Genomic DNA, 57,671 nt, shown 5'->3' with positions numbered 1-57,671 from the left:
ATTTTCCGCGCAGCGGCTGCGCCATCGCCGTGGAATTCAAGAAGATCTTCATGAACGAGTGGACGGGCGCGCCGGACCGCGCCGCTATCGCCGCCCTTCGCGCCGCCGTCCGCGCCAGCCTGCCCGTGCTGGAGGCCGCGCTCGAGGCCATGCCGGCTGGAGACACGCCATGAGCCCGCGCGCACGCCGCAGGGAGGACCCGCTCGCCGCCGTCGCGGCGGCGCTGGAGCATGGCCTTCCCGTCCGGCTCGACCTGCCGCGCGGCGGCCGGCTGCATCTCGACCGCCCGCTGCCGTTCCTCGCCGTGCATCTCAACCGTCGCTCGGCGCCCGCCGCCCGCGCCGCGGCGATGGCGAACGCCGCCTATCTCATCGCCAATACGCTTTCCGAAGCGGCGGCCATCGTGCAGCTTGTCGGGAAACGGATGCGCGCGGAGTTCGGCGCCTTCCTCGTGCTCGATTTCGGCGAGCTGGCGCGCGACCAGCTTGCCGCGGACACGCCCTATCTCGCGCCCTTCGAGATCAGCGTCTCGGCCTCGCCCGATGCGGCGGCGGAGCGCGCGCAGTCGGCCTTCGTCGGCGCGGTGGAGAAGATCGACAGCCGCTACCGCGCGCCGCGCATCGAGCGGCCGTCGCTGGCCGACGATCCCCATGCCGGCCTTGCCCGCCGCCTGCCGGATACCCCGACGCTTACCGTGCGCGTCGCGCCGATCTACCGGGTGCCGACCTCGCGCGCCGTCTATCCCGAGCTGCAGGGCCGGCTCGTCGCCCGGCTGGTCGATGCCGGGCTGCAGGCCGCCGGCCAGTTCGCCCGCAGCGAGACGGCGCTGGCGCCCGCCACCCACCGGGCGCTCGGCCGGCGCGTCTTCGTCGAGGCGGTGGCGCGCGCCGATCGTGCTATGGACGACATCGCCGCCAGCTTCGATTTCCTGCTCGCGGTGACGCCGATCAATTCCGACGCGGCCTTCGAAGCCTTCCGCGCGGCCGGCTGCGCGCGCGCGCCGACCTTTCTCTACCGCCCGCTCGCCATCGACATCGCCGCGCGCAAGAAGGCGCTGTTCTCCATCGCCCTCGACCGGTTCGAGGATCCGGTGCTGGAGCGGCTCTATAGCGAGAAGCAGCAGGAGCTGGACCTGCAGCTTTCCATGCTCGCCGCCCGCGAGGATGCCCGCTTCGTCGAGATGAGCCGCGCGCTCTACGGCTCCGTCGACGGCCGGCTGGCGAAGGCGGCGGGCGACATTCTCGATGCGACCGCCCGGCCCGCCCGCAAGGCCGCCCCGCAGCAGGTGGACCATCGCTATGTCGAGCGGCGGGCGCGCACGATGATCGACCGCTACAGCGCGCAGTTCTCCGCCTTCGCGCCGAGCGTCGAGGTGCGCAACGACCTTCCGCCGGGGCTGATGGTGTCGAGCGACCGGCTCCTGATCGCCCGCACCACGACGATGGCGCGCGAGCGGGTCGAGGCGCTGCTGAGCCATGAGGTCGGCGTGCACCTCCTCACCTATTGCAACGGCTCCGGCCACGGGCTGCGGCTCTTCCGCTCCGGCCTTGCCGGCTACGAGGGGGCGCAGGAGGGGCTGGCGGTACTGGCCGAATATCTCGTCGGCGGCATGACGACGGCGCGCCTCCGGCTGATCGCGGCGCGGGTGGTCGCCTGCGCGGCCATGCTCGATGGGGCGGGCTTCGTGGAGACCTACCGGCTGCTGGCGCGCGAGCACGGCTTTGCCCCGCCCGGCGCCTTCAACATCGCGCTGCGCCTCCACCGCGGCGGCGGGCTCGCCAAGGATGCGGTCTATCTGCGCGGGCTTCTCGAAATCCTCGCACATCTGCGCGGCGGCGGCGATCTCGAACCGTTCTGGCTCGGCAAGATCGCGGCCCGCCACTTCGCCGTCATGCAGGAGCTCAGCCTGCGCGGGCTCCTCAAGGCGCCCCGCCTGACGCCGCAATTCATGAGCGCCAAGGGCGCGGACGAACGTCTTGCCCGGCTGCGCGCCGGTCTTTCACCCCTCGATCTCATCGCCTGAGGAGGCCTTTCATGCGCATCGCTTTCTTCGTCAATTCCATTGCCGACGAAACCCCGCACTTCACCACGACCACGCTGGCGCTCGCCGCGCTGGGCCGCGGCCACGAGATCTGCTACGTCACGCCCGGCGATTTCGTCCTTCGCGCGGATGACAGCCTTGCCGTGCGCGGCCTCGTGCTGCCCTCGGCCGGCTACAAGAAGCCGGAGACGCTGCACAAGGACCTGCAGGGCGAGAACACCGAGACGCGCATCTTCGACGTCGGGGAGATCGACGTCCTGTTCCTGCGCAACGACCCCTCGCTCGACGTGACGGACCGGCCCTGGGCGGCCCATGCGGGGGCGCTGTTCGGGCGGCTCGCCGCGCTGCGCGGCACCCTCGTCGTCAACGATCCGGCGGGCCTCGCCAAGGCGCAGAACAAGCTCTATCTCCAGGATTTCCCGCCCTCCGTGCGCCCCGCCACCCTGGTCTCCAAGAGCATCGAGGAGATCCGCGGCTTCGTCGCCGGCGAGAAGAAGAAGGGGGCGATCATCAAGCCCTTGCAGGGCTCGGGCGGCAAGAACGTCTTCAAGGTCGCCTCGGCCGACGACCAGAACCTTAACCAGATCTTCGAGGCGGTGAGCGGCGAAGGCTATCTCATCGCCCAGAGCTTCATGCCCGAGGCCAGCGAGGGCGACGTGCGCTTCTTCGTCATGAACGGCCGGCCGCTGATGCGCGAGGGCAAATACGCCGCCTTCCGCCGCGTGCCGGCCAAGGGCGAGATCCGCTCCAACGTGCATGTCGGCGGCGGGCCGGCGCCGGTGGAGGTGACGCCCGCCATGCTCGCCGTCGTCGAGGCGGTGCGCCCCAAGCTCGTCGAGGACGGCATGTTCCTCGTCGGCCTCGACATCGTCGGCGACAAGATCCTGGAGATCAACGTCTTCACGCCGGGCGGGCTCGGCAACCTGGCGCAACTCTACGAGACCAATTTCTCCGACACGGTCATCGCCGCGCTGGAGGAGAAGATCGCCATGCGCGAGGCCTATGGCGGGCGGCTGGACAACAGCCGGCTCGCCACCCTGTGAGGCCGCGCCCGGCGGGCCGCAAAGACGGCAGGCGCGGGGCATCGAATCCTGTATGAAGGCAGGACAGTTGCACTCAACGGGGGATTGGATGGATATCGACCGGGCGCGCACCTTTCTGGAAATCGTCCATACCGGCAGCTTCCTGAAGGCTTCCGAGCGGCTGCACATCACCCAGACCACGGTGAGCGCGCGCATCCGCACGCTGGAGGAAGCGCTGGGGCGCAAGCTTTTCGTGCGCACGCGCAACGGGGCGGCGCTGACGGCGGCCGGCCGCGAATTCGAGCGTTTCGCCCAGTCCTTCGTCCAGGTGTGGGAGCGCGCGCGCCAGCAGCTCACCGTGCCGCCCGGCCGCACCTCCGTCGTGGCGGTGGGCGGCGAGATGAGCCTATGGAACCCGCTTCTGCTCGACTGGCTCGTCTGGATGAAGGGCAATTGCCCGGCGATCGCCGTCCACGCGCAGGTCGGCATTGCCGACCAGCTGCTCGAACAGCTTCGCACCGGCGTGCTCGACATTGCCGTCCTCTATGCGCCGAAGCTGATGCCCGGCTTCCGGGTCGAGCTGGTGGAGGAGGAGCGGCTGGTGCTGGTGCGCAAGGCAGGCGGCGCGGACGAGGGCGGCGCGCCGGACTATGTGCATGTCGACTGGGGCTCGCAATTCGCCGGGCAGGGCGGCTTCGGCACGGCGGCCTTCGCCGAGCCGGCGCTGCAGGTGGATTTCGGCCCGCTCGCCCTCCACTATATCCTGCGCACCGGCGGCATGGGCTATTTCCGCCGGGGCACGGTCGCGCCCCATCTTGCGGCGGGGGATCTCGAACGGGTGGAGGACGCGCCGGAATTCCCCTATCCGGTCTATGCCGTCTATCCGGAAGCGGCCGAGGGCCGCCGCGACGTGCAGGACGCCCTCGGCGGCCTCCGCCAGGTCGCACCCTGACGCGCTACTCCGCCGCCGCGGCCCGGCATCCCTCGATGATGCCGCGGATCTCCCCGCGGCAGGAACCGCAATTGGTGCCGGCATCGAGGGCCACGCCGACGGCCTCGACGCTGCGGCACCCGCCGCGCACCGCCGCGACGATCTGGTTGACGCCGACGGAAAAGCAGGCGCAGACCGTCGCGCCGGGATCCGGCTTGTCCGCCCCCGGCCGGCCGGCGACGAGGGAGAAGCGCTTGCGCGGGTTCGTATGCGCGGCGGCAAGCTCGGCGATCGCCCAGTTGCGCGCCACCGCCACCGGCTCGCGCGCGAGGAAGAAGGCGGCGAGCAGCCTTGGCCCGTCGAAGAAGGCGAGGCGGATCTCGCCGGTCTGCCGGTCGGCATAGCCGAGCGGTTCGACGTCGCCGGGGATGGCGAAGGCGCGCCGGCACCAGCCGGTCCAGTCCTCCGCCGCCCCGTCGAAGGCAAGCTCCAGCCGCCAGCCGCCCTCGGCCTTCGCCAGCGCCCAGTAGGCGGCGTCGAGCGCTTCGGGTTTCGCCCGCGACACCGCAAAGGCATAGGCGGCGGGCTTGAAGGGGCGGGCGGCGACGGCGACGTTCTTGGAGGCCGGCTGGCCGGAGATCCTGTCCGTCACCGGCGGCACGAGGGCGTCGATGCGGGCCTTCGCCGCATACTGGTCGTTCCAGTGCATCGGCGCGAAGATGCTGCCGCGCGCCTGGCGGTCGGTGACGAGGGCGCGCAGGACCACCCGGCCCAGCGGGCTCTCGACCTCGACGAGGCCGGCCGGCGCCACGCCGATCTCCAGCGCGTCGCGCGGGTGGAGTTCGGCGAAGGGCTCGGCGATATGGGCGGAGAGGCGGGCGCTTTTTCCCGTGCGCGTCATGGTGTGCCACTGGTCGCGGATGCGGCCGGTGTTGAGCGTGAAGGGATGGGCCTCGTCCGTGCGATCGGAAGCGGCGGGCGCGACGGCGAAGAAGCGGGCCTTGCCGTCCGGATGGTAGAAGCCGCCCGCGGCGAAGAAGCGGGTTTCCGTCGGCCCTTGCCCCGCGGCCTGCGGCCATTGGAAAGGCGAGAGCGCATCATAGGCCGCCCCGTCGATGCCGGCATGGGCGCCGATATCGAAGTCGCGGCTTTTCCGGTTCTCGAAGGCGGAGAGCGCGGCATGCTCGGCGAAGATCTCCGCCGGCGTCTCATAGGCGAAGGCTTGCGCAAAGCCCATGCGCCTTGCGACCTCGGCAAGCTGCCACCAGTCCGCCCGTGCCTCGCCGGGGGCCTTGAGGAAACCGCGCTGGCGGGAGATGCGGCGCTCGGAATTGGTGACAGTGCCGTTCTTCTCGCCCCAGCCGAGCGAGGGCAGCAGCACATGGGCGTGGCGGGTGGTGTCGGTCTCGCGCAGGATGTCGGAGACGACGACGAAGGGACAGGTCCGGATCGCCGCTTCAACGGCGTCGGCGTCCGGCATCGAGACGACGGGGTTCGTCGCCATGATCCACAGCGCCTTGATGCGGCCTTCCGCCACCGCCCGGAACAGGTCGACCGCCTTCAGCCCCGGCCGTTCGGCAATCGTCGGCGCGTCCCAGAAGCGCCGCACCCGGTCGCGGTCCTCCGCATTCTCGATCGCCATGTGGGCGGCGAGCATGTTGGCAAGGCCGCCCACTTCGCGCCCGCCCATGGCGTTGGGCTGGCCGGTCAGCGAGAAGGGCCCCATGCCCGGCCGGCCGATGCGGCCCGTCGCGAGATGGCAGTTGAGGATGGCGTTGACCTTGTCGGTGCCCGACGAGGACTGGTTGACGCCCTGGCTGTAGCAGGTAACGACCTTCTCGCTCGCCGTGAACAGCCGGTAGAATTCGCGAAGCTGCATGGCCGGCAGGCCGGTCCGCTCCAGCACGTCGCCGAAGGGGATCGCCGCCGCGAAGGCATCGGAAAAACCCGTCGTATGCGCGCCGACGAAATTCTGGTCCACCGCGCCGTTCGTGACGAGATGGGAGAAGAGGCCGGCAAAGAGCGCCACGTCGCTGTCCGGACGGATGGCGAGGTGCAGGTCCGCGATATCGGCCGTCATGGTGCGGCGCGGGTCGATCACCACCACCTTCAGGCCCGGCCGCCGCGCCTTTTCCGCCGCCAGCCGCTGGTAGAGCACCGGATGGCACCAGGCGAGGTTCGAGCCCGTGAGGACGACAAGGTCGGCAAGCTCCAGGTCCTCGTAGCTGCCCGGCACGGTGTCCGACCCGAAGGCGCGGCGGTGGCCGGCGACGGAGGAGGACATGCACAGCCGCGAATTTGTGTCGATGTTCGCCGCGCCGAAAAAGCCCTTCATCAGCTTGTTGGCGACGTAATAGTCCTCCGTCAGCAACTGGCCGGAGACGTAGAAGGCGACGGCATCCGGCCCGTGCTCGGCAATGGCGGCGGAAAATCGCTCGGCGATGCGGTCGAGCGCCTCATCCCAGGAGGCCCGCTCCCCGCCGATCTCGGGATGAAGCAGGCGTCCGTCGAGATCGATCGTCTCGGCCAGCGCCGAGCCCTTCGAGCAGAGCCGGCCGTAGTTCGAGGGATGGTCCGGATCGCCCCTGACGGAGACCGCGCCGTCCTCGCCGACCCTCGCGACCACCCCGCAGCCGACGCCGCAATAGGGGCAGGTGGTTTTCGTCTCAACGGGCATGGGGGGCTCCTCGCAGGAGCGTCGCGCGCCCCTCATCCCCCTGCCGGGATCTTCTCCCCGCAAGCCGGGAGAAGGAGGATGTGGCAATGCCGGTGCTCCAGCGCCCTTCTCCCCGTCGGAACGGGGAGAAGGTGGCGGCAGCCGGATGAGGGGCGAAGCTGGTTCCTGTCATGGCCTACTCCGCCGCCGCCATCAGGCTTTCGAGCGCGATGAAGAGCTGCCCGCCCTCGTTGCGCAAGGGGATGGTCCTCACCGCGCCCTCGTCGGCGCCGAGCGCCTTGCCGGTCTCCAGCGAGATCACCCAGTTGTGCAGCGGGCAGGTGACGGCCCTGGCGTGGACGATGCCCTGCGACAGCGGCCCGCCCTTGTGCGGGCAATGGTCCTCGATGGCGAAGACCTCGTTTTCCGCCGTGCGGAAGACGGCGATTTTCCCCTCCGGCGTCTTCACGCAGCGCGCGCCGCGCAGCGGGATATCGGCGATGTTGCCGATGGCAAACCAGCTCATGTCCATGCTCCTCATTCCGCGGCCTCGCCGTAGCCGATGGTCGCCATCGGCTTGAATTCATGCTTGTCCTTGCCGGAGACGCGCTCCGACCACGGATCGACCTGCGCGAATTTCTGGGAAAAGACGAAGCGGTCGTAGAAGGCCTTGCGCTTGTCCGCGTCGCCCATGATCTGGCGGCGGATTTCTTCCAGACCGACGCGCTTGGCCCATTTGTAGATGCGCTCCAGATAGCGCGCCTGCTCGCGGTACATCTGCGTCAGCGCCACGATATGCTCCAGCGCCTCGTCCTCGGTCTTGACGAGGCCGAGGACCTCCGTGCCCTTGATGTCGAGGCCGGCGGCACCCGCGAAATGGATCTCGAAGCCGGAATCCACGCAGATGACGCCGATATCCTTGCAGGTCGCTTCCGCGCAGTTGCGCGGACAGCCGGAGACGGCGAGCTTCAGCTTGGCCGGCGTCCACGAGCCCCACATGAACTTCTCGATGCGGATGCCGAGTCCCGTGGAATCCTGCGTGCCGAAGCGGCACCAGGTCGAGCCGACGCAGGTTTTTACCGTGCGCAGACCCTTGGCATAGGCCTGGCCGGAGATGAAGCCGGCCTTGCCGAGATCGGCCCAGACGGCGGGCAGGTCCTCCTTCTCGATGCCGAGCAGGTCGATGCGCTGGCCGCCCGTCACCTTCACCAGCGGGATCTCGAACTTGTCCACCACATCGGCGATGGCGCGCAGTTCGCCGGCGTTGGTGACCCCGCCCCACATGCGCGGCACGACGGAATAGGTGCCGTCCTTCTGGATGTTGGCATGCACGCGCTCGTTGATGAAGCGCGACTGGTAGTCGTCGGCATATTCGTCCGGGAAGTCGCAGACGAGGTAGTAGTTCAGCGCCGGGCGGCACTTGGCGCAGCCGCAGGAGGTCTTCCATTCCAGTTCCTGCAGCACGGCCGGAATGGTCTTCAGCCCCTTCGCCTTGATGAGCCGGCGCACGTCGTCATGGCCAAGCTCGGTGCAGCCGCACATGGGCGTGACGGCGGCGGGGTTGTAGCTGTCGCCGAGCGTCAGCGTCATCAGCTGCTCGACAAGGCCCGTGCAGGAGCCGCAGGAGGCGGACGCCTTGGTATGGGCACGCACGTCGTCGAGCGAGGTCAGGCCCTTTTCCGTGATGGTCGAGACGATCCTGCCCTTGCAGACGCCGTTGCAGCCGCAGATTTCCGCATCATCCGGCAAGGCTGCAACGGCCGCCATAGGGTCCAGCGGGGAGCCCCCCTGGTAGGCCTGGCCGAAGATCAGCGTCTCGCGCATCTCGGAAATGTCGGTGGCCTTCTTCTTGAGGTCGTTGAACCAGGCGCCGTCCGCCGTCTCGCCGTAGAGCACGGTGCCGATGATGCGGTTGTCCTTCAGCACCAGCCGCTTGTAGACGCCGGCGGAGGCGTCGCGCAGCACGATCTCCTCGCGGTCGTCGCCGTCGGCAAAATCACCGAGCGAGAACAGTTCGATGCCGGTGACCTTCAGCTTGGTGGGCGTATCGGAATGGACGAAGGCGGCGGTGCGCTCGCCGGCAAGATGGGCGGCGGCGACGCGGGCCATCTCGTAGAGCGGGGCAACGAGGCCGTAGACCATGCCGCCCACTTCCGCGCATTCGCCGAGGGCGAGAATGCTGCCGTCGGAGGTCTGCATGCCGTGGTCGACGACGATGCCGCGGTTGACGGCAAGGCCCGCTTCCCTCGCGAGGCCGACGCTGGGGCGGATCCCGACGGCCATGACGACGAGCGTCGCGGGGATGACGCGGCCGTCGTCCAACTCGATGCCCTCGACCCTGCCGTTGCCGACGATGGCCTTGGTGTTGGCCTTGCAGACGATCTTGATGCCGCGCCCTTCCAGCTCCCGTTGCAGGAGATAGCCGGCGGCGGGGTCGAGCTGGCGGTCCATCAGCGTGGGCATGACGTGCAGCACGGTCACGTCCATGCCGCGGCCGGCGAGCCCTGCGGCGGCTTCGAGGCCGAGGAGGCCGCCGCCGATGACGACGGCCTTCTCGCGCGACTGGGCGGCGAGCAGCATGGCCTGCACGTCGTCGAGGTCGCGATAGGTGATGACGCCGGGCATGTCGTGGCCGGGCACCGGCAGGATGAAGGGCACCGAGCCGGTGGCGATGACCAGCTTGTCGTAGCTTTCCGTGACGCCGTGGTCGGAGGTGACCGTCTTGGCGGCCCGGTCGATGGCGACGATGCGGTGGCCCTTGTAGAGCGTGATGCCGTGCTTGATGTACCAGCCGTCGCCGTGGATGATGATCTGTTCGTAGTCCTTCTCGCCGGAAAGGACGGGCGAGAGCATGATGCGGTCGTAGTTCACCCGCGGCTCGGCGTTGAAGATGGTGACCTCGTACTGGCCGGGGGCCTTTTCGAGGAGGTGCTCCAGCATGCGCCCGGGGGCCATGCCATTGCCAACGATGACGAGTTTCTCGGTCATGGGATTTCCTAAACGTTACGCTGCGACGGCCGAGACGGAGGGACGCTCCATCTGGCGGATGGAGAGGTGCATCCAGAAAAGCGAGACGGCGACGACGGCGAAGAGCAGCAGGAAGCAGCTCGACCACAGGCCGGTCGCGTCCTTGAGCAGGCCGAAGGCGATGGGCAGCACGAAGCCGCCGAGCCCGCCGACCATGCCGACCACGCCGCCGACCGCGCCGACGCCATCGGGGTAATAGGCCGGGATGTGCTTGTAGACCGCCGCCTTGCCGAGGCTCATGACGAAGCCGAGCACGAAGACGGTGACGATGAAGAGGGCGGGCGTGACGCCCGACGGCAGCGACAGGATGAGCGTTGCGACGGCGGAGACGGCGAACATGCAGTACATGACGGAGCGCGCGCCCTTGCGGTCCGACAGCATGCCCCCGAGCGCGCGAAAGATGCTGCCGGGGATGGAATAGGCGGCGGCGACCATGCCGGCCGTCGCGATGTCGAAACCGTAGACGCCGACGAGGTAGCGCGGCAGCCAGAGCGCCAGCGCCACGAAGCCGCCGAAGGCGAAGAAATAGTAGAGCGAGAAGCGCCAGACCTGCGCCTTCTTCAGGGGGGCGAATTCCGCACGCAGGCTGCGCTTCGGCGCCTTGCCCTCGCGGCGCGCGCGGAAGGCCGGGTCGTCGCTGGTGGTGAACCAGAAGAGACAGGCGGTGAAGATGAGCGCCGCCGCCCAGATCTCCGCGACCATCTGCCAGCCGGCGGCGACGAGCACGAAGGGCGCGAGGAACTTCGTCAGCGCCGCGCCGACATTGCCCGCGCCGAAGATGCCGAGCACCGTGCCCTGCTTTTCCGCCGGGAAGAAGGGCGAGACATAGGCGACGCCGACCGCGAAGGAGCCGCCGGCAAGCCCGACGCCGAGGCCGGCGAGCAGCATCTGCGGGAAGGTCGTGGCGTGCGAGAGCAGGAGGGTCGACATCGCCGCCGCCAGCATGGTCAGCGTATAGACGAGGCGGCCGCCGAAGCGCGGCGTCCAGACGCCGAGCAGGATGCGGACCAGCGAGCCGGTGAGAATGGGCGTGCCGACGAGCAGGCCGAACTCGGCTTCCGAAAGCCCGAGGTCTTCCTTGATGCGGATGCCGATGATCGCGAAGATCGTCCAGACGGCGAAACAGATGGTGAAGGCGAAGGTGGATACCCAGAGCGCGATGGCCGGTTCGCGCGGGGACAGGGGCTGCTTGGTCTCGGACATGGCTTCTCCGTGGCCCGACAAGGTCGTGCCGCTCCATCTTGAGGGTTGAAAACGAAAAGCCGCTGGCCAGGTTTGCCGGCGCGGCACGACGGGCGTGGGCGCGGGAAACCTGATCAGCGGCTTTGCTGGTGGCGCCCTTCGTTGGACGCCGATATCGTGACCCGAAGGCCTACGGAGAGAAAAGCAAGCGGCGTGCCAACTCGGCAAGAGACTGATTCAAAAAGGTTTCCGTCCGGAGGCATGAAAGGCACGCACGCCCCGGCGGCACGGGCGGCACCAAATTTTGTGCACTGCGCATAAAATAGGCGTCAGCGAGACTGCGCCGCAATATAGCCGTCGACATCGTCGGGATCGAAGCGCCCGCCGTCGAAGAAGCCGTCGGGGCCGAGCGTCAGCGCGCCGGAGGAGCCGACGGGCGTCTCCGCGGTCAGCGCGCCCTCCACCTTGGCGCTCGCCGAGGGCATGGCGATGCCGAGCGCCTTCAGCGCGGCGCGGTAGACGTCCGGGCGATAGGTGCCGGCGGCGACCGCGCGGTTCGCCTCGCTCTGCGCCACCTGTCCCCAGCGGACCATCTGGGTGTAGAACCACAGCGCATGGCTCTTCCACGGGAAGGTCGCGGCCTTGGCGTGCGGCACGAAGAAATCGCCGACCGTGCGGAACGCGTCGCCGCCGACCGGCAGCACGCCGCTGAGCGCCGGCAGCAGGAGGTCCGCCGCGCGGCCGACATAGGCGGGCAGGGCCAGCAGCCGGGCGAGTTCGTCGTGGTTGCGCGGGTCGCCGCACCACAGCGAGGCGTGATGCAGCGCGGCGATGAGGGCGGCAAGCGCCTCCGGGTTCGTCTCGCCCCAGCGCGCATTGACGCCGAGCACCTTTTCCGGGCTCGACTTCCAGATCGCCGCCTTGACGGTGGCAAGATGCGCGCCGCGCTTCAGGACGCCGAACGTGTTCCACGGTTCGCCCGCGCAATAGCCGTCGATGAGGCCCGTAGCGAGCGCGTCGCCCATGTCCGGCGGCGGCAGCACGACGATCTCGATATCGTGCTCGGGATGGATGCCGCTGGCCGCCAGCCAGTAGCGCAGCTCGTAATTGTGCCCGGAATAGGGATGCACGACGCCGAAGCGCAAGGGCTCGCCGACGCGCCCGTCGATAACCCTGCGCAGCGCCGCGCCGTTTTCGCGCGCATTGAGATCGGCGGTCGCGCCGGTCCGCGCCATCGCCTGCCACAGCGCGGCCGAGACCGTGACGGCATTGCCGCCGAGGCCGAGCGCCATGGGCACGATCATCTCCGGCGCCGGGGCGGAGAGGCCGAGATTGCAGGCGATCGGCATGGGGCCGAGAATATGGGCGACGTCGAACCGGCGCACGGCGAGGCGGTCGCGAATGCTCGCCCAGGACCGTTCGCGCACCAGCGTGAGGTCGATAGACTGCGCCTCGGCAAATCCCTTCTCGCGGGCGACGACCAGCAGGGCGCTGTCGAGCAGCGGCACGAAGCCGGCGGTGATGGCGTGGCGCATCGTCATGTCTTTACTCCCGGATCGAGCAGGCTCGCCGCCGTGACGAGGCTTTGGGCGATCTCGGCGATCTTGCGGTTCTGGTTCATCGCCGTGCGGCGCAGGAGCGCATAGGCCGCCTCCTCGGAAAGCCCGCGCGAGCGCATCAGGAGGCCCTTGGCGCGGTCGATCACCTTGCGGTTCTCCAGCTCGCTGCGTGTTTCCTCCAGTTCGCGGCTGAGGCGGGAGAAGGCGTTGAAGCGGCTGATCGCCATTTTCAGGATCGGCCGCACGCGCTCCTGCTTCAGCCCGTCGACGATATAGGCCGAGACGCCCGCCTCCACCGCCGCCTCGATGGAGGCCTCGTCGGACCTGTCGACGAACATGGCGATGGGGCGCTGGATGGCGCGGGTGAGCTGGAAGATGCTCTCCAGCCGGTCGCGGTTGGGGTTTTCGAGATCGATGACGATGACGTCGGGATTGAGGTCGGCGATGCGGCGGGCAAGGCCCTGCATCTCCTCGACCACGGTCACGGCATAGCCGGCGTCGCGCAGCCCCTCCTCGATGATGGCGGCGCGGATGCGGTTCTCGTCGATGACCAGTACGTTCAATGCGCCCGGTTTCATGTCCTCACCGCGCCAGAGCCAAGAATGTCCGGCAGATGCCTCCGATCGGCAGGGAAAATCAAGCCGTGCGGGGGGCAAAAAAAATGGGCCAGCGGAAACCGCGGCCCATGAAGTGTGAAGGTCAAAAACCTCCAGAGGGGAACAGCTGATGCAGCGGCACTGGGAGGAAAACCGCTGTGTGCATCAACTGAGGGCACTATGCGGTTTTTTTGACCAAATGGGAAACATTTATTGTGCAATGCAGCTATGCAAATGCTGCGTTGCTTCTGTCGGGGCAGGCCGGTGCCTGCTTTTTGCGCAGGCCTGACAGGGAGGGCATGCCTGCCGGCACCGCGTTTTCGAGGCAATTTTTATATGAAGGAAACCAGTGCCTCCTCCCCTTCTCCCCAGCGGGGAGAGCGACTGTCTTGTCTGTCAAGCGCTTTGCCATGGTTTTCCGTCCCGGATGATGGCGTTGAGGATGGTGAGAAGCTTGCGCATGGTCGCGACGATGGCGACGATCTTGGGCTTGCCGGCTTCAACGAGACGATCGCGGAAGGCCTTGAGGACCGGGTTACGACGGGCAGCGACCAGCGCTGCCATGAACAGCACAGCCCGCACCTTGCCGCGACCGCCACCGATGAAGCTCTTGCCGCGCCACTTGCCCGACTGCCGAGTGAACGGCGCCACCCCGGCCAATGCGGCGATCTGGCGCCGGTCGAGGCTACCGAGTTCCGGCAGTTCGGCCATCAGCGTGCGGGCCGTGGTTGGTCCTACACCCGGTACCGAGGTCAAAAGCGCCTCGCGCACCCGCCACAAGGGCGACTTGCGGATGCGTCCGTTGAGATCGCCGTCGAGGCTTGCGAGTTCACGTCGGAGCGCTGCAAGCAGCCGCTTGATGCTCTTCTGCGTTTCCTTGGCCTGGGCCGTCCGTGTCCGGTTTTCTTCCGCCGTGATCATCTGCACGATCTGGCGGCGCCGCGAAACGATGGCCGAGAAGGCCTCGCTCTCCTCATCGCGCAAGGGCCGGATCTCCGGTCTGGTTGCTGCGACGAAGGCTGCGATCACAGCGGCATCGATCGGATCTGTCTTGGCGCGTTTGCCAAGCGCATGGGCATAGGAACGCACCTGCGCCGGATTGACCACCACAACGGCAAAGCCGGCTGATGACAGGCTGGCAGCTGCCAGCATTTCGTAGCCACCGGTCGCTTCCAGCGCCACGATATCGGCTTTTGCGTCTCGCAGCCGGCGGATCAGGCCGTCCACGCCGGCATGGTCGTTGCCGACGAAAAAGCTCTCCCCGACTGGCTGCACATGCACATCCAACCGATCCTTGGAAACATCGATACCAACAATCACATCCATCTGATCCCATCCTTGCCTAAGCGGGCTTCGCACATGCGAGCGGCCCTGGCGACTGTTCGGGTTCGATGGAACGGCGGATGATGACCCAAGCTCTCCCACGGGCTTCAATGCCCAAAGGTGCTGCGGTCTCTCATCCGCCACCGCAACTGGCAATACACCGCCAATCGCAGCAGAAGGGAAGTTACAAAGGTGCCGGCAGGCGGATGAGGGGGGCCGGAAGTATAAACGCTCCGTCGGAGCCACCCCCTCATCCGACCCTTCGGGCCACCTTCTCCCCGCTGGGGAGAAGAGGAGGAGGCACTGGTTTGCCGTATGGGAAAAGGCTCCGGCTAGGCCGTGTGCGCCTCTGCCTCCCCTTCCATCGTCGACTTGCCGTGCTGCACCAGCGGGCGGTTGCCGGTGAGGCGGCGCAGGAGCACGTAGAAGACCGGCGTCATGAAGATGCCGAAGAAGGTGACGCCGATCATGCCGGAGAAGACGGCAAGGCCCATGGCGGCGCGCATTTCCGCGCCCGCGCCGGTGGAAAGCACCAGCGGCACGACGCCCATGATGAAGGCCATCGAGGTCATGAGGATCGGCCGCAGGCGCAGGCGGCTCGCCTCGATCGCGGCTTGCACCGGCGTCCTGCCCTCGAATTCCAGCTCGCGCGCGAATTCGACGATCAGGATGGCGTTCTTCGCCGAAAGCCCCACCAGCACCACGAGGCCGATCTGGGTGAAGACGTTGTTGTCGCCGCCCGTGTACCAGACCCCGGCGAGCGCGGCGAGCACGCCCATCGGCACGATCATGATGATGGCGATGGGCAGCGTCAGGCTCTCATATTGCGCGGCGAGCACCAGGTAGACCAGGAGAAGCGCCAGCGGGAAGACGACGATGCTCGAATTGCCGGCGAGGATCTGCTGGTAGGTGAGGTCCGTCCACTCGAAGTCGATGCCCGGGGGCAGCGTCTCCGCCGCGATCTTCTCCACGGCCGCCTGCGCCTGGCCGGAGGAGAAGCCGGGGGCCGGGCCGCCGTTGATGTCGGCGGCGAGGAACCCGTTGTAGCGCGTGGTGCGCTCCGGCCCGGTCGCGGCGTCCACCTTGAGGAGTGCGGCAAGCGGGATCATCTCGCCCGTCTGCGAGCGCACCTGGAGCTGGCCGATGTCCTCGGGCTTGGCGCGGAAGGCGGAATCGGCCTGGACGCGCACCGAATAGGTGCGGCCGAAGGCGTTGAAGTCGTTGACGTAGAGCGAACCCAGATAGATCTGCAGCGTCTCGAAGACGTCGGTCACGCGCACGCCGAGCTGCTGGGCTTTCGCCCGGTCGAGGTCGGCATAGAGCTGCGGCACGTTGATCTGGAAGCTGGAGAACAGGCCCGCCAGCTCCGGCGTCTGGTAGGCCTTGGCAAGGAAGGCCTGCGTCGCCTCGTTGAGCGGCCCGTAGCCGAGGCCGGCGCGGTCCTCGATCTGCAGCTTGAAGCCGCCCGTCGTGCCGAGGCCGTTGACCGGCGGCGGCGGGAACATGGCGATGAAGGCGTCCTGGATGGCGCCGAACTTCTGGTTCAGCTGCATGGCGATGGCGCCGCCGGAAAGCTCCGGCGTCGTGCGCTCCTCGAAGGGGGCGAGCGCGGCGAAGACGATGCCGGAATTCGAGCCGATGGTGAAGCCGTTGATCGACAGGCCCGGGAAGGCGATGGCGTGCTCGACGCCCGGCTGTTCCAGCGCGATCGCGCTCATCTTCTTGATGACCTCTTCCGTGCGGTCGAGCGTCGCGCCGTCGGGAAGCTGGGCGAAGCCGATGAGGTACTGCTTGTCCTGCGCCGGCACGAAGCCGCCGGGCACGGCGTTGAACACCGCATAGGTCGCGCCGACGAGGGCGAGATAGAGGGCCATGACCAGCGACTTGCGCGAGACCAGCCCGCCGACGCCGCGGCCGTAGCCGTTCGAGGCCGCGCCGAACAGCCGGTTGAAGCCGCGGAAGAACCAGCCGAACAGCCCGTCCATGACGCGCGTCAGCCAGTCCTTCGGCGCATGGTGGTCCTTCAGGAGAAGGGCGGCGAGCGCCGGGGAGAGCGTCAGCGAGTTGATGGCGGAGATGACCGTCGAGATGGCGATGGTGAGCGCGAACTGGCGGTAGAACTGGCCGGAGAGGCCGCTGATGAAGGCGAGCGGCACGAAGACCGCGACGAGGACGAGCGCGATGGCGATGATCGGGCCGGAGACCTCGCGCATCGCCCGGTAGGTCGCCTCGCGCGGCGAAAGGCCGTTCTCGATGTTGCGCTCGACGTTCTCGACGACGACGATGGCGTCGTCCACCACGATGCCGATGGCGAGCACCAGGCCGAAGAGTGTCAGCGCGTTCACGGAGAAGCCGAAGGCATACATGACCGCAAACGTGCCGATGATGGAGACCGGCACGGCGAGCAGTGGGATGATCGAGGCGCGCCAGGTCTGGAGGAAGACGATGACGACGAGCACGACGAGCGCGACGGCTTCGAGCAGCGTGTCGACCACCTTGTCGATGGAGGCGCGCACGAATTCCGTCGTGTCGTAGACGATCTCGTATTTCACGCCCTCGGGCATGGCGAGCTGGAGCTGGTCCATCGTGGCGCGGACAGTGTCGGCGATCTCGATGGCGTTGGAACCCGGCGCCTGGAGGACGGCGACGGCGACGGCGGGCTCGCCGTCGAGCAGCGAGCGCAGCGAGTAGTCGGCCGCGCCGAGTTCGATGCGCGCGACGTCGCGAAGCCGGGTGATCTGGCCTTCGGCGCCGGTCTTCACGATGATGTTGCCGAATTCCTCCGGCGTGCGCAGGCGCCCTTGCGCATTGAGGTTGAGCTGCAGGTTGACGTCGTTCGACACCGGCGAGGCGCCGATGATGCCGGCGGCGGCCTGCACGTTCTGCTCGCGGATGGCGTTGGAAATGTCGCTGGCGGCGAGCGCATGTTCCGCAGCCTTCTGCGGGTCGATCCACACGCGCATGGCATAGTCGCCCGCGCCAAAAACCTGGACCTGGCCGACGCCCTCGATGCGGGCGAGGCGGTCCTTGATGTTCAGCGTGGCGTAGTTGCGAAGATAGGTGATGTCGTAGCGGTCGGTCTTGGAGACGAGGTTCACCACCATGATGAAGTCGGGCGAGCTTTTCACCGTGGTGACGCCGAGCGCGCGCACTTCGGCGGGCAGGCGCGGTTCGGCCTGCGACACGCGGTTCTGCACGAGCTGCTGGGCCTTGTCCGGATCGGTGCCGAGCTTGAAGGTGACCGTCAGCGTCAGCACGCCGTCGGAGGTCGCCTGGCTGTTCATGTAGAGCATGTCCTCGACGCCGTTGATCTGCTCTTCCAGCGGCGTGGCGACGGTTTCGGATATGACGACCGGGTTTGCGCCGGGATAGGTGGCGCGCACGACGATCGAGGGCGGCACGACCTCCGGATATTCGGAGATCGGCAGGGCGCGCATGCCGATCAGGCCGGCGACCACGATGAGGATCGACAGCACCCCGGCAAAGACCGGGCGATCGATGAAGAAACGGGAGATGTTCATGGCAAAGGACCCCTCTCCAGGGACGAACGGACCCGTCCGGCGGGCGATGCGCCGCCGGCGGGTGTGGGATTGCTGGTTGTTTGCGGGCAGGGCGGGTGAGCGTCCTGCGGGTATTCTTGCGATGGCGCCTGCGGCAGGTCTTGTAAGGGCGCCCCCTCATCCGCCTGCCGGCACCTTCTCCCCGCAAGCGGAGCGAAGGGATATGCCGACCCGGTTTCCTCACCCAATGCCCATTTGCGGGGCACGTCCCCTCTCCCCGCTTGCGGGGAGAGGGTTAGGGTGAGGGGCGAATCCCGCCCGGCCCGTCTACTTCACAGAGGCGACGTTCTCCTGCATCTGCGGATCGACCACGACGCCGGGGCGCACGCGCTGCAACCCGTTGACGACGATGCGGTCGCCGCCCGCAAGGCCGCTTTCGACGATGCGCTCGTTGCCCGAAAGGCCGCCGAGCACCACCGGCCGGTAGGTGATCTTGTTGTCCTTGTCGACGACGAAGACGAACTTCTTGTCCTGGTCGGTGCCGACGGCCTTCTCGCTGACGAGGATCTTGCTCTCGGCCTCCGGCTCGCCCATGCGGATGCGCACGAACTGGCCGGGGATCAGCCTGCCGCCGGGATTGTCGAAGACGGCGCGCACGGCGATGGTGCCGCTTGCCGCGTCCACCTCGTTGGCGATGAGCTGGAGCGTGCCGTGGATCGGCGTGCCCTCGTCGGCGAGCGTGCCGACCTCGACGGGGATGCGGTCGATGGGCGGCAGCGCGCCGCCGGTGGCCGGCAGGGCGGCGAGCGCCCTTGCGACCGTCTCCTCGCTGACATTGAAGCCGGCATAGATCGGATCGACCGAGACGAGTGTCGTCAGCGCGGGGGAGGCGGAGCCGGCGGCGACGAGGTTGCCGGTCGTGATCTCCACCTTGCCGACGCGGCCGGAAACCGGCGCGCGCACTTCCGTATAGCCGAGTTCCAGCTGGGCGGCATGCAGGGTCGCCTCGGCCGTCTTCAGCGCGGCGCGGGCCTCGGCAAGCGCGTTCTGGCGCGTGTCCACCTCGCTTTGCGAGATGCTGTTGCTCTTGGCGAGGCGCTGGCCGCGCTCAAGCTCGGTCGTGGCGAGCTTCACGCGGGCTTCGGCCGAGGCGTGCTGGCCTTCGGCCTGCGTCACCGCCGTCCTGTAGGGCTCCTGGTCGATGGTGAAGAGCAGGTCGCCGGCCTTCACCAGCGCGCCCTCGCGGAAATTCACCGCCTCGATGGCGCCGGAAACGCGTGAGCGCACCTCGACGCGGTCGATCGCCTCCAGCCGGCCGGAAAATTCCTGCCAGGCGACGACGTCGCGGTTCTCGACCACGGCGACGGTGACCGGCACGGCCGGCACCTCGGCCGTCGCGACGGCCTCGGCCTTGGCGACATTGCCCGGCAGTTGGAAATAGAGGGCCGCGGCGGAAACGGACACGGCCAGTCCCAGGCCGGCGCCCGTCAGGGCCCAGCTTTTGCGCTTCGATATCATTTTCTCGTCTCCTTGCGGCCTCCCGGGCCGCGTGTTTCAAATCGAATTAGTGAATGCTTATATCCTTGACGAAATCGGAGAAGTGCAGGGCGAGGGCATTTCGCCACGCTCCGGTCACATCGGATTTCCCGCTGTAAATCGAAGACCAGCCCGTTCCCGCGGGAAGAACATGCTGCTGAACCGTGACGCCCGACGCCCTCAGGCGGTCGGCGTAGCCCTGCGCCTCGTCGAGCAGCGGATCGTCGGCCGCCGACAGGACAAGCGCGGGGGCGACGCCCGACAGCCGCGAACAGAGGCTCGGGGCTGCGTAGGGGTGGCAGACGCCGCCGCTGAGATAATGGCTCCAGCCATTGGACCAGCGCTCGCGCATGCCGATCGCATCGGCGGTGCGGAAGGACGTCGTGCCCATGAAGGGATCGAGCAGCGGCGAGATGAGCACCTGGCCGTCGAGCTCGTCGGCGAAGTGGTCGCGCGCCTTGAGCGCCACGCCGGCCGCGATGTTGCCGCCCGCCTCCTCGCCGCCGATGAGGAGCGGCGACTTGCGGTCGCCGAGGCCGGCGCGCTTCTTGGCGAGATAGGAAAACACCGAGAAGCCCACTTCCAGCGGCTGCGGGAAGACGCTGCCGCCCGGCGCGTTGTAATCGGGCACGGCCACGATGGCGCCGGTGGCCGCCAGCGCTTCGGCGAGCGGGCAATGGACGGTGCCGGACTGGAGGAACGCGCCGCCGTGGAAGTAGAGGAGGATCGGCGCGCCCTTGGCGAACTCCGCTCCCTGATAGACGCGCGCGGACACGGGGCCGGTGGCCACCTTGTCGAACGTCATGTCCTTGATCTCTACGGGCATTGCCTTGTCCTCGCCCCGTCTGGAATTAGAATGGGGCCTCACCATTTATATCGTGCTTGACCTTTGCGATATAAGTACGCCAAAACTGACTTCACTATCCAGATTTTCGAACAATAGCAGCTTACAACGTGGGAATGTTCCATGGATCAGCTTTCCGCAATGCGTGCCTTCCTCCGCGTGGTGGAGACGGGCAATTTCACCCGGGCCTCCGCCGCGCTCGGCATGCCCAAGGCGACGGTGAGCAATCTCATCCAGAATCTGGAAACCCACCTGCAGACCAAGCTGCTCAACCGCACGACGCGCCGGGTGATGGTGACGACGGACGGCGCGCTCTACTACGAGCGGGCGATCCAGATCGTCGCGGAGATCGACGAGCTGGACGGCAGCCTCTCCCATTCCCATGCAAGCCCGCGCGGGCGGCTGCGCGTCGAGATGGCAGGGGCCTTCGCGGACCTGCTCGTCATCCCCAGGCTCGGCGATTTCCATGAGATATATCCCGATATCCATATCGATCTCGGGGTCGGCGACCGGACGGTGGACTATCTTGCGGAGAACGTCGACTGCGCGCTGCGCGGCGGGGCGCCGGGCGACCAGTCGCTGATCGCAAGGCGGATCGCGGAGATCGACGTGCTGGCCTGCGCCGCGCCGCGCTATCTTGCAGCCTTCGGCGCGCCGGAGCATCCCCTGGACCTCGGCGGGGCGCATCATTGCGTCAATTACTTCCTGGCGCAGGCCAACCGCATCATGCCCTTCGAATTTGAGAAGGACGGCGAGAAGGTCGAGGTGAACAGCCGCTACATCGTCTCGGTCAACGATGCGCGCAGCTATCTTTCCGCCGCGCTGTCGGGCCTCGGCGTCGCGCCCCTGCCGCGCTTCATGGCGACGGAGGCGCTGGCGAGCGGGGCGCTCGTGCCGGTGCTGCCCGGCTGGCGCTCCGAGCCCATCCCGCTCTACATCGTCTACCCGCCGAACCGCCACCTCTCCAACAAGGTCCGCGTCTTCGTCGACTGGCTTGTGCGGCTGCTCGCCGAAGCGCAAATCGGCGCCTCGTCAGCGAAGGCGGCAAGGAACGAAAGCCTCAGTGCTGGTCGAGCGCCCGCGTCAGGGTGAGGGCGGCGATCGTGCAGATGGCGCCGGAGATCAGGTAGCCGCCGATGAAGACGATGCCGAAGCTGGTGGCAAGGCCGAGCGCGACGAGGGGCGCGAAGCCCGCGCCGACGAGCCAGGCGAGGTCCGAGGTCAGCGCCGCGCCGGTATAGCGGTAATATTGCGTGAAGCGCGAGGAGACGGCGCCGGAGGACTGGCCGAAGGTGAGGCCGAGGATGAAGAAGCCGATCAGGATATAGGCGTCCTGCCCCTTGCCGCCCGCATCGAGCAGGAAGGGCGCGGAGAAGGAGAAGATCGCGATGAGCACGGCGCCGGCCATCAGCTGGTTGCGCCGGCCGATGCGGTCGGCGATGACGCCGGACAGCACGATGCCGACGACGCCCACGGCCGCGCCCGCCACCTGCACCCACAGGAACTCCTCGACCGACTGGCCGCCGGTGAGCGTGATCCAGGACAGCGGGAAGATGGTGACGAGGTGGAACATGGCGAAGCTCGCCAGCGGCACGAAGGCGCCGAGCACGACGTCCATGGCGTGCTTGCTCAGCATTTCGAAGACCGGCCGGGCCTGAAGCTCCTGCGCCTCCATGGCCGCGCCGAACTCCTTGCTGGCGACGATGCGCAGGCGCGCGAACAGCGCCACGACGTTGATGGCGAAGGCGACGAAGAACGGATAGCGCCAGCCCCAGGCGAGGAAATCCGCCTCCGAGAGATTGCTGACGAAATAGGCGAAGAGCACGCTGGCGAGCGCGAAGCCGAAGGGCGCGCCGAGCTGCGGGATCATCGCATACCAGCCGCGGCGGTTTTCCGGCGCGCTGAGGTTGAGGAGCGAGGCGAGCCCGTCCCACGCCCCGCCGAGCGCAAAGCCCTGGCCGAGCCGGAAGAGCGCGAGCAGCGCGACGGCCCAGTAGCCGATCGTCTCGTAGCCCGGCAGGAAGGCGATGGAGGCGGTGGAGCCGCCGAGAATGACCAGCGCCACCGTCAGCTTGGTGCCGCGGCCGTAGTTGCGGTCGATCCACATGAAGACGAAGGAGCCGACCGGGCGGGCGAGGAAGGCGAGGGGGAAGAGCGCGAAGGACATCAGCGTCGCGGTCACCGCGCTGCCGGCGAAGGGGAAGATCAGCTTCGGGAAGACGAGGATGGAGCCGAGGCCGTAGACGAAGAAATCGAAGAACTCCGAGGTGCGCCCGATGACCACGCCGATGGCGACGCTGCCGGGCGAAAGCGGCTTGTCGTCCGCATGCATGCGGCGGGCGTCCCGCTCGAGACCGGAAGAGGAAGGGTTAGCGACCGAACTCATGAATTTCTCCGAGCGATGTGCGCCATGTCGTTAGAGTGTTGACTATTCGGCGTCCAATATCAAGAATTAGGCGAAACGTGCCGGCTGCGGCAGGGTTGCGTGCGAACCTTCGACCCGTCGCAGCGCGGCCTGGAAGACCCGCGACGATTATTGCGCTAGATCAATTTTGCGGCGGCGGACAGTCCAAAAGTCTCTACCGCACTGCGACAGAATGCTGCGCTGCGACGAACCACCTCATTTCCAAGCGCGGCCATGCCCGCTTATTGCCGACTAGACAGAACGCAAGTCGAGGCCGCAATGCCGAAGCCATTCAGTTTAGCCCGAGTGTCGATCTTCCCCCTGATGCTGGTCCTGCTTTCCGGATGCAACATGGTCGTCATGTCGCCCTCCGGCGACATCGCCACCCAGCAGCGCGACCTGATCGTCATCTCGACCATCCTCATGCTGATCATCATCGTGCCGGTGCTGGCGATGACGCTCTATTTCGCCTGGCATTACCGCCAGTCGAACACGGCGGCGAAGTACGATCCGGAGTGGCACCACTCGACGGGCCTGGAGGTTGCCATCTGGTCGGCGCCGCTCGCCATCATCATCGCGCTCGGCGCCATCACCTGGGTCAGCACCCACAAGCTCGATCCCTATAGGCCGCTGGAACGGCTCGATGCCGCGCGGCCGGTGACGGAGGCGATGAAGCCGGTCACCGTCGAGGTCGTGGCGCTCGACTGGAAATGGCTGTTCTTCTACCCGGACTACGGCATCGCCACCGTCAACGAGATGGCCGCGCCCGTCGACGTGCCGATCAATTTCAAGCTCACCGCCTCCTCGGTGATGAACTCCTTCTACGTGCCCGCGCTCGCCGGCATGATCTACACCATGCCCGGCATGGAGACGAAGCTGCACGCCGTCATCAACGAGCAAGGCGAATACGAGGGCCTGTCGTCCAACTACAGCGGCGACGGCTTCTCGCACATGCGCTTCAAGTTCCACGGGCTCGACCAGGCCGGCTTCGAGGCCTGGGTGGCGCGGGTCAGGCAGAACGGCACGGCGCTCAACCGCGACACCTACCTGAAGCTCGAAAAGCCGAGCGCCAGGGAGCCGGTACGCTACTACGCCACCGTCGACGACGGGCTCTACGAGGCCGTGCTCAACATGTGCGTGCGCGACGGCCAGATGTGCATGAAGGACATGATGCATATCGACATGATGGGCGGCGCCGGCAAGGAGAGCCACGGGAACAAGGCGAAGCTCCAACACGACAACCGCCATGCCGAGGACGCGGCGCCCGCCGCCACCTTCCCCGAGACCGGCAATCCCGCGCGCAGCGACGAGCCGGCCGAGGGCGTGGAGGAGGCCCCGGCGACGATGAACCACGACGCGCACCAGTCGCACTAGATCTCATTGCGCCCGCCGGCCGCGGCGGGCGCGCAAGGCCCTCGCACTCCCCGGGCCCCTTCGAAACGATATTGGACGATCCCATGTTCGGCGACATCAGCCTCACGCAATTCCTCTTCGGACGGCTTACCTGGGAAGCCATCCCCTATCACGAGCCCATCCTCGTCGCGACCTTCGCGGCCGTGGCGGTCGGCGGCATCGCGCTTCTGGCGCTCGTCACGAAGTTCAGGCTCTGGGGCACTCTCTGGAACGAGTGGTTCACGTCGGTCGATCACAAGAAGATCGGCATCATGTACATCATCCTCGCCATCGTCATGCTGCTGCGCGGTTTCGCCGACGCCATCATGATGCGCATCCAGCAGGCGATCGCCTTCAATGGCAGCGAAGGCTACCTCAACCCGCACCACTACGACCAGATTTTTACCGCGCACGGCGTGATCATGATCTTCTTCGTGGCGATGCCCTTCGTTACCGGCTTCATGAACTATGTCGTGCCCTTGCAGATCGGCGCGCGCGACGTCTCCTTCCCCTTCCTCAACAATTTCTCCTTCTGGATGACGACGGGCGGGGCGATCATCATCATGATGTCGCTGTTCGTCGGCGAATTCGCCCGCACCGGCTGGCTCGCCTATCCGCCGCTCTCGGGCGCGGACTACAGCCCCGGCGTCGGCGTCGACTATTACATCTGGGGACTTCAGGTGGCGGGCGTCGGCACGACGCTGTCCGGCATCAACCTCATCGCGACCATCGTGAAGATGCGCGCGCCAGGCATGACCTTCATGAAGATGCCGGTCTTCACCTGGACGTCGCTGTGTACCAACATCCTGATCGTCGCGACCTTCCCGATCCTGACGGCGACGCTCGCCCTCCTGTCGCTCGACCGCTACGTCGGAACCAACTTCTTCACGAACGACCTCGGCGGCAACCCGATGATGTATATCAACCTCATCTGGATCTGGGGCCATCCGGAGGTCTACATCCTCGTCCTGCCGGCCTTCGGCATCTTCTCCGAGGTGGTCGCCACCTTCTGCGGCAAGCGGCTCTTCGGCTACACGTCGATGGTCTACGCCACCTGCGTGATCATGATCCTGTCCTATCTCGTCTGGCTGCACCACTTCTTCACGATGGGCTCGGGCGCCTCGGTCAACGCCTTCTTCGGCATCACGACCATGATCATCTCGATCCCGACGGGCGCCAAGATGTTCAACTGGCTCTTCACCATGTATCGCGGGCGCATCCGCTACGAGGTGCCGATGCTGTGGACGGTCGGCTTCATGGTGACCTTCGTCATCGGCGGCATGACGGGCGTCATGCTCGCCATTCCCCCGGCCGATTTCGTGCTGCACAATTCGCTGTTCCTCATCGCCCATTTCCACAATGTCATCATCGGCGGCGTGCTGTTCGGGCTGATGGCGGGCGTCGTCTACTGGTTCCCCAAGGCCTTCGGCTACAGGCTGGATCCGTTCTGGGGCAAGATGAGCTTCTGGTTCTGGCAGATCGGCTTCTTCTTCGCCTTCATGCCGCTCTACGTGCTCGGCCTCATGGGCGTCACCCGCCGCGTCAGCCAGTTCGAGGACCCGTCCTTGCAGATCTGGCTCATCATCGCCGCCTTCGGCGCGGCGCTGATCGCCATCGGCATCGCCTCCTTCGTCATCCAGCTTGTCGTCAGCTTCCTTCGGCGCGACCAGTTGCGCGTTTCGGGCGATCCGTGGGACGGCCGCACGCTCGAATGGTCGACCTCCTCGCCGCCGCCGGACTACAACTTCGCCTTCACGCCCGTCGTGCACGACCATGACGGCTGGTACGACATGAAGAGCCGCGGCTACGAGCGGCCGCTGGAGGGCTTCCGGCCGATCCACATGCCGAAGAACACCGGCACGGGCGTCATCCTGTCGGGTATCAGCGTCGTCCTCGCCTTCGCGCTGATCTGGTATATCTGGTGGCTGGCGGCGCTCTCCTTCATCGGCCTCATCGCCGTGTCGATCGCCCACACCTTCAACTACGACCGCGACTTCTTCATTCCCGCCGAGACCGTGACGGCGACGGAGGATGCGCGCACGAAACTCCTGCAAGAACGGACCTGAGCCCATGAGCGCGACCCAAGTCCTTGATACCCCCGACGAAAAGCCGGTCTTCTACCTCAAGGAAGAGCACCACCCGGAAAACAGCACCATGCTGGGTTTCTGGCTCTACCTGATGAGCGACTGCCTGATCTTCGCCGTGCTCTTCGCAACGCACGGCGTGCTCGGCCGCAACTATGCGGCCGGTCCCTCGCCGGCCGATCTCTTCGACCTCAACCTCGTCGCCATCAACACGGCGATGCTGCTCCTCTCCTCCATCACCTACGGCTTCGCCATGCTCCAGATGGAGCGGGGTGCCAGGATGGAGACGCTGGTCTGGCTCGGCATCACCGGTTTCTTCGGCGCGGCCTTCCTGGCGCTGGAGCTCTACGAGTTCTACCACCTCATCGCCGAAGGCGCGGGCCCGACGCGTTCGGCGTTCCTGTCCTCCTTCTTCACGCTGGTCGGCACGCACGGCCTGCACGTCACCTTCGGCATGATCTGGCTGATCACGCTGATGGTGCAGGTGAAGAAGCACGGCCTCAACCCCGAGAACCGCCGCCGGCTGATGTGCCTTTCCATGTTCTGGCACTTCCTCGACGTCATCTGGATCGGCGTCTTCTCCTTCGTCTACCTGCTTGGAGTCCTCGGATGAGCCACGAAAGCGCGCCGCAAGCCCATCACGCCCACGGCCACGAGGCCGGCCACGGCTCGTTCCGCGGCTACATGATCGGCTTCGTCCTCTCGATCGTCCTGACGGCCATTCCCTTCTGGCTGGTCATGGGCGGCGTTCTCGACAGCAAGCTGTTCACCGCCGTGCTCGTCATGGGCATCGGCGTGGTGCAGATCGTCGTGCACATGGTCTACTTCCTGCACATGAACCCGCGCTCGGAAGGCGGCTGGACGCTGATGGCGCTGATCTTCACCCTCGTCATCGTCGGCATCGCGCTCGCCGGCTCGCTGTGGGTCATGCATCACCTCAATGCGAACATGATGCCGATGACCCACGAGATGATGAAGAACATGCCCTGATCGGGGGGTGCGTAGCCGATGCCCCAACCCTCCCCCCGCGCTCGCCGCGTTCTCACCGGCTTCCTCACCCTGCTCGTTACGATCTTCCTCGCGCTCGGCACCTGGCAGGTGCAGCGCCTGTTCTGGAAGCTCGACCTCGTCGCCCGCGTCGACGCCCGCATTGCCGCCGATCCCGTGCCGGCGCCCGGGCGGGCGGAATGGCCGGCGATCACCCGCGACGGGGACGAATACCGCCGCGTCACCGTCACCGGCCGCTTCCGGCATGACAGGTCGGTGCTCGTGCAGGCCGTGACGGAACGCGGCGCCGGCTTCTGGGTGGTGACGCCGCTCCTCCTGCCGGACGACACGACCGTGCTGGTCAACCGCGGCTTCGTGCCCGCCGACCGCCGCGACGTCACGGCAAGCGAGATCGCCGCCGGCCCCGTCGCCGTGACGGGGCTTTTGCGCCTCAGCGAGCCCGGCGGCGGCTTCCTGCGCGCCAACGACCCGGCGGGCGGACGCTGGTTCTCCCGCGACGTCGCGGCCATCGCCGCGGCGAAGGGGCTGTCCGACGTCGCGCCCTATTTCGTCGATGCCGACGCGACGCCCAATCCCGGCGGCCTGCCGATCGGCGGCCTGACGGTCGTCGCCTTCCGCAACAGCCATCTCGTCTATGCGCTGACCTGGTACACGCTGGCGGCGATGAGCGCAGCCGGCGCCTGGGCGGTCCACCGCCGCAAGCTCACCTGAGGCTTCCGGCCAGGAGGCGGGCGAGGGCGGCGACCTCGCGCTCCAGCACCTGCGGCGTGATGCCGACGAACCGGCCCTCGAGGCTGATGGCGATGACGCCGTGCACGGCCGAGAAGAAGGTGCGCGCGCGGATGGCGATGTCTTCCGCCGAGGCGTCCGGCATGTGCGCGGCCATCGGCGCGGCGATGAGGCCGATCAGGAAGGCGTGCTCGGCAAGGTGCCAGTCGGGCACCGGCACGCCCTCCGGCATGCGGTGCTCGAAGAGGGCGGACCAGAGGTTCCTCTCCGAAAGGGCAAATCGGAGATAGGCAAGCGACAGGCTGAGGAAGGTCTCCCCGGCCGCCGCACCGGGCGCGATCGCCCCCTCCAGCGCCTTCTCCAGCCGCTTCAGCGTGCCGGAATTGACGGCGAGGACCAGGCCGTCGAGATCGTCGAACACCGTGTAGAGCCCGCCCAGCGCCGCGCCCGCCCGCTCGGCGACGTCGCGCGCGCGCAGGCCCTTCAGGCCCTCATCGCTAATCAGCGCGGTGCCGGCGGCGACAAGCCGGGCCCTCAGCTCTTCCTTCTTCGTCTGCCGCCTGTCGGCCATCGCTTTCGCCTCACGTTTGAACGCTGTTCATTTTACACTTGAACATCGTTCATTTCCATGCGAAAAAGAATAATGAACAATGTTCATGCGGTGACGCGGAAAAATGTCCGAACCGCAAGTCCGAAGAACCGCGCCGCCTGAAGCGTCAACCTCAAAAAGTCCCGCACATTGGGAGATGCGCCGTGCAACAGAACCTCATGACCTCCCGGCGCTTCGCGCCGCTCTTCTGGACCCAGTTCCTGTCGGCCTTCAATGACAACTTCCTGAAGAACACGCTGGTCTTCCTCATCCTCGCCACCGTCGCGGCCGAGGAGGCCGGGTCGCTGGTGACGCTGGCCGGCGCGGTCTTCATGGCGCCGTTCCTCCTGTTCTCCGCGCTCGGCGGCGAGCTTGCCGACAAGGTCGACAAGGCCGTCATGGCCGAGCGGCTGAAGCGGGTGGAGCTTGCCGCCGCCGGCGTCGCGGTCGTCGGCCTCGCCTTCCACTCTGTCACGGTGCTGATGGCCGCGCTGTTCCTGTTCGGCGTCATCTCCGCCTTGTTCGGCCCGGTCAAATACGGCATCCTGCCCGATCATCTGGAACGCAAGGAACTGCCGCGCGCCAATGCCTGGATCGAGGGCGCGACCTTCATCGCCATCCTCGCAGGCACGCTGGTCGCCGGCCTTGCCGCCGCCGGCGGCGTCAATCCCTGGCTCTTCGGGCCGATGATGCTGGGCCTGGCGCTCGCCTGCTGGCTGTCGAGCCGCTTCATCCCGCGCGTCGGCGCCAAGGCGCCGGACCTAGTCGTCGAGCGCAACGTCTTCCGCTCCACCGGCCGCCTCGTCAATGCGCTGCGGGGCGACAGGCGCCTGTGGCGTTCGGCGCTGATGGCCGCCTGGTTCTGGCTGGTCGGCGCCATCGTGCTCTCGCTGCTGCCGCCCATGGTCAAGGGCAATCTCGGCGGCGGCGAAACGGCCATCACCGCCTATCTCGCCGTCTTCGCCGTCGCGGTCGGCGTCGGCTCGGCCATCGCCGCCTGGATGTCGGCCGGCCGCATCGTGCTCCTGCCGGCCCCCGTCGGCACGCTGATCATGGCGCTGTTTGGCCTCGACCTCGCCTGGAGCGTCGGCCATGCGACCGTCACCGCGCCGGCCGAAACGCTCTCCGCCTTCTTCGCCGCCCCCTATACGCTCCGCATCGCCGTCGATCTCGCCGGCATGGCGATCGCCGGGGCCTTCCTCGTCGTGCCGACCTTCGCCGCGCTTCAAGCCTGGGCGGAGGAGGAGCAGCGCTCGCGCGTCATCGGTGCCGCCAATGTTCTTTCCGCCGGCTTCATGACGGTGGGCGGCGGCCTCGTCGCGGCCCTGCAGGCGGCCGGCGTCGCAACGTCCGTGCTGCTCGCCGGCCTTGCGCTCGCCAATGTCGCTGCGGCCTGGATCATGCTGCGCACGCTGCCCACCAACGCCTTCCGCGATTTCGTCTCCATCCTCTTCCGCGCCTTCCTGCGGCTGGAGGTCGATGGCCTCGACAACCTTAAGAAGGCCGGCAAGGCGCCGATCATCGCGCTCAACCACGTCTCCTTCCTCGACGGCGCGCTGGCGCTGGCGCTGACGGAGGACGAGCCGACCTTCGCCGTCGACTACACGATCGCCAAGGCCTGGTGGGTGAAACCCTTCCTGAAGATGTGCAACTTCCTGTCGCTCGATCCTTCGAAGCCGATGGCGACGCGCACGCTGATCAAGACCGTCAAAAACGGCGCGCCGCTGGTCATCTTCCCGGAAGGCCGCATCACCGTGACGGGCGCGCTGATGAAGGTCTATGACGGCGCGGCCATGGTCGCCGACAAGACCGGCGCGATGGTCGTTCCCGTGCGCATCGACGGGCTGGAGAAGAGCTATTTCTCGCGCCTCTCCTCGCTCCATGTCCGCCGCCGGCTGTTTCCCAAGGTGAAGGTGACGATCCTGCCGCCCGTGCGCCTCACCGTGCCGGCCGAGCTGAAGGGCCGCAAGCGCCGCATGGCCGCGGGCGCCGAGCTGTACCAGGTCATGTCCATGCTGATGTTCTCGACCACGGATACCGGCGCCACCGTGCTGGAGAAGATCATCGCCACGGCGAAGGAACGCGGCATGCGCCGCCTTGCCGTGCAGGACCCCGTCACCGGGTCGCTGACCTACGGCAAGCTCCTGACGGGCGCCGCCGTGCTCGGCGCGAAATTCCGCACGCTCTACCCGGACGACAAAACGCTCGGCGTGCTGCTGCCCAATGCCAACGGCTCGGTCGCCACCCTTCTCGGCGTCATGTCCGCGGGCAAGGTGCCGGCCATGCTGAACTTCACGGCGGGCGCGGCCAACATCCTCTCCGCCTGCAAGGCCGCCGGGCTGCGCCGCGTCCTCACCTCCCGCGCCTTCGTCACCCAGGCCAAGCTCGGCCCGGTCGTGGAAGAACTTTCAGGGGCGGTGGAGATCGTCTTCCTCGACGACCTGCGCCAGACCATCGGCTTTCCGGACAAGCTCTACGGCCTCCTCGGCAAGGGCCGGCCGCTCGTCAAGCGCAAGGCCGACGATCCGGCGGTGATCCTCTTCACCTCCGGCTCGGAGGGCACGCCGAAGGGCGTCGTGCTCACCCACCGCAACATCCTCTCCAACGCCGCGCAGGCCGCCTCCCGCATCGATTTCCATTCCGGCGACAAGGTGTTCAACATCCTGCCGGTGTTCCACTCCTTCGGGTTGACAGCTGGCACCATCCTGCCGCTCGTCTCCGGCGTGCCGGTCTATTTCTATCCCTCGCCGCTGCACTACCGCATCATCCCGGAGCTGATCTATTCCTCCAACGCCACCATCATCTTCGGCACGGACACCTTTCTCAACGGCTATGCCCGCACCGCGCACCCTTACGACTTCCGCTCGATCCGCTACTGCTTTGCCGGGGCGGAACCGGTGCGCGCCACCACCCGCGCGCTCTACATGGAGAAGTTCGGCGTGCGCATCCTCGAAGGCTACGGCGTCACCGAGGCGGCGCCCGTCATCGCGCTCAACACGCCGATGTTCAACAAGGCCGGCAGCGTCGGCAAGATCATGCCCGGCATGGAATACCGGCTGGATCCCGTCCCGGGCGTTACCGAAGGCGGCCGCCTCTTCGTGCGCGGCGCGAATGTCATGGCAGGCTACCTGCGCGCCGAGAACCCCGGCGTGCTGGAGCCGACGCCGGACGGCTGGCACGACACCGGCGACATCGTGACGGTGGACGAGGACGGCTTCATCACCATCCGCGGCCGCGCCAAGCGCTTCGCCAAGATCGGCGGGGAAATGGTCTCGCTCGCCGCCGTCGAGGCGCTGGCCGGCGAACTGTGGCCGGGAAAGCTCTCCGTCGTCGTCTCCCTGCCGGATGCCAGGAAGGGCGAGCGCCTCGTCCTCCTCACCGACGCGCCCGACGCCACCCGCGCCGCTTTCCTGCGCTTTGCCAGGGACAGGGGTGCGATGGACATGATGGTGCCTTCCGAGGTGAAGGTCGGCCCGGTGCCGGTGCTCGGCTCCGGCAAGGTGGATTTCGTGACGGCGCAGAGGCTTCTGGCGGAGGAGGCGAAGGCGGAAGCGGCGGCCTGAGGATTCGACGGGCGTCCCGCCTTCACGGATCCCGCTCGGCCGCCCTTTCCGAAATCAGGAGCGCCATGCGCTGGACGACCTTCAGTTCCGTCTCGGCGCCCGGCGTGGCGGAGACGGAGGGCATGTTGAGGGCGATCAGGCGGAAGGGTTTTCGCGAGACCAGCATCACATGGGTCGCCTCGTATTTTTCGGTGAGCCAGGCGAGCTGTTCGGCGTCGGTCTCGGCAAGCTCCGCGGCCTGCGTGGCGCGCAGCAGCGGCCGGGCGGCAAGAAGCCGTTTCAGGCCGGCAAGGTCGAGGTCGGCAAGCTCGGCCTCCTCCAGAAGCAGCGCGCCCTCGACCAGCGGATGGTTCTGCAGCTCCCTCAGGAAAGCCAGCGTATCGTCGATGCGGTCTTCGGCAAGGTGGCGGATGAGGCTGCGGCGGCGCTGCTCGGTGCCAAGGCCGATGCCGTCCTTCCAGATGACGCCGAGCAGCACCGCCGCCGTGACGACGCTGGCGGTGCGGGCGAGCGCGGCGGGGCCGAAGCCGTTCTCCGCGCCGATGGCGAGCGCGGCGACGAGCGCGACGGCGGCCGGGACGACGAAGGCGACGAGGGTGTCGCGGTGGCTTGCGGCGCGCTGGCCGAGGCTGATCAGGAGCCAGCAGAGGAAGAGGACGGCCAGGCCGCCGAGCCGCACCGGCAGGTCGACATAGGCCGAGCGGAAATCCGTGACGAGCAGCGGCAGGATGAGCAGCAGCGACAGCGCGATGCGGTCCACCGCCTGGTTTTCCGCTCGTGAGAGGCTTTTCCGGTCGCGCGTCACGGCCATGTGACCGGCAAGCGCGAAGGTGACGAGCTGGTAGAGGAAGAGGCCGACCAGCCGCCAGGGATCGGCAAGCGAGGCGGGCAGGAAGGCGAGGACGGCGAAGACCGCCGCGCCGCCCGCGGCGATCCACTTGGTGAGGGGCGGGGCGTGGCGGCGCATCAGGCCCTCGGCGACGAGCACCGTGGCGAGCGGCACGAGGCCGGCGGCGGCGATTGTCACGGCCTCGAAGAGGAAGAGGCCGGTCCACCAGGCGAGGACGCGGCCGGCCATCAGCGCGGCGAGCACCCTGAGGCCGAAGAGGACGCGGCGCGTCAGCGGGCTTCCGGCATCGAAGGTGCCGATGGCGCGGATCAGGACGACGAGGCCGAGAAAGGCGGCGAGCGAGACGAAGGTGTCGGCGAGGGTCGGCGCGATCATGGTGCGGCGGACCGCTTCGGGACGGCGCGGGAAAAACTCATCGGGAAGGCCTCAGGATGCCCCAGGGGCGGCGGCCGTCCGCCCAGTGCAGGAGGGGCAGCGCCAAGCGCTGCGCGAGGATGACGAGGCTGGCCACCGCGAGCCGGCCGAGCGCGTTGCGCGGCACGCTTTCGAGGAGGTAGCGCTGGGCGGCGTCGAGATCGAGCCGGCCGATCTGCAACAGGTCGTCGCCGCGGTCGTAGTCGAGTTCGGCGGCGCAAAAGGCGTTGTACTCGGCCTTGCGGTGCTTCGGCGCGGCCTCGAAGCTCTTCTTCAGGGTGTCCGAGCCGCCCGTATAGGCATCGGTGATGACGAAGCGGCCGGCATCGAAGCCGGCCTTGTCGCCGACGCCGAAGGCAGGACGATGGGCGGCCATGATTTCCGTCGCGATCAACTGGTGGCGCAGCGAGCGCCGCGCCCCGCGGGTGGGGGCGGGAAAGACGTCGGAAAAGGTTTCCGCCACCATGCCGGCGACGGCGGGCACCTGCGTGACATTGGAGATCCACAGCGGGCGAAGCCGGTTGCGCAGGAACAGCAGGAAGCAGGTGAGGCCGTAGAGCACCCAGGAAAGGCCCTGGCTGCGCACGGCGGGATCGATCATGACGAGGCCGAGATGCAGCACCTCGACCGGCTTTCCCGACAGCGAGAGCGGCAGGACCGGCAGCGCATTGAAGGCGACCGGCGCGCCGTCGCTCACGCGGTAGACGAGGGTGACGATGGTGCGCTGGAAGACGTCCTCGCGGCCGGAGAACACGCCGTAGTCGGGATCGCCGCCCGGCACCGCGCGGCCCGCCACCCTGGAAAGATCGGCGCGCAGCGCGGCGATCTCCCGCTCGCTCATCCACAGGCCGGGATATTCGACGATGCGGGCGCGGAAATCCGGCGAGGTTCTGAAATCGAGGTCGAGGCGCTTCTTCAGGACGGCCGGGAGGAGAGTGTACAAGGGACCGATCCGATCAACGAGGGCGCGGGCTTGCCGCGCGAGGTGGCGGGCGAGCGGCAGGATAGGGCTTAACGCGCCGGGGCGGAAGGACGCAAGCCGCCTATCCGGCGAGGGCCGCCGGGCTCTCCCAGGTGCAGCCCGGCTGCCCGGCCGTCGCCTCGAAGATCAGGTCCATCAGCGCCCAGGCCGCCGCGTCGTGCACGAGGTGGTGGGTCAGGAGGCCGATCGGGCTATCCTGCACCTGCGAGATGCGCACGAGATCGGCGATCACCGCCTCCGCCGGCCGGGCGCCGCGCGTGCCGCGCCAGTCGATGATGTCGACATGGGTGTTGACGACGGCGAGCGGCGCCGGCTTTTCCGGGCCGAAGACGGAGAGCGCCTTGAAGCCCAGCGCCGGCAGGCCGTCGACGACGGCGGGCGCGATGCGGTTCCACGGCGGCACCAGCATGGGCACGAAGCGACCGGCATGGAGCGCGGAAAGGCGTTCGAAGCCCCGGCCGAGTTCGGCCAGTACCGCGCCGGCCGGCCGGTGGGCGCCGAGTTCCTGGCTTTTCTCGCCCGGGCCCGCATGGTTCTCATGCGCCCAGCCGTGCACTGCCACGCCGGCCAGCGGGGCGTCGGCCAGCCGCGCCGCCAGCGCCGCGCCGGTGAAGGCCGGGATCACGGCGAGGAGCACGGGAACCGCATGGCGCGCCGTCAGCGCCAGGAGCGTGTCGAGCGCGGCGGTCGGCTCCACCGCGTCGTCGTCGCGCAGCCACAGGCGCAGCGGCCTGCCGGCCGCCGCCCGGCGGGCGATCTCCTCCACGAGGGGTCTTGCGCAGGCAGGCAGGGTCATCCCGTTTCTCCCACAGTCTTCCGCACGATGGCGTCCAGCGCGGCACTCGCCGCGGCGAGCGAATGGTCGGCGAGCACGCGGGCGCGCGCGCCTTCGCCGAGCCGCCACCGCTCCGCCGGATCGTCCAGCAGCGCCGCGACGGCCGCGGCATAGGCGGCGAGATCGCCCGGCGGGGTGAGCCGGCCCGTCACGCCGTCCGCCACCACTTCGGGAACGCCCGCCGTCTTCCAGGCGACGACCGGCAGGCCGGCGGCCTGCGCCTCCAGATAGGCGAGCCCGTAGGCCTCGCCGCAGCCCGGCCAGACATAGAGCGCGCCTTCGGCCAGGAGCGCGGCCACCGCGGCGGGCGGCATCTGCCCGAGCCAGGCGACGCGCCCCGCGCCGAAGCCGGCAAACAGCGCCTCCACCTCGGCCCGCAGCGGCCCGTCGCCGGCCACCGAAAGGCGCCAGGGCCGGTCCTCGATCAGCCGCAGCGCCCCGGCGAGCGCGCGAAAACTCTCCAGCTTGTCGCCGGCCCGCATCATCGCCACGGTGACGAGGTGGCCCGGCTGCGGCCGCGCGGCCTGCGCGATGAACGGCGCGGCGTCGATGAAGGGTTTCAGCGGCGCGAGCACCGCCTCCGGCGCCGCCGCCGCAAGGCCGGCCGCGTCGCGGGCGGTGAGGGCGATGTTGACGGCCGCGCCGCGCACCGCCTCCAGCACTTGCGCCTGCATGTCGCGCCAGATGCCGAGATTGCGGCGCGCGGAATGGGAGGCCTCCGCCGTCGCATAGGCGATGCCGAAGGCCTTGCAGAGCGCGGGGCCGATGAGGTCCGGCGCCTTGTAATAGGGGTGGTAGCAGAACCAGAGGTCCGGCGCGCCCTCCGCCCGCCAGAGCGCCGAAAGCCGCTCGACCTCCGCCGCCGCCTTCGCCCGGAGCGCCGCATAGGCGGCCGCGTCGTCGCTGTCGCCGCAAAAGGCGCGCAGGTCCGAGGCGAGCGTGACCGCATGGCCGGCGTGCGTGAGGCAGGCGAGAAGCTGGCGGGCCATCAGCCGGTCGCCCGAGGGCACGGGATGGTCCGGCGATTTCAGCGGGGCGTAGAATGCGATCCTCATGCTCGCCCGCAGGCCCTTTCCGTTCGTCGTCGTGGCGCGGCGGCAAGGCTTGACAGGCCGGCCAAACGCGCCCATCTGGACGCGCGGGGTCCCTGTATATGTGCGCGGCGTGCTTATGCCAACCGTCTTGCCTTCCCGCCGGACGCCGTCGATATCCGCAAGGCCCGAGGTCCCGCATGAGCCGTCTTGAAAGCTTCATTCGCCGCATGTCCGCCCAGCGCGACGTGCTCGACCATGTCGCGCAGACCCTGCCGCTGCCGGAAGCGGGTGCGATCCTCGAAATCGGGCTGGGCAACGGCCGCACCTTCGATCACCTGCGGGAAAAGTTCCCCGGCCGGCGCATCGTCGCCTTCGACCGGGCGCTCGGCGCCCATGCCTCCTCCACGCCGCCGCCGGGCGACCTGGTGCTCGGCGAGATCGCCGAGACGGCGAAGGCCTTCGCCGGCACGAATGCCGCGCTCGTCCATGCCGATATCGGCACGGGCTATGACGACAAGGACGCGATCACGCTGACCTGGCTGCCCGATATCGTCGCCCGCGCGCTCGGCGCCGGCGGCGTCGCCGTCAGCGGCCTGCCGCTCGACCATGCGGGCCTGGAACCGCTGCCGCTGCCGGCCGCCGTCGACAGCCGGCGCTATTTCCTCTACCGCAGGCGGGCCTAGATTTCATGGCCCGCGTCGCCGTCATCGCGGACGCCCATTTCCACGATATCGAAGGCGACTACGATTTTCCCGGCATCGTCGTGAACGGCCGGCGGCTGACGGTGCGCACCTTCGCCGACACCGCCCGCTCGACCCGCGTCTACAACGAGAGCTTCGCCGCCCTTCCGGCCGCGCTCGACCGGATCGTCGCCATGGGCATCCGCCATGTCGTGCTGCTCGGCGACTATAGCGACGACGGCCAGCGCGGCACGGTGGCGAGCCTCGTGCGGCTGCTCGCCGCCTATCGCGACCGCCACGGCCTGCGCTTCTACGCCACGCCCGGCAACCACGACGTCTTCGGCCCGCTCGGCAAGCACTGCGACACGCGCTATGTGAATGCCGGGGGCGGCACGACGCTGGTGACGAGCGACGCGGAAAAGGCGGCGGAGGATCCGGGCCGGCCGGTCGTGACGCAGACGATGTATTGCGACGGCGTGCCGGCCGGCATCCGCGCGCTCGGCGAATTCGGCTATTTCCGCCGCCCCGGCGACCTCCACTTCGAAACGCCCTTCGGTGCAAGCGATGCGCCCGCCGCGCGCGAGCACGACCTCCGGTCCGCCGACGGCAATACCGTGCGGCGGCTGATGGACGCCTCCTATCTGGTCGAGCCGGAGGAGGGCCTGTGGCTCCTGATGATCGACGCCAATGTCTTCGAGCCGCGCGACGGCCGGCGCGACATCGCCCGCAAGAAGGCCTTCCTCGGCAGTTCGAATGCCGGCTGGAACGCGCTTTTGCGCGTGAAACCCTATCTCCTGCCCTGGATCGCCGACGTCTCGGCGCGGGCACAGCGCGCGGGCAAGGATCTTCTCGCCTTTTCCCACTATCCCGTGCTCGATCCCTTCGAGGACGGGACGGACAGCGAGCGGGCCCTGTTCGGCGAGACGGCCGTGGCGAAGCGCACGCCCCGCCCGCTCGTCGCCGAAACGCTCGCCGCCGCCGGCATCGCGCTGCATTTCAGCGGGCACCTGCATGTCGAGGCCCGCACGCGCCACGAGGCCGGCGGCCGCAGCCTCGTCAACGTCGCCGTGCCCTCGCTCGTCGCCTTTCCCGCCGGCTTCGTCGTGGTCGGGACGGGGGAGGGGCCGCCGTCCGTCGAAACCGTTTCGCTTGCCGGCATGCCGCTCGATGCCGATCTTTTGGCGTTCTACCGGGCGGAGGAGGCGCGCGCCGGCCATGCCCCGGATCCGGCGCTCGCCGCCCGCGACTACGGCGATTTCCTGCGCGCGCACATGCGCGCCCTCGTCCTCAAGCGCTTCCTGCCGAAGGAATGGCCGGCGGAGATGGCCGAACTGGCGCGGCGCATGACGCTCGCCGATCTCTGGCGGCTGATGGCGGGGGATACCCCGCCGGCCGGCCTGGAGGCAACGCCCTTCCTCGACCTCGTCGTCGACTGGTATTGCCTGCGCCAGTCGCCCGCGCAGGCGCCCGCCTTCATCGCCCCGGCGGTTCTTGCCCGCTATCGCCTGCTGGCCGATGCATTCGGCGATCCGGCGCCGGGGGACGGAGACGGGAATGAGCCGCGACGGTTCCTGGCGATCTTCCTCGGCGTCCTCGGCCGCAGCCTCGACCGGGCCGCGCGACAGGGGCGGACGATCACGGAAATATGAGGGAGGCGCGAGCGGGGCGAGGAGCGTCGGCCCCTTGTTTCCGCCGCAATTGCTTGGCAAATCCAGCCGGCACCGCAGGGTGCGCGGTGCTTCGCGGAACGGAATATCCGGGAACGAAACGCCTCAAAGGCCTTCGGTGAAGGAAGCAGGACGGCCGCGTGGACGCACGCACGCCAGGACTGATCGGCCCGGAAGGGACGTTCGGGAAATGCCGGCGGGCAAGGCCGACGGACGGATCCTCAGTGCGCGGTTGCGAGCCGTTCGCCCATCACGCGCATGGTTTCGGCCATGCTGCGGGGGCAGGAGGAGAGGACCTTGAGGAAGCAATCCTTGCGGATGCGCAGCGCTTCCACGACCGTGGAGGCCTTGACGGTGGCATTGCGGGTCGTGCCGCAGAGGATGGCGATCTCGCCGACGACCGAGCAACTGCCGGTCGATGCGATCTTCTCGTCTCCCGAGGGGCCTTCCTTGTAGACGTCGACGACGCCCGAGAGCACGACATAGGCGGCATCGCCTTCGTCGCCCTGATGGAAGAGCTCCTGGCCTTCGCGGTAGCTGACCCGGTCCGAAGCGAAGGCGAGCAGTTTCAGCTTGCCTGCATCGATGCCCGAGAACAGCGGGACCCGTCGTAACATCTGCACTTCGTCGTTCAAGACCATAACAGTCAACCGCCTCGAATTCCGGTTATCTGATCACTTCATTCCAGTCATGCTATCAGTTGCTTGTATACCGTACCGCTTTCGACGATCGTCTCGTAGGTTCCGTCTTCCACCAAACTTCCGCCATCAAAAGCAAGCACCCTTTTAAAGTGTTTTGCAAGCGGGGTGTTTGACAAAACCCAGACAACCGCAGGATTATCACCGCTCTTGGCGAGGAACGCAAGGGCCGCCTCCACGATGTGCTCCTGCAGGTGGTGGTCGACGCCCGAGAACGCGCGGTTGAATATGTAGTAGTCCGAGCGGCGGATGAGCGCGCGGGCGAGGCCCAGCTTCAGGCGCTGCAGGCTGTTCAACCGCCGGCCGCCGGTGCCGATGTTCGATTCCAGCCCCAGCGCCATCAACGCGCGGTAGAGCGCCGGCCGCTCGGCCAGAAGCTCCCCGCCGATCTCCCTGAGCTTGGAAATCGCATCGCTGAAGCGATGGTTGAGCTTGCCGAACACGATATTGTCCACCAGCGTTCCCGACGTCAGATAGGTATTCGGGTTGTAACGTTCAATGTGGGCCTGCAGTTCCGTCGGCAGGTTCGCGTGGAACTGGTGGCGCACCTCGACGATCTTGCGCATCAGCTTCTCGTCCAGCACGCCGAAGCGGTGCCGCGGCTCGACATAGAAGAAGCTGAGCTTGATGAGCGAGATGCGGTCCTCCTCGCTGGGTGCGGCATTGTGCCGCAGCTTCTGCAGAAGGTGCTGGTAGGTCGGGATCTCGTCCGCCCGCATGAAGGTCAGCTGCTCGAAGAACGGGTGGTCGGGCGGCAGGTCCTTGAACAGTTCCACCGTGCTTTCGGCGATGCCCTTGCCCATTTCGAACAGCGCCTCGCCAAGGCCGCTCTCGCGCATGATGTTGCGGAAATAGGGCGTCCTGACGATGGCCTTGGTCGAGGCCTTCGGGTCCGTCATCATGCCGAAGAACAGGTTCTCGGCCACCGTCGCCTCGGTGTTGTACTCGTTGTCGCGGAACGGCACGATGAGGCTGTTGAGGTCGCGGCGGTCCAGCTCCTCGCGCAGGTCGTGGCGCATCTCGACGATCTGGGCGGCGAAATCGGCATTGTTGTTGGCCGCGATGGAGGAATGCAGCGCGAGCTGCAGCACGTCGTCGGACAGTTCCACCACGTCCAGCACGGCCATCATCGCGCCGAACAGCCCGTCCGTGCCGTTGGCGTTGAGCGTGGCGAGGTCGATCCAGTTGCCGTTGAGGTCGAAATCCGGATTGCCGGAGCGGCGCGCCTCCAGCACGTCCCATTTGCGCTGGTCGGCGGCCGTGCCTTTGTAGGTGGCCGGCTCGATCGGCGCGTGCTTGAGGCCGTAGAGCAGGTTGTCCTGCAAGCTGCCGTGGAAGAAATAGGCCTCGGGCGAGGCATAGGAGATGCGCCGGCCGGTCAGGGCCTCCGGCAGGGCGAAGAGGTCGTCGTCGCCGGCCGTCACCTTGCCGCCGGCCGGCCAGGTGACGCGGCCCAGCGCCTCGGCGAGGCGATCGCCGCCGCTCGCCGCCGTGCCGATGATCGCGATGGTCTCGCCGGGCGCGATCTTGACGGAAACGTGCTCGAGGGCCCGCCCGCCGATATCGTCGTCGATGAGCAGATTGGTGGTGCTGAGCGGATGGTTCATCGCCGCCTGGGTCTGCGCGTCGATCGCCTGGATCGCCGGGTCGATCATCTCGTCGGCCTCGAACTGCTCGACGACCTGCTCGTATTTCACCTGCACGTCCTGGCGCACCAGCTCCCAGTCGATCAGCTCCTTCAGCGGCCCCGGCAGTTCCTTGTAGGCGTTGATGACGGCGACGAGCTGGCCGACGTCGAGCTTGCCGACGATCGTCAGGTAGCCGCCGATGCAGTAGAACAGGAAGGGCGTCAGCTGGGCGAGGAAGTTGTTGAGGAACTTGACCAGGAACTTCCACTGGTAGATGTCGTAGCGGATCTTGAAGATGCGGCCGAGCCGGTCGGCGATGTCGGCGCGCTCGTAGTTGGAGGTGTCGTAGGCGTGGATCGTGTCGATGCCGTCGACGATCTCCGCCACGCGGCCGGCGAGCTGGCGGGCGGTGAGCTGGCGCTCGCGGCCGAGCTCGATCAGCCGGCGGCGCATGCGCGGGATCACGCCGACCTGGATCATCGCCATGGCGAAGGCGATGAAGCCGAGCCAGAAATGCTGGATGAAGATGAAGATCAGCGCCGTCAGCGCCTGGCCGCCGAGCAGCGCCGGCTGCACGAAGGCATCGGCCGTGAAGCCGCCGAGCGGTTCCACCTCGTCCTTCACCATGGAGGAGACTTCGCCGGCCTTGATGTGCTTGAAGTAGCGCGGCGGGAAGCGGAGGATGCGGTCGACCAGCTCGTAGCGGATGCGCCGAAGCAGCCGCTCGCCCAGGCGCCCCTTGTAGGTATTGATGAAATACTTGAACAGCCCGTTGATGATGACGAGCAGGAGGAACGTCAGGCTGAGGGCGAGCAGCGAGGGCATGCGTTCCAGCGGCAGGCCGGCGAACAGTTCGACATGGCCGAAGAACGGCAGGTCGAAGGCGATCGGCATGAAGAGCTGGGTGTTGCCGGGCTGCTCGAATCCGGTTCCCTGGATCGGGCCGTTGACGATCTGCTTGGGCAGGTCGAAGGCGAGATAATAGGGAATCATCGACAGGGCGACGACCAGCAGGATCGAGAGCTGCTGCGGCCGGGTGTGGACCCAAATGTACCGGGCGAGGCTTTTTTCCATAAAGAGCTTCTGTGCGTGAAGGGCCGCTGTCTCGTGTGAAGATTATAAGACAGCCGCAATACCGCAAGAGCTAGGTAGTCGCTCGCTGTTTTAGTAGGTCCCTCAGGATTTTTGCGGTGCGATTGGCACCATCCAGTTGCAAAACAGGCACATTTTTCTCCGTTCGGGCGGAAAGCGCACGGGAAATCGCGTCCGTCATCGTCTTTCTGGAAAGCGCATCCTCCCGCAGCACGACCGCCCGGCCGAGCCGCTCCAGCCGTTCGGCGCGCGCGGTCTGCTCGCTCTCGCCGCCCGATGCGAAGGGCACCAGCACCGCGCCGCAGCCGGCCTGCAGCACGTCGCAGACCGTGTTGTAGCCGGCCTGCGAGACCGAGAGCCGCGCGGCCGCGAGGAGATTGCGGAAATCGGTGCGGAAGCGCACGAGCGCGACAGCATCCGGGCATGCGCCGGAAAGCCGCTCGAAATCGGCCTGCGGCATGTTCGGGCCGGCGATGACCAGCCAGCGACAGGCGCCGCCGCGTTCCTGCGCCGCCTGGAGCGCGGCCTCCACGAGGCCGGCGCCCACCGCCCCGCCGCCGGCCGACACGACGATGTCGTAGCGCTCCGCGGCGGGTTCTGCCGCCGGGCCGCCGACGAGGCCGGTATAGACCACGCGTTCGGCAATGGCGTCCGCCAGCGGGAAGGTGTCCTCCAGCCGCACGAAGGCCGGATCGCCGTGCACCAGCACCCGGTCGAAATGACGGCGCACGAGATCGATCGTCTCCTCGTCGCGGCCCGGCCTGGCGCGCTCCTGCAGGATGTCGCGCAGCGAGGTCAGGAGGAGCGGGCGCGGCGTGCTCGCCTCGATGGCTTCGATCAGCGGCAGCAGCTCGAAGCGCACCTGGCGGCGGCCGAAGGGGAAGGCCTCGACGATGACGATATCGGGCCGCACGACACGGTAGGCTTCGAGCAGCTTGTCGCGCCGCGCCGCCTTGAAGGCCTCGTCGATCACGGTGCCGTGCGCGTCGACCAGCGCGGAGAAGCCGCCGTCGCCGACCGCGATGGCCGGCAGGGCGACATGGTCGATGCCGGGGCCGGGAAAGCCGTCGACCGGCATGCCGCCGGTAACCAGCGTGACGGCAAAGCCGTCGTCGACGAGCGCGCGCACGATGCGGCTGGCGCGGGCGAGATGGCCGATGCCGAGCAGGTGCTGGACATAGAAGAGGACGCGCGGGCCGCTCATCGGCGGGCTCCGGCTTCGAACAGCGCCTTCAGCTGCGCGATGCTGGTGTGGTGGTCGAAGCTGCCGCGCACCTTGGCCTCGGCGGCGGCGCCGAGGCGGTGGCGAAGGGCGGGGTCGCGGATCGCCCGTTCGAGGGCGCCGGAAAACGCCTCCACGTCCTCGGAGGGAACCAGCAGGCCGTTCTCCCCGGTCTCGAAAAGCTCGGGAATGCCGGAAATGTCGGTCGCCACGCAGGCGAGCCGCTGGCTTGCCGCCTCCACCAGCACGTTCGGCAGCCCGTCGCGGTCGCCGTCCGGCGTGATGCGGCAGGCGAGCGCGAAAATGTCGGCGCGGCGATAGGCGGCGAGCACGTCCTTCTGGTCGACCGCGCCGAGCCAGGTGATTTTTTGCGCGATGCCGAGCTTGTCGGCGAGTTTTTGCAGCTTTCCCCGTTCCCCGCCGTCGCCGGCATGGACGAAGCGCCAGTGAAGATCGGCCGGAAGCCGGGCGAGGGCCTTCAGCAGCACGTCGTAGCCCTTCTTCGGCACCGCACGCCCGACGCTGATGACGGTGACGGGATTTTTCGGGTCGGATCCGTCGCGGGCGCAGTCGCAGGCGGGTGGGAGGGGCGCCCCGGCCTCAACCGGCGGAAACCGGTCGAGGTCGAGGCCGTGATAGCTCAGATGCACCCGGTCGCGGTTCGGGCCGGCGAGGGTCTGCAGATGGGCGTGGCCGGATTTCGTGCAGGTCACGGCCCAGTCGGCGGTCGAAAGCTTGTCGGCGAGTTCCCAGTCCTGCGACGTCCAGATGTCCTTGGCATGGGCCGAGACCGAGAAGGGCAAGGCGAGCATGCGGGCCGCATAGTTGGCGACGGAGGCGGGCGTGTGGATGAAATGGGCGTGCAGCCAGCCGCCGGCCTCGGGAAATTCGCCGGCAAGCACCGCCGCCTGGCCGAAGCGGCGGAAGCGGTTGCGGCTGAGATCGCGCGGCAGGTCCTTCAGGAACTGGCGGAAGGCCGCGCCGAAGCCCGGCGCGCGAAAACTCCTCGCCAGGCCGCGCAGCACGCGCAGCGGCTCCTCGTGCAGGTATTCCGGCAGGTAGACGACCGGCGCGCGGATCTCGTCGTGCACGGGATGGCGCTTGGCATCGGTCGGGCGGCGCAGCGAGACGAGCACGAGGCTAAGCCCCGCGCGCTCCAGCCCGAGCAGTTCCTGGGCGATGAAGGTCTCCGAAAGGCGCGGATAGCCCTTCAGCAGCACGACGATCTTGTGGGGTAGCGGCACGGCGGGCGTGGTCTCCTTCAGGCGACGGTGGGCGGCAGGAGCTCGCGCGCCGAAAGCTCGTTGCCGATGATGTCGGCGATGTTGCGCAGGCCTTCCAGCCGCAGCTCGGGATTGCCGCTGGAGGGCGGGCGGCGCGCCGGCAGGGCCTTCAGCACGGTGGCAAGGCGCGCGGGATCGGCCGATTCCGTCGGCAGCAGCATGTCGATGAGGCCGAGTTCGGCCGCGCGGGTGGCGCGGATGAGCTGTTCCTCGCGCGGCTGCACGCGCGGCACGATGAGCGCCGGCTTGTCGAAGGAGAGGATCTCGCAATAGGTGTTGTAGCCGCCCATCGCCACCACGGCCTTCGCGCCGGCGACGAGGTCCTCCATGCGCGAATCGAACTCGATCACCTCGACATAGGGGATTTTCGCGGCCTCCTGCGTCAGCTTGGTGCGCTCGCCCTGCGGCATGTAGGGGCCGAGCACGATGAGCGCGCGGTGGGTGAGGCCGGCATCGTGCCGGTAGGCGCGCAGCACGTCCTCGACCAGTTCCGCCCCGTCGCCGCCGCCGCCGGTCGTCACCAGGATGTAGTCGCCCGAGGGCTGGTACTGGGCGCGGTCCATCTGCAGCGCGTTGCGCTGCAGGAAGCCGACGAAGTTCAGCTTGTCGCGCACGCCCTTCGGCACGTCGAGGCCGACCAGCGGATCGTAGAAGTCCGGCGGCCCGTAGACCCAGATATCGTCGTAGAACCGCGCGATCTTGTGCATGACGTCCTTGCGCTTCCACTCGGCGTCGAGCAGGTGCGGCGCGTCCATGACCTCGCGCAGGCCGAGGATCAGCCTTGTGCCGCGGCCCTTCAGGTAGGCGAGCGTCTCCTCCACCTCGCCGGAAAGGCCCATCGGCTCCTTGTCGATGATGAAGATGTCGGGATTGAACGTCTCGGCCGTGTGGCGGATGATCGACCGGCGCATGGTCAGCGTGTCTTCCAGGTCGATATGGCGCTCCAGCGAGGTGTATTCGCCGTTGCGCAGCTTGATGACACTGGGGATCTTCACGAAATCGACGCGGGCGCGATAGTCGAAGGCGCCGGCGATCGTCGCGCCGGAGATGATGAGGACGTTGAGGCCGCGATATTCCTCCACCAGCGCATGGGCGATCGTGCGGCAGCGGCGCAAGTGCCCGAGGCCGAACGTGTCGTGGCTGTACATGAGGATGCGGGCGTGCTCGAAACTGCGGCTCACGGGCAAGACCTCCCGGTATCCGCCGGGCCCGCCGTCGCGGAGGGGCGATTCTTCTGCATTCGTAATCCCGATTTCACTTGTAGGGGTCAGCCGCATCGCGCAGTCCATCGCCAAGGAAGTTGAAAGCCAGAATGACCAGAACGACGGGTAACACCGGAAAGAGCAGCCACGGATAGAGAGCGATAATGTTGATGCTGCGGGCTTCCGTCAGCAGGATGCCCCAACTGGTGATGGGCGGGCGCAGGCCCAGCCCGAGGAAACTCAATGCCGTCTCCCCGAGGATCATGCCCGGGATGGTCAGCGTCGCGCTGGCGATCAGGTGGGACATGAAGCCGGGTATGAGATGGCGGCGGATGATGCGGGCGCTGCCCGCGCCCATGACCTGTGCCGCCAATACATAATCTTCCTCGCGCAAGGCAAGCAGTTTTGAGCGCACGGCGCGCGCCAGTCCCGTCCAGTCGAGCATGCCGAGGATGATCGTGATGCCGACATAGACGAGGATCGGGCTCCAGGTGACGGGGATGATCGCGGCGAGCGCCATCCACAGGGGAATGCTCGGGATCGACTGCAAGACCTCGATGACGCGCTGCACGATGAGGTCGAAGACGCCGCCGTGATAGCCGGCAAGCCCGCCGATGACGATGCCGAGCACGAAGCTCATGGCGACGCCGAGCGCGCCGATGGTGAGCGAGATGCGCGCGCCGTAGAGGATGCGCGAGAGCATGTCGCGGCCCAGCCGGTCCGTGCCGAGGAAGAAGAACTGGCCGTCCTTCGCCGGGCAGACGAGATGGACGTCGGCGGTGAACAGGCCCCAGAATTTATAGGGGTCGCCGCTGCAGAAGAAACGCAGCTTCTGCACGTCGGTCCTGTCGTCCGAATAGACCCGCCTCAGCGTGTCCATGTCGAGCGTCATCTTCTGGCCGTAGACGAAGGGGCCGACGAATTGGCCCTCATGCAGGAAGCGCAGGGTCTGGGGCGGCGAATAGATGAAGTCGATGTTGCGGCTGTGCAGGTTGTAGGGCGCCAGGAACTCGCTGACCGCGATCATCAGGTAGACGGCGAGAAGGAAGATGCCGGAGACGAGCGCCATCCGGTGGCGGCGGAACTGCCACCACATCAACTGGAACTGCGAGGCCTGCGCGACCGTCTTCAGCTCCTCCGTCTTGTGCTCGGCGGCATAGGGATCGAACGGCTTGTCGGAGACGAAATGGCCGAGCGGGGCGCCGGATTCGGGAAGGGGCGTCTTCACTTGCGGGCGCCTCCGCCGAGCCGGATGCGCGGATCGAGGATGGCGAGCGCGATGTCGGAGACCAGCACGCCGATGACGGTGAGGAAGGCGAGGAACATCAGGAAGGAGCCGGCCAGATACATGTCCTGCGTCTGCAGGGCCCTGATCAGCATGGGACCGGTCGTCTCCAGCGACAGCACGATGGCGGTCACCTCCGCGCCGGAGATGATCGAGGGCAGGATGGAGCCGATGTCGGAGATGAAGAAGTTGAGGGACATGCGCAGCGGATACTTGGTGAGGACGCGCATCGGATGCAGGCCCTTGGAGCGTGCGGTCACGACATATTGCTTGTTGAGCTCGTCGAGCAGGTTGGCGCGCAGGCGCCGCACCATCGCCGCCGTGCCCGCCGTACCGATGATGATGACCGGGATCCAGACATGGGAGAGGATGGAGCGGAATTTCTCCCAGCTCATCGGCGCGCCGAGGAACTGGCGGTCCATCAGGCCGCCGATCGAGACGCCGAACCAGATGTTGGCGAAGTACATGACGACCAGCGCCAGCATGAAGTTGGGCACGGCGATGCCGATGAGGCCGGCGAGCGTCAGGCCGTAGTCGCCCCAGCTGTACTGGTGGGTGGCGGAATAGATACCGATCGGGAAGGCGATGAGCCAGGTGAAGACGATCGTCGCGAAGGAGACCAGCACCGTCAGCCAGAGCCGGTCGCCCACCACTTCGGAGACGGGCAGGCGGTATTCGAAGGAATAGCCGAAATCGCCGGTCAGCATGCCGCCGACCCAGTAGACATAGCGCAGCACCGGCGGCTTGTCGAAGCCGTAGCGCTCGCGCAGTTCCTCGATCTCGGCCATGTCGGTCGCCTCGCCCATGGCGCGCAGCTCCGAGATGTAGCTCTCGAAATAGTCGCCCGGCGGCAGTTCGATGATGGTGAAGACCAGCACCGAGATCAGCGCGAGCGTCGGGACCATGACGGCGATGCGCCAGAGGATGTAGCGGATCATCGGGCGGGCTCCTCGGCGCGGGGCAGGATGCAACGACGGGGTTTCGTTCCCGGCCGCCCCTCATCCGCCTGCCGGCTCCTTCTCCCCGCAAGCGGGGAGAAGGAGGATGTGGTGCTGTTGTGCCGGGCGCCCGCATGGGCCGCGACCGTGCCGCAAATCCCTTCTCCCCGTTCACGGGGAGAAGGTGCCGGCAGGCGGATGAGGGGCATCCGGCCGGCCGATGACCGTGCATGGAAGATCATCGGCCCCATCACGCCTCCTCCCCCTCGTACCAGAACGTGTCCGGCATGTAGACGCCGAGGAAGCTGGTGGGCTTGAAGCCGCACAGGGCCTTTTCCGGCATGTTGCGCAGCCGGCGCGCACGCACGATGGGCTGCGAGATGCCGTTGACGGTGCCGATGGTGAAGACCTGGTCGGCGTGGTGGGCCAGCATCTCGTGCCAGATCGCCGTTTGCTCGGCCTCCGTCGTCGTCCGTTCCCAGGCGGCGAGCCTGTCGACGAGATATTGCACCTCGGGCATGTCGGGCGGCTCGCCCTTGGTCTTCACGGTCGCGTAGTACATGCCCCAGACCGGCCACTGGTACTGGTCGTCGGCGGTCGGGGCGAGTTCGGCGGGCGACATTTCCGGCGTCGGCACGCCGTTGTCGAGCCCGTACCAGACGGACATGACCACCTCGCCGCCGATGGCGCGGCTGCGGAAGATGTCGCGCTGCGAGACCCGCACGAAGAGCCCGAGGCCGACCGCGCGGAAATAGTCGGTGACGAGTTCCAGCACGTCCGTCTCCAGCGTGCTCTCCCCGGCGCTCTCGACGACGACCTGGGCGGGGCGCCCGTCCGGCAGGAGGCGCGTTCCCTCTTCGTCGCGTCTGTCGAGGCCGGCCGCGTCGAGCAGGCGGTTGGCCTCCTCAGGATCGTGGGCGGCATAGGCCCGGGCGTATTCCAGCCGGAAGAGGGGGCTTTCCGGCAGCACCGTGTTGGCGCTCTCCTGGCCGAGGCCGTAGAAGACGGCCTTGTTGATCTCCATGCGGTCGATGGCGAGCGACATGGCCCGGCGCACGCGCACGTCGCGCAGCACCTTGCGCCAGCCCTCGTCGCCGCAGTTGAGGTTGGGGATCAGCGCGACGCGCGAGCCGAGCGTGCGCTTCCACAGCATCACCTCGATCGGATAGCGCGCCTCCGCGCTCTTCAGCAGCGTATAGTCGGTGAAGTCGAGATTGGCGACCTGCAGGTCGCTTTCCCCTGTCGCCGTCTTGGCGGAGATGAGGTCCGGCGAGGAGACGTTCAGCACCAGCCGGTCGATATAGGGCAGCTGCGTCCCGTTCTCGTCGACGCGGTGGAAGAACGGGTTGCGCTCGAAGATGAACTGCTCGGCCGGCGGGGCGGTGCGCGGCCGCCAGGCCTCCAGCGTCGGCAGGTCGGGGTTTTCGGGCCGGGTCTGGCGCGACATCTTGATGTGCAGGCCGCGCCAGTCGTCGACGCGCTGCTTTGCGATGTGCTTTTCCAGCACCGCGGCGTCCTGGTAGGCCTTGTGGAACTGCCGCATGTAGGCGGCGGGCAGCGCCAGCACCAGCGGGGTCGGCGAGGCGAGCTTCGGCAGGAAGTCGGGGATCGGCTTTTCCCAGGTGTAGCGCACCGTGACGGGGTCGATCACCTCGAAGGCCGGCGGTTTGCCCTCGACGAGCAGGTCGGTGGGCGGGCCGCCCTTCAGCAGATCGCGGTTGAGGATGACGTCTTCCCAGCAATAGCGGAAATCCTCCGCCGTGAAGGGATCGCCGTTCGACCATCTGTGCCCTTCGCGCAGGCGGAAGGTGAAGATGCGCTGCTCCTCCACCGTGAAGCTCTCCAGGATATCCGCCTTCAGCTTCAGGTCCCGGTCGTAGCCGACGAGGCGCGAATAGCTGTTGATCGGCACGAGGCGCACGTCGCGCTGGCCGCCGATGAGGATGCGCAGCCGGCCGCCCTGCGTGCCGGGCGCCCCGCCGAGCGCGGCGGTGTCGATGACGCGCGGCACCTTCGGCAGGCGCTCTGCGACCGGCGGCAGCTCGCCCGCCGCGATCTTGTCCTCGAAATAGGCGGTCTCCGCGGCGGCGCGGGCAAGGCCCGGGACGAAGGCGGTGGCCAGGAGGCCGAGGGTTGCGCGGCGGGTGATCACGAGGAGAGTTCCCGCATGTCGGCGTTCCGGCGCGCCAGCACGAAATGGCCGCCGCCGAGATCGGCCGGCGCCAGGCCCTCGCTTCCCTCCTCGTCGCGGAAGACCCGCGCCCAGCTCTCGCGCGAGACGGTGCTGGTCCTTCCGGCCGTCTCGAAGTTCAGCGGGCGTTCGAGGTCGGGGAAGGGCACGGCGTCGAGCAGCGCCCGCGTATAGGGATGCACCGGCGCGGTCATGATGATCTCGCGCGGGGCGATCTCGACGATGCGCCCGGCCCACATCACGGCGACCCGGTCGGCCATGTAGTCGACCACGGCGAGGTTGTGCGAGATGAAGAGATAGGTGAGGCCGAGGTCCTTCTGCAGGTCCTTCAGGAGGTTGAGGATCTGCGCCTGCACGGAGACGTCGAGCGCGGAGACCGGCTCGTCGCAGATGATCAGGCTCGGGCCGAGGGCGAGCGCCCGGGCAATCCCGATGCGCTGGCGTTGCCCGCCGGAAAAGCTGTGCGGGTAGCGCTTCAGCGAGGCCTCGTCGAGGCCGATGGCGCGGATCAGCGCCTTCGAGGCCATCTTCCGCTTGGCCGTGTCGCCATAGGCGTGGATGTCGAGCGGTTCTCGCAGGATGTCGCCGACGGTCATGCGCGGCGAGAGGGAGGATTGCGGGTCCTGGAACACCATCTGCATGCGCGTGCGCAGCGATTGCAGCTCGGCGCCGCCGGCGTTCAGCACGTCGACCGGCCCCTTGCCGTCGTCGAACAGCACCGAGCCCGCATCCGGCTTTATGGCGCGCATTAGGATCTTGCTGACGGTGGTCTTGCCGCAGCCGCTCTCGCCGACGAGGCCGAGGCATTCGCCGCGCCGGATGTCGAAGCTGACGCCGTCGACGGCGGGCCGCGGCTTTTCCTTGGCCCGGCCCGGCAGGCCCCAGTTGTCCTTGCGCGTCGCGAAGGTCTTGCCGAGGTCGCGGACCGACAGGATGACGTCCGGCCCGGTGCGCGCCTGGTATTTCTTCGAGAGCAGGCTGTCCTGGTCGACCGCGATCTCGCGCAGCGGCTTCAGCCGGTCGCCGCGCTGCATGCCGAAATGCGGGATCGCCGCCATCAGGCCCTTGAGATAGGGATGGGACGGCCGCCTGAAGATCGTCTCGACGGGCCCGGCCTCCATGATCTCGCCCTGGTAGATCACCACCACTTCGTCGGCGATGTTGGCGACGACGCCGAGATCGTGCGTGACGAGCAGCACGGCCATGTCCATCTGCTGCTGCAGGTCGCGCAGGAGCTTGAGGATCTGCGCCTGGATGGTCACGTCGAGCGCCGTGGTCGGCTCGTCGGCGATCAGCAGCGCCGGGCCGCAGACGAGCGCCATGGCGATCATCGCGCGCTGGCGCATGCCGCCCGAAAGCTCGAAGGAATACATGTCGTAGACCTTGCGCGGATCGGCAAAGCCGACGCGCGACAGCATGTCCTCGCAGCGCTCGCGCATCTGCGCGCCGGCAAGGCCGCTGTGGATGGCGAGGGATTCGCCGATCTGGTCGCCGATCGTGTGCAGCGGCGAGAACGAGGTCATCGGCTCCTGGAAGATCATGCCCATGCGCCCGCCGCGGATGGAGCGGATCTTCCGGCCGTCGCGCGGCAATGGCAGGATGTCGAGGGGGCCTTCGTCGGAGAGCGGGTCGTCGAAGAGGATCCGGCCGGAAACATGCGCGGTCGGCGGCTGCAGGCCCATGGCGGTCTGGCTGATGACGGACTTGCCGGAGCCGGATTCGCCCACCAGGGCGGTCACCTTGCCGGGCAACACCCTGAGGCTTGCGCCCCTGACGGCGGTGATCCTCGCGCCCATCAGGGAGAAGGAAACGTGCAGGTCTTCAATCCGCAGCAGGTCCCTCGGCCGGCGCATCGCATTCGAATTCATCTGTGCTTTCTCGCCTGACGGATGTTAATCCACGCGGCCTTTTCTTGACATTCCCCGCCGAGACACTAGCGCGTGCATTTTTCTCTGTCCACGCCTTACTCCGGATGGGGTCGGGGGTTGTCGTCGCTCCGGCCGGGGCCGATATGAAGGCTTTGCAAACTCCTCTAGGACAGGTTGATGTCAGCCAGGCAACGATTGAACGAACAACTGGAAGAAGCCGCCCGATATCGCGAGGCGGGCGATTTCGCCGCCGCCTGGCAGGTGCTGGAGGAGGCCTGCCTCGATCCAGAGCGCGCCGCCCTCGGGCCGGAAACCGCGCTCGGCCTGCCGCGCCGCCTGCATTCGGCCTTCCTCAAGCTGGCGAAAGCCGAGGGCGATCCCCTGGAGCGCATCGGCTACCAGTATCATCTCGTGCCCGATCCGGCCCTGCTCGCCGCCCATGGGCGCTTCTCCTCGGCCGAGCGCCGGGCGATCGCCGAGGCGAACCGCACCGCGATCCCGCCCGTCATCCACCAGGTCTGGATCGGCACGGGGGCGGTGCCGCCGGCGACGAAAGCCTGGGAGCAGCACGCAAGGGCCCATGGCTACGGCTATTTCCTCTGGCGGGAGAAGGACCTGGAAGAGGCCGGCATCCACGAGAACGCGGCCTTCCGCGCCATGCTGGAGCGGGGGGACTATCCCGGCGCGGTGGATATCGCCCGCTACCTGCTCGTCGAGCAGGAGGGCGGCGTCTATCTCGATTGCGACTGGTATCCCGCCCGCGGCGATATCGGCTTCCACGACCTGCTGCCGATGACGGGGCTGACGGCCATGGCGGAGGACATTCCGCGCAAGACCGGCCGCGGCAGCCTGCTGCTCGCCAATTCCTTCCTGGCCGCGCCCGCCCGCCACCCGGTGCTCGCCCGCCTCAACGCCGTATTGCCCGGGGTCGTCGCGGATATGCCCGGCGCGCCCGCCTGGTGGTCCACCGGCCCCTTGATCTTCACGGTCGTGGCGCGCGGCGGGGCAATCGCGCTCGCCGACGCCGCCCTGGTCGCCGGCACCCTGCCGCGCGGCGCGTCGCTTGCCGACGCCGAGGCGGCCTGCCGGGCGGCCGAGCGTGATGACGGCGGGCTGCTTCTGGCGTGGAAGTCGTGGTGAGGCAGGCCAGGGGGGTGGCAAAGGTGGCGGCTTCTTCCCGGATGGCGCCCGCATTCCGCTTGAAGCCGGCGCCGTTCCGTGCTTTGCCCGACACCATATCCTATCTGTGACGAACGGCGGCCGGCACGGCCGTAACAAAGGTCCCATCCGGAGAGAAGCACCATGAAGATCGCGATGATCGGTTCGGGTTATGTCGGCCTGGTATCGGGCGCCTGCTTTGCCGATTTCGGCCACACCGTCGTGTGCATCGACAAGGCGGAGGCGAAGATCGAGGCGCTGAAGCGCGGCGAGATTCCCATCTTCGAGCCGGGCCTGGACGCGCTGGTGGCCGAGAACGTCAAGGCCGGGCGGCTCTCCTTCACCACGGAACTCAAAGGCCCCGTCAGCGAGGCCGACGTCGTCTTCATCGCGGTCGGCACGCCCTCGCGGCGCGGCGACGGCCATGCCGACCTTTCCTATGTCTACGCCGCCGCCCGCGAGATCGCCGGGGCCGTCAGGGGCTTCACCGTCGTCGTGACGAAATCGACCGTGCCGGTCGGCACCGGCGACGAGGTGGAGCGCATCATGCGCGAAGCCCGCCCCGAGGCGGACATCGCGGTCGTCTCCAACCCGGAATTCCTGCGCGAGGGCGCGGCGATCAGCGATTTCAAGCGGCCGGACCGCATCGTCGTCGGCATCGAGGACGAGCGGGCGCGCGAGGCGATGACCGAGGTGTACCGGCCGCTCTACCTCAACCAGTCGCCGCTGCTCTTCACCACGCGCCGCACCTCCGAGCTCATCAAATACGCTGCCAACGCCTTCCTCGCCATGAAGATCACCTTCATCAACGAGATCGCGGATCTCTGCGAAAAAGTCGGCGCCGACGTGCAGCAGATCTCCCGCGGCATCGGCCTCGACGGGCGCATCGGCGCGAAGTTCCTGCATGCCGGCCCCGGCTATGGCGGCTCGTGCTTCCCGAAGGACACGCTGGCGCTGGTCAAGACCGCGCAGGACAACGACAGCCCCATGCGGCTGATCGAGACCACCATCGCCATCAACGACACGCGCAAGCGCGCCATGGCCCGCAAGGTCGTCGCCGCGCTCGGCGGCGAGGTGCGCGGCAAGAAGATCGCCGTGCTCGGCCTCACCTTCAAGCCGGAGACCGACGACATGCGCGACGCCCCGTCGATCTCCATCATCCAGGCCCTGCAGGACGGCGGCGCGCGGATCTTCGCCTACGATCCCGAGGGCATGGCGGCCTCGAAGGCCATGCTGTCCGACGTCGCCTACGGCGCCTCGCCCTACGACATCGCCGAGGGCGCCGAGGCGCTGGTCATCGTCACGGAATGGAACCAGTTCCGCGCGCTCGATTTCCAGCGGCTGAAGGCGTGCATGGCAAAACCCGTCCTGGTGGACCTGCGCAACGTCTACAAGCCGGAGGAGGTGGCCCGCCACGGCTTTGCCTATTCCAGCATCGGCCGCGGCACCTGCGCCATGGTGGCGCCGGTCAGCGAGGCGGCGCAATGACGCATTTCCTCGTCACCGGCACCGCGGGCTTCATCGGCTTCCACCTCGCGCGGCGGCTGCTTGCGGACGGCCACACGGTCACCGGCTTCGACGGCATGACGCCCTATTACGACGTCAGCCTGAAGGAGGCGCGCCTTGCGCTGCTTGCGCCCCACGAGGGCTTCCGCCAGGTCACCGGCCGGCTGGAGGACCGCGCCGCGCTCGATGCCGCGGCCGCGCTCAGGGAGCCCGACGTCATCCTCCACCTCGCCGCCCAGGCTGGCGTGCGCTACAGCCTTGAGAACCCCAAGGCCTATGTGGATTCCAATCTCGTCGGCTCGTGGAACGTGCTGGAACTGGCGAAAGCCGTGCAGCCGCGGCACCTGCTGCTCGCCTCCACCTCGTCGATCTACGGCGCCAACGAAAAGGTCCCCTTCGCCGAGACCGACCGGGCCGACGAGCCGATGACGCTCTATGCCGCCTCGAAGAAATCCATGGAGCTGATGGCGCATTCCTACGCCCATCTCTACCGGGTGCCGACGACGGCCTTCCGCTTCTTCACGGTCTATGGCCCGTGGGGCCGGCCCGACATGGCGCCGATCAAGTTCTCCGACGCCATCCTCTCCGGCCGCCCGATCGACGTCTACGGCGAGGGCAAGATGAGCCGCGACTTCACCTATGTCGACGATATCGTCGAGGCGATCGTGCGGCTCGTCGACGTCGTGCCGCTGGAGGCGAGCCGCGTTGCGGCGCCTGGCATCGCCGACACGCTCTCGGCGGGCGCGCCCTTCCGCACCGTCAATATCGGCGGCGGCCAGCCGGTCGGGCTGATGACCTTCATCGAGACGATCGAAAAGGCGCTTCAGCGCCCCGCCATGCGCAACTACCTGCCCATGCAGCCCGGCGACGTCCCCCGCACCTTCGCCTCCACCGACCTCCTCGCGCACCTCACCGGCTTTGCCCCCCGCGTGCCGCTGGAGGAGGGCATCGCGGCCTTCGTGGCCTGGTATCTGGAGTGGCGCGCGCGGTAGCGCCGGCGCTCGACCACCTTACTTTGCAGAAACAGGACGCTTCAACTTTGCGGATACACGTAAAAGTTGCATAAGGCGATTTATGGAACATCCGGCTCCGTCGCATGGCAGGATTGCAGGTCGTAGAGGCGGAAGGCCGGGCGGGTGCCGGGGGGAAGCGGCCTTGCGGGGGTGAAGGCGATGCGGCGGGTTTCGCCGGCGGCAAGGTCGAAGGCGTTGTCGCTGTAGCGGCCGTCCTCGTCGGTCTCGATCATCACGAAGAGCGCCAGCCCCGTGGCGGCGACGTCGAGGTGGATAGTGCCGTCCGGCCCGTCTTCCTGCGTGAGCGTCAGGCCGGCCGGCTCCAGCGCCAGCGCCTTGTAGGTGCCGTGGATATGATGCCCCTCGCCCGCCATGCCGTTCGAGGCGGTGAAGCGCCAGGCGATGAGGGTGCCGGCCGGCAGGTCCGCCGCAGCAAAGGTCGCGGCGGTGACGGCGGCATCCGGCGTGCAGGCCGCCCGGACCTCAGCGAACGGCCGGCGCGCGCCCTTCAGGTCGATGAGGAAGATCGCAAGGTCGACGGTGACGTCGGCCGGCGTGTCGTTGACCAGCGAGAAGCGGATCGCCTCCCCCTCCGGGATCGCCGCCACCGCGACGGGCTGGAAGAAGCGCTTGACGAGATAGTGCATCGCCTTCCAGCGGCCGCCATAGTCGAGGCTCGACCAGGAGGCGACCGGCCAGGTGTCGTTGAGCTGCCAGTAGAGCGTGCCCATGCAATGCGGCTTCAGCGAGCGCCAGTATTCCACCGCCGTCTTGATGGCGAGGCCCTGCTGGACCTGGCTGAGATAGACGAAATTCGCAAAATCCGTCGGGAAGCGGAACGTGCGGAACATGGTGCCGGCGATGCGCTCGTTGCCGCCGGCATTCTTCTGGTGCAGTTCCATCACCGGCGAGGCGATGTTCATGTCCCCTGCCCCGGCATAGGTCCTGATGACCGGCAGCGAGGTATAGGACTGGAAGCCGAATTCCGAGCAGAAGCGCGGCCGTACGCTGCGATAGTCGGCAAACGGCCTGTTCTCGTGCCAGACGGACCAGTAGTGCATGTCGCCCGAGCCGTCGGCATGCCAGGCATCGCCGAAATCGAGGGGGCCGGAGGCCGGGCTCGACGGCCACCAGAGGGCGTCCGGCGCGGCCTTGCGCAGCGCCTGCTCGATCGTGCGGTTCAGCCGGTCGTAGGAGACGAGGTAGCGGTCGCGGTCGCGCCGCGGCTCGTCGAACCAGGTGAGCGCGCCCACCAGCTCGTTGTCGCCGCACCACAGCGCGATCGAGGGATGGGAGGAGAGGCGGCGCACCTGGTAGTCGACCTCGCGCGCCACATTGTCGAGGAAGTCCTCCGTCGAGGGATAGAGGTTGCAGGCGAACATGAAGTCCTGCCAGACGAGGAGGCCCAGCCGGTCGCAAAGGTCGTAGAACCAGTCCGGTTCGTAGAAGCCGCCGCCCCAGACGCGGATCATGTTCATGTTGGCCGCCCGGGCGGAGCCGAGCAGGTCGGCGGCCCTTTCCGGGCTCGACAGCGAGAACAGCGCGTCGGCGGGGATCCAGTTGGCGCCGCGGCAGAAGATTTCCCGCCCGTTGACCTTCAGCGCGAAGCGGCTGCCGGCAGCGTCCGGCGTGGTGTCGAGCGCGATCCGGCGAAGGCCGATCTGCCGGGTGACGGCATCGCCTGCAAGCTCCACGGCGAGCGTGTAGAGCGCCTGCTCGCCGCTGCCCGCCGGCCACCACAGGCGCGGCTCGGCGATCTCGAAGACATGGGTGACGGCCGTCTCGCCCGCGCCGACGCCGGCATCGAGCCGGACGCGCTCGCCGTCGAGCGCGAAATGAAGGGCGACGATATCCGGGTTCTTCGCGAACACCGTCGCCGTCACCTTGAGATAGACCGAGCCGTCGGCATTGTGCACCTGCCGCGTGACGACATGCTCGATGCGGGCCCGCTCCAGCTTCTTCAGCGCGATCGTGCCGTAGAGCCCGAGCGGCGCGACGGCGATGTTCCAGTCCCAGCCGAAATGGCATTGCGGCTTGCGCAGCATGTTGCCGTTGGGAATGGGCGAATTGCCGGCGTGGTAGGGGATGTAGAAGGGTTGCCGGGCCTGTCGCTCGGCGCCGGCCGCGATGTTCGAATGG

General features: G+C 67.7%; 42 protein-coding genes (1 of these 42 running past the window's edge). 16 read left to right on the top strand and 26 right to left on the bottom strand.

The features are described from left to right. The 4 genes from AB3G45_RS27645 to AB3G45_RS27630 all read left to right on the top strand — a co-directional run. Positions 1-173, top strand: partial view of an N-formylglutamate amidohydrolase gene (locus AB3G45_RS27645; protein ID WP_367833737.1) — the final stretch only. The gene continues 661 nt to the left of window position 1, outside the view; only the last 173 of its 834 coding nucleotides appear in the window; the start codon falls outside the window, past its left edge; its stop codon occupies positions 171-173. After that, complete coding sequence (locus AB3G45_RS27640) at positions 170-2,023, top strand: flavohemoglobin expression-modulating QEGLA motif protein (protein WP_367833736.1); 1,854 nt, start codon at positions 170-172, stop codon at positions 2,021-2,023. Before AB3G45_RS27645 ends, AB3G45_RS27640 begins: the two co-directional genes overlap by 4 nt. 11 nt (positions 2,024-2,034) lie before the next feature. Further along, positions 2,035-3,084, top strand: coding sequence for a glutathione synthetase (locus AB3G45_RS27635; RefSeq protein WP_367833735.1), 1,050 nt, complete (start codon positions 2,035-2,037; stop codon positions 3,082-3,084). Positions 3,085-3,172: 88 nt separating this feature from the next. After that, positions 3,173-4,015 (top strand): LysR family transcriptional regulator, encoded by an 843-nt coding sequence (locus tag AB3G45_RS27630; RefSeq protein WP_367833734.1) that lies wholly within the window; start codon positions 3,173-3,175, stop codon positions 4,013-4,015. 4 nt (positions 4,016-4,019) lie between these two features. Here AB3G45_RS27630 and AB3G45_RS27625 read toward each other — a convergent pair whose 3' ends face one another. From AB3G45_RS27625 to AB3G45_RS27580, 10 genes are all read right to left on the bottom strand, one after another. Continuing rightward, complete coding sequence (locus tag AB3G45_RS27625) at positions 4,020-6,671, bottom strand: molybdopterin-dependent oxidoreductase (protein WP_367833733.1); 2,652 nt, start codon at positions 6,669-6,671, stop codon at positions 4,020-4,022. A 175-nt stretch (positions 6,672-6,846) separates the two neighbouring features. Further along, entirely contained in the window at positions 6,847-7,182 is a 336-nt protein-coding gene (gene nirD, locus AB3G45_RS27620) for a nitrite reductase small subunit NirD (protein WP_367833732.1), read from the bottom strand. A 5-nt stretch (positions 7,183-7,187) separates the two neighbouring features. After that, positions 7,188-9,638 (bottom strand): nitrite reductase large subunit NirB, encoded by a 2,451-nt coding sequence (nirB, locus tag AB3G45_RS27615; RefSeq protein WP_367833731.1) that lies wholly within the window; start codon positions 9,636-9,638, stop codon positions 7,188-7,190. Between the two features lie 15 nt (positions 9,639-9,653). Continuing rightward, complete coding sequence (locus AB3G45_RS27610) at positions 9,654-10,880, bottom strand: nitrate/nitrite transporter (protein ID WP_367833730.1); 1,227 nt, start codon at positions 10,878-10,880, stop codon at positions 9,654-9,656. A gap of 308 nt (positions 10,881-11,188) precedes the next feature. Further along, on the bottom strand, positions 11,189-12,400 hold the full coding sequence (locus AB3G45_RS27605; RefSeq protein ID WP_367833729.1) for a CmpA/NrtA family ABC transporter substrate-binding protein: 1,212 nt from the start codon (positions 12,398-12,400) through the stop codon (positions 11,189-11,191). Further along, a complete protein-coding gene (locus tag AB3G45_RS27600; protein ID WP_367833728.1) occupies positions 12,397-12,996 on the bottom strand; it encodes an ANTAR domain-containing response regulator in 600 nt (199 codons plus the stop codon). Before AB3G45_RS27600 ends, AB3G45_RS27605 begins: the two co-directional genes overlap by 4 nt. Before the next feature lie 414 nt (positions 12,997-13,410). After that, positions 13,411-14,340, bottom strand: a complete 930-nt coding sequence (locus AB3G45_RS27595) for an IS110 family transposase (protein WP_367833608.1) — start codon at positions 14,338-14,340, stop codon at positions 13,411-13,413. A gap of 329 nt (positions 14,341-14,669) precedes the next feature. Continuing rightward, a complete protein-coding gene (locus AB3G45_RS27590) occupies positions 14,670-17,858 on the bottom strand; it encodes an efflux RND transporter permease subunit (RefSeq protein WP_367833727.1) in 3,189 nt (1,062 codons plus the stop codon). A gap of 306 nt (positions 17,859-18,164) precedes the next feature. Further along, the gene (locus AB3G45_RS27585) at positions 18,165-19,355 is read right to left on the bottom strand and encodes an efflux RND transporter periplasmic adaptor subunit (RefSeq protein ID WP_367833726.1); all 1,191 of its coding nucleotides are present in this window, start codon (positions 19,353-19,355) and stop codon (positions 18,165-18,167) included. A 46-nt stretch (positions 19,356-19,401) separates the two neighbouring features. Further along, positions 19,402-20,199: an alpha/beta hydrolase fold domain-containing protein gene (locus AB3G45_RS27580; protein WP_367833725.1), complete on the bottom strand. Its 798-nt coding sequence runs from the start codon at positions 20,197-20,199 to the stop codon at positions 19,402-19,404. Positions 20,200-20,340: 141 nt separating this feature from the next. Between AB3G45_RS27580 and AB3G45_RS27575 the strand changes: the two genes are divergently transcribed. Continuing rightward, positions 20,341-21,309, top strand: a complete 969-nt coding sequence (locus AB3G45_RS27575; protein ID WP_367833724.1) for a LysR family transcriptional regulator — start codon at positions 20,341-20,343, stop codon at positions 21,307-21,309. On the opposite strand, the gene AB3G45_RS27570 is transcribed toward AB3G45_RS27575, so the two are convergent. Next, the gene (locus AB3G45_RS27570; protein WP_367833723.1) at positions 21,278-22,603 is read right to left on the bottom strand and encodes an MFS transporter; all 1,326 of its coding nucleotides are present in this window, start codon (positions 22,601-22,603) and stop codon (positions 21,278-21,280) included. The two genes, AB3G45_RS27575 and AB3G45_RS27570, sit on opposite strands and share 32 nt — an antisense overlap. A gap of 297 nt (positions 22,604-22,900) precedes the next feature. On the opposite strand from AB3G45_RS27570, the gene cyoA reads away from it, so the two are divergent. The 5 genes from cyoA (at position 22,901) to AB3G45_RS27545 (ending at position 27,816) form a co-directional block, all read left to right on the top strand. Next, positions 22,901-23,995, top strand: a complete 1,095-nt coding sequence (gene cyoA / locus AB3G45_RS27565; protein ID WP_367833722.1) for a ubiquinol oxidase subunit II — start codon at positions 22,901-22,903, stop codon at positions 23,993-23,995. Positions 23,996-24,078: 83 nt separating this feature from the next. Then, complete coding sequence (cyoB, locus tag AB3G45_RS27560; protein WP_367833721.1) at positions 24,079-26,079, top strand: cytochrome o ubiquinol oxidase subunit I; 2,001 nt, start codon at positions 24,079-24,081, stop codon at positions 26,077-26,079. A 4-nt stretch (positions 26,080-26,083) separates the two neighbouring features. Then, the gene (cyoC, locus tag AB3G45_RS27555; protein WP_367833720.1) at positions 26,084-26,710 is read left to right on the top strand and encodes a cytochrome o ubiquinol oxidase subunit III; all 627 of its coding nucleotides are present in this window, start codon (positions 26,084-26,086) and stop codon (positions 26,708-26,710) included. Next, on the top strand, positions 26,707-27,087 hold the full coding sequence (gene cyoD / locus AB3G45_RS27550; protein WP_367833719.1) for a cytochrome o ubiquinol oxidase subunit IV: 381 nt from the start codon (positions 26,707-26,709) through the stop codon (positions 27,085-27,087). The genes cyoC and cyoD overlap by 4 nt, the downstream gene beginning before the upstream one ends. A gap of 18 nt (positions 27,088-27,105) precedes the next feature. Beyond that, positions 27,106-27,816 carry an SURF1 family protein gene (locus AB3G45_RS27545; RefSeq protein WP_367833718.1) on the top strand — a complete coding sequence of 237 codons (711 nt, stop codon included), beginning with the start codon at positions 27,106-27,108 and terminating at the stop codon, positions 27,814-27,816. On the opposite strand, the gene AB3G45_RS27540 is transcribed toward AB3G45_RS27545, so the two are convergent. Next, complete coding sequence (locus tag AB3G45_RS27540; protein ID WP_367833717.1) at positions 27,809-28,405, bottom strand: TetR/AcrR family transcriptional regulator; 597 nt, start codon at positions 28,403-28,405, stop codon at positions 27,809-27,811. The two genes, AB3G45_RS27545 and AB3G45_RS27540, sit on opposite strands and share 8 nt — an antisense overlap. 182 nt (positions 28,406-28,587) lie before the next feature. Between AB3G45_RS27540 and AB3G45_RS27535 the strand changes: the two genes are divergently transcribed. After that, positions 28,588-31,986, top strand: coding sequence for an acyl-[ACP]--phospholipid O-acyltransferase (locus AB3G45_RS27535; protein ID WP_367833716.1), 3,399 nt, complete (start codon positions 28,588-28,590; stop codon positions 31,984-31,986). A gap of 22 nt (positions 31,987-32,008) precedes the next feature. Here the strand turns inward: AB3G45_RS27535 and AB3G45_RS27530 are convergent, their stop codons facing one another. The 4 genes from AB3G45_RS27530 to AB3G45_RS27515 all read right to left on the bottom strand — a co-directional run bounded on the left by AB3G45_RS27530 (position 32,009) and on the right by AB3G45_RS27515 (position 36,122). Beyond that, the gene (locus AB3G45_RS27530; protein WP_367833715.1) at positions 32,009-33,211 is read right to left on the bottom strand and encodes a hypothetical protein; all 1,203 of its coding nucleotides are present in this window, start codon (positions 33,209-33,211) and stop codon (positions 32,009-32,011) included. 37 nt (positions 33,212-33,248) lie between these two features. After that, the gene (locus AB3G45_RS27525; protein ID WP_367833714.1) at positions 33,249-34,193 is read right to left on the bottom strand and encodes a hypothetical protein; all 945 of its coding nucleotides are present in this window, start codon (positions 34,191-34,193) and stop codon (positions 33,249-33,251) included. A 100-nt stretch (positions 34,194-34,293) separates the two neighbouring features. Continuing rightward, positions 34,294-35,028, bottom strand: coding sequence for a polysaccharide deacetylase family protein (locus AB3G45_RS27520; RefSeq protein WP_367833713.1), 735 nt, complete (start codon positions 35,026-35,028; stop codon positions 34,294-34,296). Continuing rightward, on the bottom strand, positions 35,025-36,122 hold the full coding sequence (locus tag AB3G45_RS27515) for a glycosyltransferase family 4 protein (protein WP_367833712.1): 1,098 nt from the start codon (positions 36,120-36,122) through the stop codon (positions 35,025-35,027). The genes AB3G45_RS27520 and AB3G45_RS27515 overlap by 4 nt, the downstream gene beginning before the upstream one ends. A gap of 176 nt (positions 36,123-36,298) precedes the next feature. Between AB3G45_RS27515 and AB3G45_RS27510 the strand changes: the two genes are divergently transcribed. Both AB3G45_RS27510 and AB3G45_RS27505 read left to right on the top strand, forming a co-directional pair. Continuing rightward, positions 36,299-36,784: a class I SAM-dependent methyltransferase gene (locus tag AB3G45_RS27510; RefSeq protein ID WP_367833711.1), complete on the top strand. Its 486-nt coding sequence runs from the start codon at positions 36,299-36,301 to the stop codon at positions 36,782-36,784. A gap of 5 nt (positions 36,785-36,789) precedes the next feature. Further along, positions 36,790-38,430, top strand: a complete 1,641-nt coding sequence (locus tag AB3G45_RS27505; RefSeq protein ID WP_367833710.1) for a metallophosphoesterase — start codon at positions 36,790-36,792, stop codon at positions 38,428-38,430. A gap of 239 nt (positions 38,431-38,669) precedes the next feature. Here the strand turns inward: AB3G45_RS27505 and AB3G45_RS27500 are convergent, their stop codons facing one another. The 9 genes from AB3G45_RS27500 to AB3G45_RS27460 all read right to left on the bottom strand — a co-directional run bounded on the left by AB3G45_RS27500 (position 38,670) and on the right by AB3G45_RS27460 (position 51,855). Next, positions 38,670-39,089: a cyclic nucleotide-binding domain-containing protein gene (locus AB3G45_RS27500; protein WP_367833709.1), complete on the bottom strand. Its 420-nt coding sequence runs from the start codon at positions 39,087-39,089 to the stop codon at positions 38,670-38,672. Positions 39,090-39,136: 47 nt separating this feature from the next. Continuing rightward, positions 39,137-41,848: an ABC transporter transmembrane domain-containing protein gene (locus AB3G45_RS27495; protein WP_367833708.1), complete on the bottom strand. Its 2,712-nt coding sequence runs from the start codon at positions 41,846-41,848 to the stop codon at positions 39,137-39,139. Positions 41,849-41,918: 70 nt separating this feature from the next. Further along, the gene (locus AB3G45_RS27490) at positions 41,919-43,070 is read right to left on the bottom strand and encodes a glycosyltransferase family protein (protein ID WP_367833707.1); all 1,152 of its coding nucleotides are present in this window, start codon (positions 43,068-43,070) and stop codon (positions 41,919-41,921) included. Next, the gene (locus tag AB3G45_RS27485) at positions 43,067-44,332 is read right to left on the bottom strand and encodes a glycosyltransferase family 4 protein (protein WP_367833706.1); all 1,266 of its coding nucleotides are present in this window, start codon (positions 44,330-44,332) and stop codon (positions 43,067-43,069) included. The genes AB3G45_RS27490 and AB3G45_RS27485 overlap by 4 nt, the downstream gene beginning before the upstream one ends. Positions 44,333-44,349: 17 nt before the next feature. Next, on the bottom strand, positions 44,350-45,552 hold the full coding sequence (locus tag AB3G45_RS27480) for a glycosyltransferase family protein (RefSeq protein ID WP_367833705.1): 1,203 nt from the start codon (positions 45,550-45,552) through the stop codon (positions 44,350-44,352). Between the two features lie 73 nt (positions 45,553-45,625). Then, on the bottom strand, positions 45,626-46,801 hold the full coding sequence (locus AB3G45_RS27475) for an ABC transporter permease (protein WP_367833704.1): 1,176 nt from the start codon (positions 46,799-46,801) through the stop codon (positions 45,626-45,628). Then, entirely contained in the window at positions 46,798-47,796 is a 999-nt protein-coding gene (locus tag AB3G45_RS27470) for an ABC transporter permease (RefSeq protein ID WP_367833703.1), read from the bottom strand. The genes AB3G45_RS27475 and AB3G45_RS27470 overlap by 4 nt, the downstream gene beginning before the upstream one ends. A 250-nt stretch (positions 47,797-48,046) precedes the next feature. Further along, positions 48,047-49,948, bottom strand: a complete 1,902-nt coding sequence (locus AB3G45_RS27465; protein WP_367833702.1) for an ABC transporter substrate-binding protein — start codon at positions 49,946-49,948, stop codon at positions 48,047-48,049. Further along, positions 49,945-51,855 carry an ABC transporter ATP-binding protein gene (locus AB3G45_RS27460; protein ID WP_367833701.1) on the bottom strand — a complete coding sequence of 637 codons (1,911 nt, stop codon included), beginning with the start codon at positions 51,853-51,855 and terminating at the stop codon, positions 49,945-49,947. Before AB3G45_RS27460 ends, AB3G45_RS27465 begins: the two co-directional genes overlap by 4 nt. A gap of 177 nt (positions 51,856-52,032) precedes the next feature. Between AB3G45_RS27460 and AB3G45_RS27455 the strand changes: the two genes are divergently transcribed. The 3 genes from AB3G45_RS27455 to AB3G45_RS27445 all read left to right on the top strand — a co-directional run bounded on the left by AB3G45_RS27455 (position 52,033) and on the right by AB3G45_RS27445 (position 55,511). Next, positions 52,033-52,995: a mannosyltransferase gene (locus AB3G45_RS27455; protein WP_367833700.1), complete on the top strand. Its 963-nt coding sequence runs from the start codon at positions 52,033-52,035 to the stop codon at positions 52,993-52,995. A gap of 162 nt (positions 52,996-53,157) precedes the next feature. Continuing rightward, positions 53,158-54,501 carry a UDP-glucose/GDP-mannose dehydrogenase family protein gene (locus tag AB3G45_RS27450; RefSeq protein ID WP_367833699.1) on the top strand — a complete coding sequence of 448 codons (1,344 nt, stop codon included), beginning with the start codon at positions 53,158-53,160 and terminating at the stop codon, positions 54,499-54,501. Then, complete coding sequence (locus tag AB3G45_RS27445; protein ID WP_367833698.1) at positions 54,498-55,511, top strand: NAD-dependent epimerase/dehydratase family protein; 1,014 nt, start codon at positions 54,498-54,500, stop codon at positions 55,509-55,511. Before AB3G45_RS27450 ends, AB3G45_RS27445 begins: the two co-directional genes overlap by 4 nt. Before the next feature lie 80 nt (positions 55,512-55,591). On the opposite strand, the gene AB3G45_RS27440 is transcribed toward AB3G45_RS27445, so the two are convergent. Continuing rightward, on the bottom strand, positions 55,592-57,671 hold a 2,080-nt coding region (locus AB3G45_RS27440; RefSeq protein ID WP_367833697.1), incomplete at its 5' end, for a glycoside hydrolase family 2 protein.

This window comes from Shinella sp. S4-D37 (assembly GCF_040812195.1).
In the GTDB taxonomy this organism is placed as follows: domain Bacteria; phylum Pseudomonadota; class Alphaproteobacteria; order Rhizobiales; family Rhizobiaceae; genus Shinella.
This window is presented reverse-complemented; position numbering and strand designations above follow the sequence as displayed.

Bases quoted from the DNA above. Each gene is read 5' to 3' on its own strand.
- AB3G45_RS27640 (WP_367833736.1), top strand. From the start codon at position 170: ATGAGCCCGCGCGCACGCCGCAGGGAGGACCCGCTCGCCGCCGTCGCG.
- AB3G45_RS27635 (WP_367833735.1), top strand. From the start codon at position 2,035: ATGCGCATCGCTTTCTTCGTCAATTCCATTGCCGACGAAACCCCGCAC.
- AB3G45_RS27630 (WP_367833734.1), top strand. From the start codon at position 3,173: ATGGATATCGACCGGGCGCGCACCTTTCTGGAAATCGTCCATACCGGC.
- AB3G45_RS27625 (WP_367833733.1), bottom strand. From the start codon at position 6,671: ATGCCCGTTGAGACGAAAACCACCTGCCCCTATTGCGGCGTCGGCTGC.
- nirD (WP_367833732.1), bottom strand. From the start codon at position 7,182: ATGGACATGAGCTGGTTTGCCATCGGCAACATCGCCGATATCCCGCTG.
- nirB (WP_367833731.1), bottom strand. From the start codon at position 9,638: ATGACCGAGAAACTCGTCATCGTTGGCAATGGCATGGCCCCCGGGCGC.
- AB3G45_RS27610 (WP_367833730.1), bottom strand. From the start codon at position 10,880: ATGTCCGAGACCAAGCAGCCCCTGTCCCCGCGCGAACCGGCCATCGCG.
- AB3G45_RS27605 (WP_367833729.1), bottom strand. From the start codon at position 12,400: ATGACGATGCGCCACGCCATCACCGCCGGCTTCGTGCCGCTGCTCGAC.
- AB3G45_RS27600 (WP_367833728.1), bottom strand. From the start codon at position 12,996: ATGAAACCGGGCGCATTGAACGTACTGGTCATCGACGAGAACCGCATC.
- AB3G45_RS27595 (WP_367833608.1), bottom strand. From the start codon at position 14,340: ATGGATGTGATTGTTGGTATCGATGTTTCCAAGGATCGGTTGGATGTG.
- AB3G45_RS27590 (WP_367833727.1), bottom strand. From the start codon at position 17,858: ATGAACATCTCCCGTTTCTTCATCGATCGCCCGGTCTTTGCCGGGGTG.
- AB3G45_RS27585 (WP_367833726.1), bottom strand. From the start codon at position 19,355: ATGATATCGAAGCGCAAAAGCTGGGCCCTGACGGGCGCCGGCCTGGGA.
- AB3G45_RS27580 (WP_367833725.1), bottom strand. From the start codon at position 20,199: ATGCCCGTAGAGATCAAGGACATGACGTTCGACAAGGTGGCCACCGGC.
- AB3G45_RS27575 (WP_367833724.1), top strand. From the start codon at position 20,341: ATGGATCAGCTTTCCGCAATGCGTGCCTTCCTCCGCGTGGTGGAGACG.
- AB3G45_RS27570 (WP_367833723.1), bottom strand. From the start codon at position 22,603: ATGAGTTCGGTCGCTAACCCTTCCTCTTCCGGTCTCGAGCGGGACGCC.
- cyoA (WP_367833722.1), top strand. From the start codon at position 22,901: ATGCCGAAGCCATTCAGTTTAGCCCGAGTGTCGATCTTCCCCCTGATG.
- cyoB (WP_367833721.1), top strand. From the start codon at position 24,079: ATGTTCGGCGACATCAGCCTCACGCAATTCCTCTTCGGACGGCTTACC.
- cyoC (WP_367833720.1), top strand. From the start codon at position 26,084: ATGAGCGCGACCCAAGTCCTTGATACCCCCGACGAAAAGCCGGTCTTC.
- cyoD (WP_367833719.1), top strand. From the start codon at position 26,707: ATGAGCCACGAAAGCGCGCCGCAAGCCCATCACGCCCACGGCCACGAG.
- AB3G45_RS27545 (WP_367833718.1), top strand. From the start codon at position 27,106: ATGCCCCAACCCTCCCCCCGCGCTCGCCGCGTTCTCACCGGCTTCCTC.
- AB3G45_RS27540 (WP_367833717.1), bottom strand. From the start codon at position 28,405: ATGGCCGACAGGCGGCAGACGAAGAAGGAAGAGCTGAGGGCCCGGCTT.
- AB3G45_RS27530 (WP_367833715.1), bottom strand. From the start codon at position 33,211: ATGATCGCGCCGACCCTCGCCGACACCTTCGTCTCGCTCGCCGCCTTT.
- AB3G45_RS27520 (WP_367833713.1), bottom strand. From the start codon at position 35,028: ATGACCCTGCCTGCCTGCGCAAGACCCCTCGTGGAGGAGATCGCCCGC.
- AB3G45_RS27515 (WP_367833712.1), bottom strand. From the start codon at position 36,122: ATGAGGATCGCATTCTACGCCCCGCTGAAATCGCCGGACCATCCCGTG.
- AB3G45_RS27510 (WP_367833711.1), top strand. From the start codon at position 36,299: ATGAGCCGTCTTGAAAGCTTCATTCGCCGCATGTCCGCCCAGCGCGAC.
- AB3G45_RS27505 (WP_367833710.1), top strand. From the start codon at position 36,790: ATGGCCCGCGTCGCCGTCATCGCGGACGCCCATTTCCACGATATCGAA.
- AB3G45_RS27500 (WP_367833709.1), bottom strand. From the start codon at position 39,089: ATGGTCTTGAACGACGAAGTGCAGATGTTACGACGGGTCCCGCTGTTC.
- AB3G45_RS27495 (WP_367833708.1), bottom strand. From the start codon at position 41,848: ATGGAAAAAAGCCTCGCCCGGTACATTTGGGTCCACACCCGGCCGCAG.
- AB3G45_RS27490 (WP_367833707.1), bottom strand. From the start codon at position 43,070: ATGAGCGGCCCGCGCGTCCTCTTCTATGTCCAGCACCTGCTCGGCATC.
- AB3G45_RS27470 (WP_367833703.1), bottom strand. From the start codon at position 47,796: ATGATCCGCTACATCCTCTGGCGCATCGCCGTCATGGTCCCGACGCTC.
- AB3G45_RS27460 (WP_367833701.1), bottom strand. From the start codon at position 51,855: ATGAATTCGAATGCGATGCGCCGGCCGAGGGACCTGCTGCGGATTGAA.
- AB3G45_RS27455 (WP_367833700.1), top strand. From the start codon at position 52,033: ATGTCAGCCAGGCAACGATTGAACGAACAACTGGAAGAAGCCGCCCGA.
- AB3G45_RS27450 (WP_367833699.1), top strand. From the start codon at position 53,158: ATGAAGATCGCGATGATCGGTTCGGGTTATGTCGGCCTGGTATCGGGC.
- AB3G45_RS27445 (WP_367833698.1), top strand. From the start codon at position 54,498: ATGACGCATTTCCTCGTCACCGGCACCGCGGGCTTCATCGGCTTCCAC.